Source organism: Arthrobacter sp. M71 S08 (genome assembly GCF_059089725.1).
This window is the reverse complement of sequence record NZ_JBNHEY010000005.1, coordinates 1-57671: the sequence shown is the minus strand read 5'-3', so window position 1 is coordinate 57671 and position 57671 is coordinate 1. Positions and strand designations below refer to the sequence as shown.

The 57671-nt window shown below is 61.9% G+C and carries 31 protein-coding genes and 3 pseudogenes (1 of these 34 running past the window's edge); 14 read left to right on the top strand and 20 right to left on the bottom strand.

Translation table 11 applies throughout. The features are described from left to right. Window positions 1–92, top strand: the 3' end of a protein-coding gene (locus AC5RTB_RS11550) for a hypothetical protein (protein ID WP_494061219.1). 271 nt of this gene lie to the left of the window's left edge; the window shows 92 of its 363 coding nt (coding positions 272–363); its start codon lies beyond the left edge, outside the window; the stop codon is at window positions 90–92. A gap of 1644 nt (window positions 93–1736) precedes the next feature. On the opposite strand, the gene AC5RTB_RS11545 is transcribed toward AC5RTB_RS11550, so the two are convergent. From AC5RTB_RS11545 to AC5RTB_RS11525, 5 genes are all read right to left on the bottom strand, one after another. Next, window positions 1737–3095: a recombinase family protein gene (locus AC5RTB_RS11545; RefSeq protein ID WP_494061396.1), complete on the bottom strand. Its 1359-nt coding sequence runs from the start codon at window positions 3093–3095 to the stop codon at window positions 1737–1739. Between the two features lie 67 nt (window positions 3096–3162). After that, window positions 3163–3441, bottom strand: coding sequence for a hypothetical protein (locus tag AC5RTB_RS11540; protein ID WP_494061218.1), 279 nt, complete (start codon window positions 3439–3441; stop codon window positions 3163–3165). A gap of 901 nt (window positions 3442–4342) precedes the next feature. Next, the gene (locus AC5RTB_RS11535) at window positions 4343–5065 is read right to left on the bottom strand and encodes a GNAT family N-acetyltransferase (RefSeq protein ID WP_494061217.1); all 723 of its coding nucleotides are present in this window, start codon (window positions 5063–5065) and stop codon (window positions 4343–4345) included. Between the two features lie 167 nt (window positions 5066–5232). Then, window positions 5233–5883, bottom strand: coding sequence for a hypothetical protein (locus AC5RTB_RS11530; protein ID WP_494061216.1), 651 nt, complete (start codon window positions 5881–5883; stop codon window positions 5233–5235). A gap of 252 nt (window positions 5884–6135) precedes the next feature. Next, the gene (locus AC5RTB_RS11525; protein WP_494061215.1) at window positions 6136–6375 is read right to left on the bottom strand and encodes an SHOCT domain-containing protein; all 240 of its coding nucleotides are present in this window, start codon (window positions 6373–6375) and stop codon (window positions 6136–6138) included. Window positions 6376–7441: 1066 nt separating this feature from the next. Between AC5RTB_RS11525 and AC5RTB_RS11520 the strand changes: the two genes are divergently transcribed. Further along, a complete protein-coding gene (locus tag AC5RTB_RS11520; protein ID WP_494061214.1) occupies window positions 7442–8236 on the top strand; it encodes a hypothetical protein in 795 nt (264 codons plus the stop codon). A gap of 125 nt (window positions 8237–8361) precedes the next feature. Here the strand turns inward: AC5RTB_RS11520 and AC5RTB_RS11515 are convergent, their stop codons facing one another. Continuing rightward, the gene (locus AC5RTB_RS11515) at window positions 8362–10305 is read right to left on the bottom strand and encodes a DUF262 domain-containing protein (RefSeq protein ID WP_494061213.1); all 1944 of its coding nucleotides are present in this window, start codon (window positions 10303–10305) and stop codon (window positions 8362–8364) included. A gap of 414 nt (window positions 10306–10719) precedes the next feature. Here AC5RTB_RS11515 and AC5RTB_RS11510 point away from each other — a divergent pair, with 414 nt between their 5' ends. Further along, a complete protein-coding gene (locus AC5RTB_RS11510) occupies window positions 10720–12189 on the top strand; it encodes a competence protein CoiA (protein WP_494061212.1) in 1470 nt (489 codons plus the stop codon). Window positions 12190–12392: 203 nt separating this feature from the next. On the opposite strand, the gene AC5RTB_RS11505 is transcribed toward AC5RTB_RS11510, so the two are convergent. From AC5RTB_RS11505 to AC5RTB_RS11495, 3 genes are all read right to left on the bottom strand, one after another. Further along, window positions 12393–13442: an SHOCT domain-containing protein gene (locus AC5RTB_RS11505; RefSeq protein WP_494061211.1), complete on the bottom strand. Its 1050-nt coding sequence runs from the start codon at window positions 13440–13442 to the stop codon at window positions 12393–12395. A 198-nt stretch (window positions 13443–13640) separates the two neighbouring features. Continuing rightward, complete coding sequence (locus AC5RTB_RS11500; RefSeq protein ID WP_494061210.1) at window positions 13641–14180, bottom strand: hypothetical protein; 540 nt, start codon at window positions 14178–14180, stop codon at window positions 13641–13643. Then, the gene (locus tag AC5RTB_RS11495; RefSeq protein WP_494061209.1) at window positions 14180–15451 is read right to left on the bottom strand and encodes a hypothetical protein; all 1272 of its coding nucleotides are present in this window, start codon (window positions 15449–15451) and stop codon (window positions 14180–14182) included. Before AC5RTB_RS11495 ends, AC5RTB_RS11500 begins: the two co-directional genes overlap by 1 nt. Window positions 15452–16011: 560 nt before the next feature. Between AC5RTB_RS11495 and AC5RTB_RS11490 the strand changes: the two are divergent. Together AC5RTB_RS11490 and AC5RTB_RS11485 are read left to right on the top strand one after the other, a co-directional pair. Then, window positions 16012–16122, top strand: a pseudogene (locus AC5RTB_RS11490) (aldehyde dehydrogenase family protein); the annotation flags it as partial. A 496-nt stretch (window positions 16123–16618) separates the two neighbouring features. Beyond that, complete coding sequence (locus AC5RTB_RS11485) at window positions 16619–17011, top strand: hypothetical protein (protein WP_494061208.1); 393 nt, start codon at window positions 16619–16621, stop codon at window positions 17009–17011. 485 nt (window positions 17012–17496) lie between these two features. Here AC5RTB_RS11485 and AC5RTB_RS11480 read toward each other — a convergent pair. Beyond that, window positions 17497–17619: pseudogene (locus AC5RTB_RS11480) on the bottom strand (helix-turn-helix transcriptional regulator); the annotation flags it as partial. A gap of 253 nt (window positions 17620–17872) precedes the next feature. Then, a complete protein-coding gene (locus tag AC5RTB_RS11475) occupies window positions 17873–18397 on the bottom strand; it encodes a GIY-YIG nuclease family protein (protein WP_494061207.1) in 525 nt (174 codons plus the stop codon). A 420-nt stretch (window positions 18398–18817) separates the two neighbouring features. Between AC5RTB_RS11475 and AC5RTB_RS11470 the strand changes: the two genes are divergently transcribed. After that, window positions 18818–20083 carry a restriction endonuclease gene (locus AC5RTB_RS11470; RefSeq protein ID WP_494061206.1) on the top strand — a complete coding sequence of 422 codons (1266 nt, stop codon included), beginning with the start codon at window positions 18818–18820 and terminating at the stop codon, window positions 20081–20083. Window positions 20084–20263: 180 nt separating this feature from the next. Here the strand turns inward: AC5RTB_RS11470 and AC5RTB_RS11465 are convergent, their stop codons facing one another. After that, on the bottom strand, window positions 20264–21565 hold the full coding sequence (locus AC5RTB_RS11465) for a fasciclin domain-containing protein (RefSeq protein ID WP_494061205.1): 1302 nt from the start codon (window positions 21563–21565) through the stop codon (window positions 20264–20266). A 664-nt stretch (window positions 21566–22229) separates the two neighbouring features. On the opposite strand from AC5RTB_RS11465, the gene AC5RTB_RS11460 reads away from it, so the two are divergent. Further along, window positions 22230–25487, top strand: coding sequence for a hypothetical protein (locus AC5RTB_RS11460; protein WP_494061204.1), 3258 nt, complete (start codon window positions 22230–22232; stop codon window positions 25485–25487). Here AC5RTB_RS11460 and AC5RTB_RS11455 read toward each other — a convergent pair. Both AC5RTB_RS11455 and AC5RTB_RS11450 read right to left on the bottom strand, forming a co-directional pair. Then, entirely contained in the window at window positions 25429–25590 is a 162-nt protein-coding gene (locus tag AC5RTB_RS11455; protein ID WP_494061203.1) for a hypothetical protein, read from the bottom strand. The two genes, AC5RTB_RS11460 and AC5RTB_RS11455, sit on opposite strands and share 59 nt — an antisense overlap. A 509-nt stretch (window positions 25591–26099) precedes the next feature. Then, the gene (locus tag AC5RTB_RS11450) at window positions 26100–27080 is read right to left on the bottom strand and encodes a hypothetical protein (protein WP_494061202.1); all 981 of its coding nucleotides are present in this window, start codon (window positions 27078–27080) and stop codon (window positions 26100–26102) included. Between the two features lie 1051 nt (window positions 27081–28131). Between AC5RTB_RS11450 and AC5RTB_RS11445 the strand changes: the two genes are divergently transcribed. Beyond that, window positions 28132–28302, top strand: coding sequence for a hypothetical protein (locus AC5RTB_RS11445; protein ID WP_494061201.1), 171 nt, complete (start codon window positions 28132–28134; stop codon window positions 28300–28302). Between the two features lie 230 nt (window positions 28303–28532). After that, window positions 28533–29222 carry a DUF6994 family protein gene (locus AC5RTB_RS11440; RefSeq protein WP_494061200.1) on the top strand — a complete coding sequence of 230 codons (690 nt, stop codon included), beginning with the start codon at window positions 28533–28535 and terminating at the stop codon, window positions 29220–29222. A gap of 22 nt (window positions 29223–29244) precedes the next feature. Here AC5RTB_RS11440 and AC5RTB_RS11435 read toward each other — a convergent pair whose 3' ends face one another. From AC5RTB_RS11435 to AC5RTB_RS11415, 5 genes are all read right to left on the bottom strand, one after another. Continuing rightward, window positions 29245–29370, bottom strand: a complete 126-nt coding sequence (locus tag AC5RTB_RS11435) for a hypothetical protein (RefSeq protein ID WP_494061199.1) — start codon at window positions 29368–29370, stop codon at window positions 29245–29247. Between the two features lie 298 nt (window positions 29371–29668). After that, window positions 29669–30841 carry an NUDIX domain-containing protein gene (locus AC5RTB_RS11430; protein ID WP_494061198.1) on the bottom strand — a complete coding sequence of 391 codons (1173 nt, stop codon included), beginning with the start codon at window positions 30839–30841 and terminating at the stop codon, window positions 29669–29671. Between the two features lie 175 nt (window positions 30842–31016). Next, window positions 31017–32801: an alpha-amylase family glycosyl hydrolase gene (locus tag AC5RTB_RS11425; protein ID WP_494061197.1), complete on the bottom strand. Its 1785-nt coding sequence runs from the start codon at window positions 32799–32801 to the stop codon at window positions 31017–31019. Window positions 32802–32814: 13 nt separating this feature from the next. Beyond that, window positions 32815–34905, bottom strand: a complete 2091-nt coding sequence (locus tag AC5RTB_RS11420; protein ID WP_494061196.1) for an alpha-amylase family protein — start codon at window positions 34903–34905, stop codon at window positions 32815–32817. A 50-nt stretch (window positions 34906–34955) separates the two neighbouring features. After that, window positions 34956–35672, bottom strand: a complete 717-nt coding sequence (locus tag AC5RTB_RS11415) for an SLOG cluster 4 domain-containing protein (RefSeq protein ID WP_494061395.1) — start codon at window positions 35670–35672, stop codon at window positions 34956–34958. A 544-nt stretch (window positions 35673–36216) separates the two neighbouring features. Here AC5RTB_RS11415 and AC5RTB_RS11410 point away from each other — a divergent pair. The 4 genes and pseudogenes from AC5RTB_RS11410 to AC5RTB_RS11395 form a co-directional block, all read left to right on the top strand. Then, window positions 36217–36531: pseudogene (locus AC5RTB_RS11410) on the top strand (SpvB/TcaC N-terminal domain-containing protein); the annotation flags it as partial. Window positions 36532–36586: 55 nt separating this feature from the next. Beyond that, window positions 36587–45967, top strand: coding sequence for a Tc toxin subunit A-related protein (locus AC5RTB_RS11405; protein WP_494061195.1), 9381 nt, complete (start codon window positions 36587–36589; stop codon window positions 45965–45967). Beyond that, window positions 45964–46332 carry a nucleotidyltransferase domain-containing protein gene (locus AC5RTB_RS11400; RefSeq protein WP_494061194.1) on the top strand — a complete coding sequence of 123 codons (369 nt, stop codon included), beginning with the start codon at window positions 45964–45966 and terminating at the stop codon, window positions 46330–46332. Before AC5RTB_RS11405 ends, AC5RTB_RS11400 begins: the two co-directional genes overlap by 4 nt. Before the next feature lie 146 nt (window positions 46333–46478). Then, window positions 46479–54599 carry a SpvB/TcaC N-terminal domain-containing protein gene (locus AC5RTB_RS11395; protein ID WP_494061193.1) on the top strand — a complete coding sequence of 2707 codons (8121 nt, stop codon included), beginning with the start codon at window positions 46479–46481 and terminating at the stop codon, window positions 54597–54599. Window positions 54600–54943: 344 nt separating this feature from the next. Here AC5RTB_RS11395 and AC5RTB_RS11390 read toward each other — a convergent pair whose 3' ends face one another. Next, complete coding sequence (locus AC5RTB_RS11390; protein ID WP_494061192.1) at window positions 54944–56005, bottom strand: TadA family conjugal transfer-associated ATPase; 1062 nt, start codon at window positions 56003–56005, stop codon at window positions 54944–54946. 263 nt (window positions 56006–56268) lie between these two features. On the opposite strand from AC5RTB_RS11390, the gene AC5RTB_RS11385 reads away from it, so the two are divergent. After that, the coding region (locus AC5RTB_RS11385; RefSeq protein WP_494061191.1) for a GH25 family lysozyme at window positions 56269–57671 on the top strand (1403 nt) is incomplete at its 3' end.

The window sequence follows — 57671 nt, the reverse complement described above, 5'->3', positions numbered from 1 at the left end:
TCAAAGCACGCATCAAGGAACTCCGTGATGCTGAACGTGAACGCTACGAGGATGTGCCCAACCCGGACATCCCCGAGACCGCCAACGTCTGACCCCGCCCGCCCGTCGCCCTCGCACTTTGTGCGGGGGCTTTTCGGTCCGGCGATAGCCGCCCCGGTCTGGCCGAGCTGTGTGGTGGCGGTGAGAAGATGGCCGACTGTGTCTGGCCATATTAAGAATCTCGACCCTGGCGGGCATCGCAGAGTAGCGTCTCGATTCTCTTCGAGGCTCTCTGTCTGTTGTCCTTCTTGGTTCTCCTGGTGTCCGCTGCGCGTCCACTGGTTAGCTTCTTGGTTCTCTTCTCGATGACCCAGTGATTTCTTCATGGGCTCTTTGTGTTTCCCTGCGCGAGCGTCGCCCGCGCTTCGCTCTACTTGTCCCCCACATTGGTGACCTTCTCGCTTCCCTGTGCGCGCTCTGGCGCGCACGCCACACTCCTCCTGCTGCCTTCTACTCCTCGGCCGGCCCTTGCCCGGCTGTCCGTCTCGTTCCCGGTTCGTCCACCAGTGGTGGCTTGGTCTCGTTCACTGGTACCCGTAGGTTTGTGGCTGGGTTCTTTGCGGCCTTCGGCCGTTGCAACCGTCAAGCCTTCTTCGTGTTTCTCACCCTCTACTTGTGTCCGTTGTGGCGAATTTTCCTGCTGGGCCGTGGGCGACTTCGTCACCTGTTCTCTTCTCGGCTGAGCTGCTTGTTCCCTGACTGGGTGGCAACGGCTGCGCCGCAGTGGGTGGGCCAATGGTTGAGAGGTGATGTGCTGTCGAGTGATGCCCTGCGGGCGGCTGTACACGGTGGCTCACTATTTCGTTGGGCTACTTGTTCACCGGTAAGGTCTCCAGTTCAGCTCATCGTTGAGCTCGTCGTTCAGCGATGGGGATTCCAATGAGCGAGACTCGTGTGGCACACACCCGCCCCCGGCAGGGATCACGAAACTCAGACCAGCCGCACACATGACCCGGCACCCACCCGCCCCCGCAGGCGGCTCACCACACGCTGCACGCACCAGCACACCAAGGCGACACCGGTTGGGCCGACACTGCGATACCCGTTGCGTCACACGAAGTGCAGCCAGGGAAGCAGAAGGCCCACCGGTGAGCCGCCCCAGCCACCGACACCCACCCAAGGTGCCCCGCACCGGGACGGCAGAATTTTTCGTAGAAACCCTGCGGAAGACGAATGCTGCCGCACACAGAACAGATGACACCACCCGGCAGGGCATCCCCCGGGTCGGATAACGACGCACCCCCACCAACTTCCAGCATTTAGTGCTGTCCAAAACGCATGTGTTTTGACCGTAGGGAAGCGTGCGGGCCGCCAGGAACCTCAAATCAGGGATAAGGGTCCATCCAGCACCAGATTGAAGCGCCGTAAAAACCCCCATATCGCCCCTGCCAGGTCTAACTAGAGCGCATATTGAGCAGAGTTAAACGGAGCAAGACTTCGCGGGCGGATTGTTGCAAGTGAGAGGCGAAGAGAGGACTGACACCCGTCAAGCCTTCGCCCGCATAGAGACCTATATGACGAACACGATCGAGTGGGTAGCTTCTAGTCGCGCTGCACAAGGTTTGCCTTTGAAGATAGAGGATCGCGGCACCATAGCCCGCGCACTGGCAGCAAGTGACAGATCCACTAGAGCCATTGCTTCTCCAACTAAGTCCGATTCAGATGCCGCATAACAAGGCACTTGGTCAGAGAGCAAGTCAGCGCCGCCACTTCGGAACCAAGCGACCCGGATCGAAGACCTTGGCCCCAGTCACGATCCGTCGAGGCATGACAGTCACTTCGATGAAAGCATCTTCAAGAAGCGCCCTCTTGGTGCCGACAGGCATATCTGACCAGGCCCGCCTTAACTCGTCCCCGGTGATTCTCGTGACCCGGCTTTTGGTACGCGGCTCTGGTAATTCGGTCAGTCGGCGCTTGATGGCAGCCGATGCCGCCAGCCACTCGTCGCGGTCGATAGTGCCAGCAGCCCACTGCTCCGCTAAGTCCAGTTTGCGATCTTCGAGAGTCTTTCGAGCCACAACCCAGTCAGCTATTTCATCTTTGCCAGTATCCACTTCACTGGCTTTATCGTGCGCAGCAAACAACGCGTCGGCCAAGAACCTTTCAGCGCCTTCTAGGTTGATACTAATGCGCCCACACGCGCCGCTTCCCTCATTCCTAGGGCAGCGATAATTTGGCACGCGCGTCTTACCAGCGAGACCCCTGACCATGCCGTGTTCACACAGACCACACCGAAGCAGACCCGTCAGAAGATGCTTCCTGGGACCGCCTCGTGTGCCTCGCGAGCCTCCTGGTGCCAGCTTGGAACGCAGCAGCATGCTGGTGTCATCATCAATGATCGCTGGCCATGCATCACGGGCGGAGATCACCCCCCTGTGTTCTCTATGCCCCGCGATTCGAGCGCTCCTCACGATCCCAATGATCGTAGTCGCTCGCCAGTTGGCTCCCCTTGTTGTCGGAACGCCGCGGTCGTTCAGGTCGGCCGCTATCGCGTTATAACCTTCGCCGGCAAGCACACGCTCACACAGCTCTTTGATGATCAACGCTTCCGCTTCGATGACCGTCGAATCTTCTCGATAGCCGTAAACACGTCTGCCCGGCCATGCCCCAGCTTGCGCCAACTCTAAGTGCTTGCGCTTGATACGTTCCTGGCTCTTCTCACGCTCCGCTGAGGCGACTGCCCCGAAGATGTGCGCCTGCAGTCGACCGTCCGCCGTGGAGAGGTCGATCCTGCCACCCGTAACCGAGACGATGCCGATGCCGGTGCGCTGGCTGAGCTCGATGTACTCCACAAGCTCGCCCATGTTTCTATGAAGCCGGTCCATGGCATAGACGACAACCACGTCGACCATGCCTCGTTCCATCAATTCTTGCAACTGCTGGTACGAGGGCCTTCTCTTCAGCCCTGAAGCCGATATGTCATTGTCTTCGAGCACCGACACAACTTCGAATCCCTGCTTAGCCGCGTACGCTTCGCAGTCCGCCAACTGACGCGCAACTCCAAGCCCAAGATTTGCGAGGTCTTTAGAGATACGGGTGTATATAGAAGCACGCATGGTCACGGCTTCAAGACTATGTGCACGGATTGGGGAGCGCGGACGGCTGGCAACTGGGCGCGTCGTCCTACGAGAAGTTGGGCGAGGCGCCGATGGCGAGAGAGGTCAGAACTGGGGTGTGCCCAACTCCTCCACGGTCGCTGTCCAGCAGGCGCTGTCGGACTCGGCAACGCCGGAAGTGATGCATCGGCGGCCACATCGGACTGCTGCCGCCGGCGCAGATGTCGGTTCCGCCGGCCTCGAAGTACAGGTACCCGGCGCCGCTCATCGTGTTCGTGATGCGCACCGCCGTGCCGGCGACGGAGAAGACCTGGGACGGGTTCGCATTGGGGCCACTGGTCCTCAAGACGTTCTACGGCGGAGGGCTCGCCACCTTCAACCGGGGCGGAGAGCCACCAGGACGATTGAGACAACCCTTCGGCGGAATTCGATGCTAGCTTGGTGGAATTCGATGCTATCAGTGTGCACATTTGGGGTCGCCGGACGCTGAACTTGAAATTTTCTCCAACCCTGAGCGTGATTCGTAGCGCGACTCGATCGTTGTGAACAAATAGATCATCGTTGACGAAGTCGGTTGCGTCCGCTTCGAAGCAAGCCGCCGCGGAGTCTGCGCCCTGCTGGGCATACGTGGGCGGACAGAACAATGGTGGGTACGCAGAAATTTCGGATGGGTACACGCGTTTTGTAACGTGCCCCATCGAAGATAATCAAGCCTGCACCTCGGCACCTACGTAAGTGCTGCCTCCCACGAGTCGAGTGTGCGCTGCTGGAGGCTCGGCGGCATGAGCAAGAACAACTGCCAAGGGCACTTGCGTCCACAAGTGCCTGCCCGCCCTTCGCTGCGCGCTTCTTGGCCCGTGACTCAGGCGAACGGGCTACCGCAGGGTAACGAGTCCGGCCCCCGCCGAACGGGCGGACCTGGCTGTGGGCTTGGCCTGTCCATAAGGCATCCCTCCTTAATCCGGTTCACCGGGGTCTGCGTCGTCCGCTGCAAGGAATCGCCGGGCTTTAGGAGAACAGCTCCCCAACCCTTCCTCTTTTGAAACCCGCCGCAGCAGGTCCCTAGGCACGTCTGGGGCAGGTCAGGCCATTCTCCTAGCCGGAGGTGAAGGCGAAGCCAGTGATCAGGCTCAGGGTAGCGCCGAGTCTGATGGACATGGCCCGGATCCTTCAGGGTCAGAGAGCCGGGGGTTCCGGCAATACGCAGCTGTGCAGAACTGGGCAGATGCCTTCCCGGCGACCGTATTTCAGGTCGGCCCGTTCCGGACCGCCTTTTCACGGTCGATCTTTGCCCAGTCCGCGCGCGTCATGCAGAAGAGCTTCTGGTCAGCGTCGGTGCCTATGTCCACCACGCGGCCTCTACCGATGTCCACCGGGATGGCGCCCCCAGGGGCCAGAACTCTGAACCCAGCAGAGTCATAGAAGGCCTCGAGATCTTGCGGGGAGGACTGGCGGAAATTGCCATAGACGAGGCTGTAACCAGCCCCGAAATAGGCCTCGCAGCAGCTGTCTAACAGGGCTGTCCCAAGCCCGTTACGTCGGGCTTCGTCGTCGACCCAAACGGCTGAAACCTTGGCGGCCTTGATGCCCAGGGAGATCGCGCTCTGCAGCGGCCATCCCCTCGCAAGCAGTCCGTTGATGATTTGCCCGGGAGGAATGGCTTGGAGCACCCCCACGAGGCGGCCTGACTCGTCGACCGCGACGAGTGCCAGAGAGGCGCCCGCGTAAAAGGCGCGGTAGGAATGGCTGTCATTGATTACCCGGTTTCCGGCAGCGCGGAGTGCCGTGCGATTGTCATCAAGGTAAGCAGTACGGATGAGCGCACCGGTTGATCCGTTCGCGATTTCTACTTCAGTTGGCTCGAATGGAACGTTCATGGCCTCTACAAGGCGCTTGAATTCAGCAACTTCTTGCTGGGCCGTCGCTCTGATGGTGAAACCTCCGGGGGCGGTCCATTCCAATGATTGCACCTAGGTCCTCCTCTATCCCATCTTGCGAGCCGATGAGTCAAAGCCTAGCTCCCAAGCTGGCCTGAAGTCGCGGGCGGATTTCCGAGGTGGAAGGGTGTCCTTCGATAAGGCCGAAGTCTCCCGCCGGAGAACACGCAACTGGCCGAAATGAGAGTACTTCAGCTGGCCTAACGCTCGCGGCGCAGCACGATGGCCAACCCATTCAGGTGTTCTTCCTGAAAGTTCCTCCACCTTTGGGCAAGGTCACGATCCGTCAGTCGGCATCCGGATGCAGTTGGATGCTTCGTCAACTCCGCCGTCTCGTATGTGAGTCCTTCGGACTCCAGGAACATCTGGTGCAGCTGCGCTCTCGGCGGACTGAGGTGCACCGCATCCGCCATGGTCTTATCTGGGATAGGTTCGCCAGTCAGGGCGCACTGGACAGGACCGTGTGCGAAGGCATCTGTCCGGAATCGTCGCGTGATGTATAGCGCCTCTTGAGTCAGGGCCTCAGCCACCAACGCCCGTTGCTTCGGCGGCCGCAGAACGTCGGTGTAACTGAATAGGACCAGCTCGTTCCGGCCCCATTGCTTAGCGCGGAAACCCTTCGACGTGTATCCGAGATCCTTGTTCGAGGCCACAACCCAGTACTCAATCCCTTCGCCGATCTTGTCGGCTGCCGCGGGGTGTTCCCTGGCTAAGGCAGTTAACAGATCAGAGACGAAAGGGTCGCTAACTTTTTCACCGGAATCAAGATACACAAGTACTGACGTAAGGAGTTCACTGACGTCGCCCTTTCTGTTGAAGGTGAATTGTCCGACCTCGTACCTTGCCACCATGCCCCCGTTACTGAGCCCCGACTGCTGTTGTTCCCAACCATCATGTCTGACAGTGGCGTGAAATGGAGATTAGACCCCCTGCTTGAATCCCATGTCAGCCGGGATAGCCAGCGTCGCGTCGGCGACGTCCTCGCCGACCGTCACCGTGAAGTAGTCGCCGCCCGGAGGACAACAGGACACGACTTAGGAGAAGGCTTACACGGCACCCGAGCTCGGAGCGGTGCCTTCGTAGCTTCTTCATTTGAGCACGCGCTACATGCGGGCCAGGATCTCGTCTTTCTTCATTTCAAATTCTTCTTCGCTAATCAGCCCGTTGTCGCGAAGGCGCGCCAGTTCTTCGATCTGAGCGCCACCCGAGAGCGTTGCAACCGACGGCTGGGAAGCGGAACCCGCCTTGCTAATGAAGGCGACGATTATGGCCACCAGAATCATGGCGATGCCGACGGCGATGAGCAACCAAGTCCAGACCGCAGCCTGAGCGATGTCCCGCATACAAGACGCCTCAAAGCCGCCCGGGCTTCCGGACATTGTGTCCATCAGAGCGGCGACCCTGCTCTCCGGACTGAACGGACTGCCGCAGCGGTTGTTCACCGGCACCGATCCGATAATGATGCCGATTAGGCCCAGCACGGATCCCAAGACAGCGAGTACGACAATGGCCGGATTCTTTCGCGCTTTCGGCCTTGCCTGCGGTGCGCGCTCGGGTGTCTCCCGAGGGGTGCCGTCCTCTTGAGAAGGATGAATCGTCTCGGGTGCGGGGGGCGTATTTTTCGGTATCTTCATATGCTCGAAAGGAGCCGGCGGTCCGGGATGGCCCGGCCCTAGCGGTTCCACGGTTTCGCTCTGTGAGGGCGTGAGCTGGGAGCGGCTAATTACTGGCCTCCACCGAGTACCGTTGAAATATGCGACGACGCTCTGGTCTTCGATATGTGCGTACCAGCCAGGATTCATGTATGTGCCCCCAAAGAAGGAATGGCTGAGGGCTTTAATGCGGCCAGCTCAGATCTAAAATCGAGTATCGCACTGACTCATACATATAGAGCAACTTTCTTCTCCCTGTGACTAAGTCAAAGCGGATGAGAACAGTGGAAGCCTCGGGAAGTCGCGAGTTGGACGGGTGGGGTCACCCGAGCGCGCAAAGGGCCCCGCACCATGTCAAATGCGGGGCCTTGGCAAGTCTTTTCGCCGAATTGTCGAAGTCTGACCGCCCACGACTTACGAGAATTTGGTGAGACATTAGCTGGACGACCCCCATGCCTCAGCTCAGGAGAGAATCCTGGCGTACCAGGCACCCGGAAGTCCACCAAGGCCTTCCACGAGCGGCATGGCTGCTGGAGGACTGGCCGATGACTCTAACGGGGAGGCCGGCGTCCACCAACGGATAGCGTGAGTGCGCCACATAAAGGGCGAAGTGGCCAGCGCAGAGGCCCAATTGAAACAGTACGCGTCGTGTCCATGTAACTCCGCGGAGTTGTAACGCTTGGGGATCACAACCGTCTCCCGTTTGAGATCTTCGGGGACGAGGGTACAGGCCTGACCCCACCGATACGATCTATCCATGACCGAAACCCAAGAGATTGAGAACGCTGGATCGACTTTCACCCAAGTGCTGGACGCCGCGGCGAAGCTGCCGGGCGTAAGGATCAATAGGGCCGCCTACCTGCGAACAGCACTCAAGCGCCACTGCACCGAGGAACAGATCAAGAGGGCAATCGCCGACAGCCCAGCGGCAGCGGGTATCCCATTTAAGGTCATCACTGAGATCGCAAACACCTCTATCGTCTATGAGACGAGCAAGGTAACCGGCCTCTCGGCCGTCGCAGGTATCCCCGGCGGTCTGGCAATGATGGGCACTGTGCCAGCTGACCTCGTGCAGTACATGGGCCACATGCTTCGAGTGGCCCAGAAACTTGCCTACATCTACAGTTGGCCTGATTTATTCGCCGATGCTGCCGACGAAATCGATGAGGCAACCGAGAGCATGCTGATCCTGTTCGTAGGTGTGATGTTCGGCGTGCAGCTGGCGCAGGGTGGAGTGGCAAAAGTCGCAAACATGATCGCCGCCAATGTAGCTAAGAAACTACCGCAGCAGGCACTCACCCAGGGCATCATCTATCCAATCGTGAAAAAGGTCGCCAGCTATCTCGGTGTGAAAATGACCAAGAAGATCTTCGCCAGCGGAGTGGCGAAGGCCGTCCCTGTTGCCGGTGCTGTTCTCTCCGGAGGCCTCACCCTTGGCACATTCCTCCCCATGTCCAAGCGGCTGCAAAAACATCTCGCCAGCCTGGAGCTGACCAAGCCAGGGCATCGGACCGAAGAGACCGAGATCATCGACGCCGAAGTTATCAACTGAGCCGAGGTCCGTCTGCTCGGCTTTTAAGGTGTCCCGTTCCTTCGGGACCGGGACACCTTGCCACTGACCGAAGTTGACGAAGAGGCCTAATCTGGTCATCTTGAACACCGGCTGATTCAGCAGGTTTATTCCGGGGAACGCAGAGGGATTGCGCCGGTGTCGGTGCGTGTCTGCACCGGCCACAATAGTTCAACGATGTCTCCCAGGAGCGAATGCCTTTCATGGAGTGCCGCGGGGCCGAACTCCGGTATCGCCCTCATCTTGAGACCGGTCACGGCAATGAAGTCGGTGAAGTCTTTCTTGGCCTTGTAGATGTCCTCGCGCAGTGTTTCATTCCAGTAGAGGCTGTTGGAATATGACCGGAGCTTGTGGGCGTACGGTTCGTTGTTGCTGGAGATGTTGTCCCGCCCCCTGAGGAGAAGGATTCCGCCTAGCCGCGCGCGCTCGGATTCGAAGCGCTCATCATCCCCATCGAACAGGTCCCTGTTTTCCGCGTTGTAGGACAGGATGTGCTCAATGTGGAATCCGTTTTTGGGGCCTGTCTTCGTGACCAAGTCCTCGATTGAATGCTTCATCTCTTTCTTCATGCCGGTAGCGATAAATTTTTCGACCCGGGCGAAGAAGTACCGCGTGAATCGGCTGCCTAGTCGGTCCACTGTCATTGTGTTGAAGAGTTGGCGGTTGAATGCGCCCGGGTTAGCGATTCCTCGGCGTAGCGCGATTTCCGCTGCAAGGTGGACTTCGAACACCTTGGGGATCTCGTCGGCCGTCCTATTCCGCAACTCCGCGGCTACCAGGAACAGCCGGTCCAGAAACTCATTGGAGCTGTAAGCGCCCTGGAGGCGAAGGAGAGTCGACATCCTGTCGATACCTTCGGTGACCGCGGCAATCTTCTCGGCCTCTTCCGCGTCCTTCACTGAACATGCCGCGAGAATGAGAGACGACTGGGAGTCAATCTTGTTGATTGCGGAGCCGTTGAAATATGTCGCCTCAAATCCTTCAGTGGGCGTCCGAGCGTAGCCTTGCACCCGCAGATACAGGTTGGTGTAGTAATGGAAGTCTTCGGTCAGGAACTTTTTGACATCGCTGGGACTGTGTTCGAGATTCAGAATCTTGTTCAGGTCTTGCTTGAACATCTCGCGGTGATAGTCGCCGTCAAACCGCCGTCCTGTCGAACGGGTGTCCGCATACCTGCCTTTGAGCCATGCTCGAAAGAAGTCGTCCACGGTGTCTTCGCCGTATGCCGAAAGCGCTTCAACCCTGGAATCCCAGAGTTCGTTGAGTCCCATGCGAGCCAGTTCAGTCTTCTCGATTTGCCCAAGCAGCTTCCCCTTGAGAATCTCGTGGGGCTTCAATTTCACCCCGCGGTCGTTGATGACTTCGAAGACCATGGGGACATGCGTTGAGTCAACGTCCAGGTTCACGAGAACAAGGCGTTGCAGAAAGAAGATCACGAAGGTGTTGAACCGAGTAACTTCGGTAAGGCTGCTGTCCAGCTGATCGCTGATGATCCGGTAATTCGCGACCATGTTCTCCGATGTCACCCCGGAACCGGTGTCGATGAGGAGGGGGTCGGTTCCCTCGTATAGAGCGTGGAGGACCGGCAAATGTCCAGCGTGATTCATCCAGAACTTCCGACCGGAACCGGAATGTCCAACAATCTTGCTTTCTATCCAGTGTTGATGGGAAGACTCAAGGCGTCGCGAAAGGTGGAAAAGCTTAATGAGTACTAGCGTCAGGGTGGTGAGCCGCTGCTGACCGTCGACCACGTACACCCTGCCGTCCACCCTGTTCGTCACGTAGGTGTTGAGGTAGTACCAAGGGTACTTATCCACCACGTTTTCAACAGTCGGTTCGAGAGAAGAGTTCTTGGTCCACGCTTCATCGAACTGAAAAAAGACATCGTCGATGAGACGACGAACGGGTTCAGACCCCCACTTGTAGCTTCGCTGGTAGAAGTCAATATTGAAAACCGTCTGCGAGAACGTCCTGTCCAGGTTCTCTTTCTCCGGCTGAATTTCCAAGGCAGCTCTCCCCCATGCTTGACTTTCAACGCCCGCTTCGCTCAAGACGGATGCCAAAGGGCAGTACGCCCTCCTCTTGTCAGCCTACTTTCACTGGCCCAACTTCCATCGAACCAACACATAATGCCAGCAAAGCACCTGTCACAGAAGAGTCGATACGCACCTGATTGGGTACCGCTATCCCGCCAGCGTTGCCGGGCGATTCAGCGTGCTTCAGCGTGGTGCTGGGGCGCGTCCGGGGGCTATATGCGCCACGTGTTATTCGTCTGCTGCGCAGATCTTCGATGAGCGAGCGCGTGGTCGATGACGAACTCCGCCGGTAGGCTCGCCCTCGCCCTTGTTGGGCGGGGCTCATGAGTGATCCTTCGCTAGGAGCCTGCTACCTCCTTTGTGTGCGGCGCAGCTTCCCAGGCGTCTGGCTCGGGTATCCTCGTCGCAACACTGGGGGACGGGGAATCTATGCCGCTGGCAGCTGTGTACGACGGGACACGGATACTCGCTCATGAGATGAGCCGATCCGACTGGATCGAGCTTCAAGCGGTCTATAAAAAGGCGCACCTAGTGATGTCGTGCGGGGAAGCTGCGGTCCCCAAACTCTCGCCGCTGAAAAACCAGTTCTTCGCGCACAAAGCCAAAGTGAAATGTCTACGCCACGAAGGTGGCCCGGAGTCGGTCCAGCACCTCGCCGCGAAGGCGCGCATCGCAGCAGCGGCCGAGGAAGCAGGGTGGCAGAGCACCATCGAGTATCCGTCGGCTGATCGGACCTGGATCGCAGACGTCCTGGTCGAAAAGGACGGCCAGCGTATCGCCATGGAGGTCCAATGGTCCGCCCAGTCTTCGGCAGACTTCACCAGGAGGCAGGAACGCTACACCGCCGCGGGAGTGACCTGCCTCTGGTTTGTGCACAGGCGGAACAAGGAGGCAGCCGAAGCCGCCAAAGTTCCCTATTTCGTCTTCTCAGACAAGGAATCGATTGACCGGGTGAAGGCCCGCAAAGCATTCGGAGCAATGCTGGACGTGATCCTCGAAGAAGTCGTCCGTCGGGCACTGACCGGCGGGTATAAGCGTCGTATTGAGGTTCGAGAGCGCCAGCTGATCATCGACTACTACGAGGACACCTGCTCTCAATGCTTCAAGAACTCCACGATCTATCGGCTCCACGGAGTTTTCGTCACCACAGTCTGCGGCAAGCAGGGGATCTTGAAGGGAGGAGAGTTCATCCCCTACCCGCATGTGCGGATCGAAAGTCAGTTGGCGACGAGCGTTGGGAAAGTGCTGTCCAACGCGACAGCGCCGCTTGCACCGTTACGGATGAGGACGTCCAAACGCGCCGGCCAAAACTACCTCGCATACAACTGCGCGCACTGTCGCGGATTCTTCGGCAGTTTCTTCATAGCTCAGCAGCACTATTACGACTGGAACGAGACACTGGCTCCCGACGACGCCGCGGTGCGTCTCAACGTGCGCTCACTGGATCACGAGCATCTCTGCGACGACATCGGAAACGGCAATTGCCGCAGGACAGCGGAGGAACGCCCGAACTACCTGTGTTGGTGGGACCCACGTGGCGAGGTGAGAACCGACTCGCCGGATCGCGTGCGAGTGAAAGCCGCGGATGTCGTTGAACCAAAGCCCGCCGAGATGCTGGTCTCCTTCGAGGCGGTCCCGCCCCCTCCCTCCTTCGATGAGCAGGTTCGCCTGCGTTTCGCGGAGCTGGACGGCAGCTCCCGGCCGGAGCATCGTACAGAACCGGCACCGCAGGCGATCACAGTGGCTGAGATGACCCAAGAGGAGCTACGCACCGCCCTCTATAACGCGTACCGGGCGCTGGACGACGGCTACATCCGTAAGAAGAGCGATGCTAGGCAGGCCGCCGGAATGTACGACGATCTGCCTGAGCTACTCGGAAAGGACTATCCCTCCCTGTAGTCGGCCTCGGTCTACTCCCGCGGGTCACCGTTCTGTTGCGGGTTACACCCGAGACGACGCGGCGCTGGCGGCCGGCGGTGATCCTGTCGCGGAACAGAGTACTGACGGTCCATAACACGTCGGCTATTGCGACACGGCGTTATTGTTGCGAAGGGCCCAGCCATAGCCTTCTTCCGTGATTGGCAGGTCGCCGAAGGCAATTTCTAGCCTTCGAGCAGCTTCGCCTTGGCGCTCGTGAACTCGTCGTCGGCGAGTACGCCGTCCCGGTGCAACGCGGCTAGGTCGCCGAGTTGATCGGCCAAGGATGCCGTAGGTGCTGTGAGAGCCACCGCGGCAGGGGACCGACGCTCTCCGTCTGGCAGCGCACCCGACATGGAGTTCACGAGCACCGCGAGGTCGGTGACGCGATGGACAGCTGCGGGGTCAATGGGGACCACCAGCTTCCACTGCGGGTGGCTCAGAACGAAGTTCGCGGTCTTCGGGAGCACCGCGCGCACCGCCATTTGTGTCATCGAAGGCTTTGCCAAGGTCGCCGTGTTGCCGCCGTCCTCGACAGTTGCTGTGACGTCAGCATCCAGTGGTCTGACTGTGGTCTCAACCAAGTCTTTGACCCTTCTCTTGCAGAGGATTCGGTCACTCATCAACGTGAGTTCTTCGCCGATCTCGCCTAAAACTTCGACGTCTCGGCGTAGCCGTCCTGCGTCCATTCGTGCGCGGATCTCGGCCGATACCCACTCGCCCGCAGAGGGCCCGCTGACGGAGGAGGTGAAGCGCTCCGACCGCGCAATGGCAAGTTCCCCGCCGATCACGTCGCCCTGTTCGCCGCAGTGCTCGGCGTGGTCCAGGGCCAGTAGGGCCTGTTGACCCAGGTGTGCATGCTTCTCGCCGAAGTTGGGTGCAACTAACGGGATAGAACTCTGGGCCTCCGTGTTGCCTGCGAGTGTCGTCGCGACTGCTTCAAGTAGCCGTTTCACTTTTCCGCGATCCGCGGAGGCGCTTAAATTTCGGTACGTGACCCCCTTGATGACGAACGCCGAGACCACGGTTCCGTTGAGGAAGGGCGTCGGCCGGAGTACCCATGATTCGCCGCCCGGAGCGAGGATCGGCATCTTGAAGTCAAAGCGCAGCGCGTCGCCGTCGCGTTTCAGGCGTTTGATGCGCTCGTGCTCGGTGCATGCCACTTCGAGCACCGACAGCACCTCATCGACTGGATGGGCGTACTGATACATCTCAAGTTCGAGTTCATTCGCCATCTTCGCTCCCCTTCAAACTCGCACACCGGTCTTCAGCCCCGATAAGCGGGGTATGGAAAGCCATATTAAGGCCGGCTAGCCATACTATGCGGCCGATTCGCGGCGCTTGACTTGAATCTGTCAGTTCCCTCTTATTCGACCGAAAGGACTGGCTATCGAAGCTAAACCGAGTTCGGGCTCCCAAATAGAACTGTCACCTCAAAACGTCATTGTCGACTGAAGGCCGCGATTGAAAGAGGGGTGCCCTTTGCCGAATACCCCAAGATAGAGGTCGTTCAGACTAAGGATGATGGCGTTGAGATAGCGCTCGACGTCCGCGTATGTGAGTTGAACGGCATCGCGGGGATGGACGAGTGAGTTCCTGGCATCTACCCCCGATCGCAGTTCCGACCACCATGAGAAGCTTGCCGAATCTCGATTGGCATAACTTTGCAAGAGAAACGACATTCGTTCGGTCATTCTGAAGTGTTGTTCCTTGTTCGTCAGCTCCCAGATGCCCTTGTCGAGCCTCAGCTGCCTCTCCTCCAGAATTGACCGCGTTAGGAGATCAGTGTGCGGTCGCGTAGCCAACTCATCTGCGATCCCATTTAGATGAGACTCGAGAGCACTGAACCCCATTATCAACGAAGCGTGCAAGTAGGCGTCGCGCTCGTCGCCCGCACCCTCCTTCCCCTTCTCTAAAAAGCGCTTTGCCTCGTCTAGTAGACGAATTGAGAAAGCGTCTGCATCGATGCTCATCAGTTCTTTGCCTTCACTGCGGCCTTCGACACCTCAAGCACCGCCTCCTTGGCTACAGCCTTTTTGATAGCGAGGTCAACCATCGATGCGCTGATCTTGTCCCCCTTTTCCGCCTGCAGGTAGAACAGCTCCACAAGGCGTCCGCGTTCCTTCGCGTCAGTGCGATACCCGAGTCCCCGGTAATTTTCCGGGTCTGTCTTGTGTCGTCCCTTGGCAAGAGCAGCCGCATTCAAAGGATCCTTCACACCAGACGCTCGCAATGCGAAATGGCGCTTCTGCCGAGTCTTGTTTTTGCTCAGCACGCCTGCCACATAGGCCCAGGCGCTCAGCACCGCATAATTCATCGCCTTTTCAGCCGAATCAGCGGATCCTGGCTTCAGCTTGCCAGCAGCCGTAGTGTACTTAGCACGCTGGGCTTCTATCAAGAGGGCGAACTCTTTACCCGCAAGTTCCAAATTCTTGTCGTCCCACAGATTCGGTCGTTGCGATTTCAGCTCTGTCCACTCATCCACCTGTACCCCAGATTTGAGAAGAACGGGCGTGGTCGCGGTGACGTCGAACTTCTTGGCATCGATGGCGGAGCCCCGGTAGTAGTTGACAATGAAGGTCCTAGCTGCGCGCACCGTAAGCGGGTTCCCACGCGCACGACGGTCGGCAAAGTCCTCGCTCACAGCCAATAGGCCCGCCCGTTGACACCATTCCCGCAGTTGTGGTCCAGCAAGCGTTTCGGTCATGCGATCGAAAAGATCGGTAGAAACGGCGATGTTCGTATTGGAAATGAGCTGTACGTCCAGACGCTGATCGTTGTCTAGGGCGAAGTAGAGTTTCACGCCGTGATGTTCGTTAACGCCCTCCTTCAGCGCTTCCTGAATCGCCGTGAATCGGTGCTGACCCCCGATAATCTTCAGCGGATGCTCTTTCTCATAGGCTTTCGTGAACTCGCAGACTAAGTTGCTGAAAGCTCGGCGGTTCTTCGCGTCGTCCTTCATTTGAGCGAACGCAATGTGGTCTTCAACAACTTCGCGATTCGCGCGGTAGTCCGGCGACTCGTCAGGGTCAAGCGGGACATCAACAGTAGCTGATGACACGAGGTGATTCGCCGGAACGTGGACCTCAACGAAAATTGCACCAGTACGCACGTCACGCATGACAAGAATCGGCAGAGATTCAACGGGTTTGCATTCGTCGATGAAGTCTTCGATCAGACTGACGACTTCGGGTTCGAGGTCTCCGACCAGTCGTGTGTCGATGCTGCCTACGTCCTCACCCATTGCTGTCCACCTTTTCTCTTGTGAAATGCTGAGTTACAGGTCTTAGTGACTTGCCACCTGCACATCGATCGCAAAACGACAGCGTTTTCGATGTCTCTCTCATGATCCTGCCATAGCCGGTGTCCGCAGCGCGGTGCGGGAGGATTGAGCCAAAACCAGGGCTTCAGCATCAGCTCCGTAAGGGCCACTACCGCTGCACTCGGTGACACCGATGGTTGCGATGCTCGGGCTCGCCACTCCCCCAGCTTGTCCAGCAACTCCTCCCGCCGCGGATCGAGTCCATCTGCTTCAAGCCTGAGCCGCTGTGCGTATAGCTAGCGCTAGGGCCACGTTCCAATGGCCCGCCAAGCTGTTTCGGGAAGCGGCCCTGCTCAGTGACGAACCGGAACACCTCGATGTAGCGCTTGTCTAGGCGCGGTCACGCCTAACAACTGGTGACCCGTGACGTGGCCGGTCATGCAGCACCAGACGTCGACCGAAGATGGACGAGTCGTGGGGTTCGCGTTGCCAGATGCTGTGGCGCACCGTCTCGGGGTTGACCCGGCACCAGCGGGCTATCTGCCGTCGCCGCGGGCTGCACCATGGTCCTGAAACCTGCGAGGCTCACTCCGCTCACGTCACAGCATTTCGCCGCTCTTATGCAGGAGGGAGGACTCCCGGCGGGTGATCTGAAGGGACCGCCCCCGACTCTGTTGACACCCTGACTTGGTGAGCTGGCGTTCACGAATGTATACCGAATATTCCCCGGGCCAGCTTGGGGCCGAGTTCCCGCCAGGACATCATCGATGTGGCCTTACCTCGCAGGCATTCACGCTCGGGCGACCGCTACAGCTAGTAGGCCCAGCTCTCCGGCGCGTTGGGAGCGCCTCCCTTGCCTGAAATCGCGCTCGTGAAGGTGCACGTCTTTCTAGAAGTGCCGCATCGGATGTCCAGTTGACCATGACCGTAGGCGGGGCGCTTTGTGCAGACAAAGGAATCGTGGAATGCGCTCATCTGGCCTTGAGTATGGCGGTGGCATTGCCGGCCCCGCTGACAGCTACTAGCCGAGCGCTATTTCCTGCAACTAAAGCCTGGAACCCAGCGTTACCGTCTTTCCGGCTGTCATGCTGCTGGCCTGAAGCTGATTAGAATTTGAGAGTCTCTGTCGCACATGTCCCTGGGGAACCCATGAATCGTCGTCCCGCCCTCCTTGCTGCCGTCGCTGCGATTGTGGTGCCGTTGACTGGATGTGGCTTGTCCAGCGGTGCCACCATCAGCCCCAGCGCTAAGGCGTGCGAGGGGTACGACGAAGCTGTACGGATGCTGGACCTGGTTATTGATAAGCCCGGCGTCTTGCCGTCAGAGGCACGAGAGGCCATCAGCCATTTCGCCGGCGGCATCGGTGTTGCCTCCTTGATCGCCGAGGATGACGTCCACACCGAAATGACCCTGGCGTGGGGGTACGCCCTTCGCTATGAGAAGAGTCAGACCAAGGACGACTTTATGGCCTACTACCTTCAGCAGGCCGACGTCGTCATAGCATGCGCGGAGGATGGCTCCCCCATTGATCTAGAGAGCTGACCGTAGGCAGAAGCGTTTACCTTCGTCGGTCCGGGTGATGCCCCGGCCCGATCTCGGAACCACGATGAGCGGTTCGACCGCCAGGAAGTTTATTCACGCAAGATTCAGATCAGCGTTCACGTCGTCGTCGATCCACATGAAAGTCTCCGGGCTGGTCGCCTAGGGACCGACGGAGGGCGGCTAGCTTCCGCCAGTCCCACGTCGCAGCGACTGTGACAGCATCGTTCTCGAGCCCTGCTAGGACGGCCCCGTCGGTGCCGTTGAGCCTGACCGATGGTGGGAATTCGGTGGCTGCGGACTGCTCTCAATTCCTGAGCAAGAAGTTCGAAGGACGTGAGGTGCTCGGTCGGGTGCGGGTGCCGAGTCCCTGACGCGGACGAAGCTGGCCACCGGCCCGCCTGCCTCGAGGTACTCGTCAAGCTAGAGGGCTATGAGAACCGGGTAGGCATGCGACCGACTCGACCGGCACGAATCATCGGACGGGGCCCACGGCCGCCCACCTGGATGGCGGGCAGGTCGCCAAAGCGCACTAAAGCGTACGCCTGGGATGTGGAGATGCTCAGTTCATCGCCAACGTCGTCAAGCTTCAGGAAACGCGGTTCATGCATGCCAATAGGGTACCGGCCGGGACCGGTTCGACGGCCCCCAGATGTTCCCGGAGGGCCGTTCGTTGTGTTCAGTGCAATTGCCGACGCGGCTGCTTACGTTCAGCACCAATTCCGCCAGTCACCGTCTTTGTGGCCTTGAGTGCCAACGTCGTACTGCCATCGATGGTAGCCCCGAAACTCAGCGTTCCTTCGGAGCCCTCAAAACCTTCCAACCATAAAACCTCACGGGAAAGCGCAACAGCGGCTCCTCTCCCTACCGCAGGAACTTTTGGCCTCTCGCGTTGTCTTTCAACACCTTTGCGCGAGCACTCGTATGGAGTTGCTCAGCGGTGAACCCGTCCCGGTTGAGCGGAGCCTTGCATTCCAGTAGCAACGAGTGCTCCACTTCTAGCAGATCCTGATCGTCTCTCGGAACCGCGAAAGACATCGACAAGTTGCTCGTCATCCAGTGGCCCAACATCGCCTCGTCTGAAGCTATCAGGCCATGGTTAGCGGACTTTCCGAACCATTCACCTTGCATCCCCATCAGCCCCGCCAACGAGCGCCGCAGCGTCGATCCTTGGGTTCTGAGTTTGTGATGCTTCGCCCTAGTGCGCAAGTTGGTCCCCTTGCCAACGTATATAAGGTCGCCGACCTCGATCGGTTTGAGTGGTCCCGGCCAATCAAACCTGCCCGGCAGCGGTCCGGTCAGATACCACTTGTAGACGCCAGGCACGTTTTCGGTAGAACTCCATGCCTTCTCGCACGGCTGTACGTCACTCCACTGCAATTCCTCCATGTCCAAGACAATACGATCAGCCGCTCACATGAAGCTAGCTCGACGGGAGGCGCGCCACTCCCATCCCAGCCCTTCGACCCAGGCATAGCGCCGTCCTCACTCATGGCGTTTTCCCACATGGCAGGGGCCGATCCCTCCCCTCCACGCCCAGAGACACTAGCGGTATAGGGCATGACACCCGTATAAAAACCCCTCGGCACGCACCCGAGAACGCGTAGAAGAAACGTCGGAGGGATATTTACGTCATACGCGACCATGGCGGCGCCGGCCCTAATCGCGTAGCTATTGATCTGCCTGACCGCGTGGCCAGTGCAGGCTCGGCCGCTTACGGTACGTTACGAGCTCTTCGCATAAGATCACAGCGGCCCTGTCGGTCATAGCCGGCAGTTTCGCCTGCACGCCCAGACTAAGGAGGGCCGGATGAAATCAAGCCGGGAATCGTCCAGTGCGATTGGGAAGGACGCGAACCACGTCCTCGCACAAGACCCGCGTACCATGTGGGCGTGGTCGGTATATAGAGGCTGCCGCAACGCGCTGGTGCCCAGCAGGGAAGATGCTGATCAGATCCTCGCTGCAATCCCGCCTGGCGACCATGTCGAAATATTCGCCGCCGTGGTGATGTCCGATGGAGCCGTGGGACGGAGCAAGAAAAACATACCGAGCCAAGCAAGGTTCGCTGCCAAAACATTTGATTGTTGGATTCTGCCCCTCCAGGGACAGCACGCCGAAGTCATCACAGCCACAGAAGCCAGATGGCGCAGTTCAACCAGCGGCAACATCTACGATCCCATTGCAGAGATTAGTTACTCGATGGCCGACGGAAGTGATCTCATCGCTTATTCCGATACGGCGACATACCAAGGACTCATAGATGGTGTCGGAGGTTCCATTCTCCGGCTCCCTGATAGCCCATTGGCACCAGCTCCACCAGAAGTCGGCACAGTCCCTGCCTTGGAGCGGAAGACCGTGCCGCGCCAATTGATCAGTGACTGGCGAACGGCCGAAGATGTTGCTCGCTGGCACATGGCAGAACCACTAGGATTCTTCGGCTGTCGACTAACTGGCGGCGTATCGGACGGCGGCGTGGACGTTGAACATCCCCTAGCCATCGCGCAGGTGAAGATGCAAGCAAACCCTGTCGGCTCGCCACAGATACGCCAGTTGCGAGGCGCGCGCCCGCACCTGAAACACCATATTTTCTACTCCACCTCTGGTTACACTCGAGCAGCGATCACCGAGGCCTCAGAAACTGGGGTTGCTCTATTCGGAATTGATGCTGATGCGAATGTTAGCCCCCGCGGATCGATCGCTCGACGCCTTGTCCTCCAGGGGTACGGGCGGCATGGAGGCCAGGATGCAGTGGTAGCAGCCTATGTAAACGCCGTCACTGAACGAGTGACGGCGGCGCATAGCAATTACGGGACTGGTGAAGCGTGGTTGATTCTACATACCGCGGAGGGAGCTGATGGGCACCGTCTGACAAGGGCTGAGAGTTATCTAAGAGGCGCCGTTTCAGCGGTGAAATCAGACCCGCTCATCGGCAAAGAGTCCCCCAAGGCGATCATCAGCCGCTTCCGGAACGCCGACTTATGCGCGGCCTTTTACTGCACCGTTCTCGGGCTTCCGTATCCCGGGGCAGAAGCGCTTAGGGAGCCAGTGCCTCCTTCGGCAGCCGACTTTTACTGATCTGTATCGGTTGCCGATGAAGAAATGGGTACACGTCTTTCACAACCTGCTGCCTCCGTGGAAACAAAGATGCTTACTCCACGGCGGAGCGGCCACTACTGCATTAAGTGTCTCGGGAAGGTGTATTCAGTCTGACCACCGGGCGCCTCGGCAATCTCACCTTGGTGACCATCGCAACGACTACCGGCGATTAGCCTCCAAAACTATGTAATCGCGGGAGCCCTGCGGGGTCAGAGCCCAGCACATCATGTGCGGGGAGCCATCGCGCCGTTCGACCGAACTGGATTCATAGCATTCGTACTCAGTAGTGACCTGGCTACGGGCCCCAAACGGCTCACCCGTATCCAGTACCGTCTGAAGGATGGACTTCGCCTCGTCGCAGGATACGCCCGGTTCGAGATACGTGTAGGTGTAGATCGTACCCACACACGCGCTTCCGCTGGAGCCTTCAGGTGCCGACGCCTCACCCGCCTGGTCGGTTGGCAGCAGATCGGCGGGTATCAGGACCGAGTCGATCATGTAGATGTTCGCGTTGGCGGTCTCCACACCGCAAACGAGTCCCGTACCGTCGACGGACAAATGATCACCTTCATCTCTGACCGTCACCTGGGCACCGTTGACCGTGGTGTGGGTCCCGACAATGTCTTCTGGGTAAATATTCTTCCCCTCGACCACATGGTGGAGCAGAACGTAGGAGAGCAGTTCAGGGTCAGCTACCAGGGCATCGTAGGTAGCCTCATCGAACTCAGCAACGGCACTGAAGGCGTCGTCGGTGGGGGCAAAAACTGTGAGCGGCTGGCCCTCAAGCCAATCCACAAGGTCGACTTCTTGATGGATCTCACCCGAGATCGCTGACGCCAGCGACGTCAGGAACCGGTTGTTCGATATTGCTTCTGGGGCGGATTGATCTTTCATGCTGGCAATCGAGCCGTCACCATCGGGAACCTCGCTGGTGTATCGGTCACAGCCGTAGCCGATCAACGGCTCGGCCTCGATCGACTCGCCCGCGCCTTCGGATTCCCCGTTCAACGTCACTATCAAAGAATCAAGCTTCGGCTCATGCTCCGGACAGTAGGACGGAATGGCCGCGCCCGCGAAGGAACCATAATCGTCAACGGTAATCGGCGAACCGAGCACCACATCGGCGACGTGGATCGCGTACAAATTCTCCAGCGACTCGACATTCAGCTGACCGCACAAACCGGATGCCATGTACACGAGCTCATCGTCCGAGTAAGAATCGAAGCTTCGCGCGGTTATCCTTACGGCCGAGGTGAAAGCTTTCTTCTTCAGCTCCTGCTGGCTCAGTTCAGGCTCAGCAGTCGCCGTAGAAGTGGGCTTGTCAGCGTCATCACCGGCGCAGCTAGTCAATGCTGTACAGGTGAGCAAGGCAGCCACACCGACTGCGAGCATGCGGACTCCCTTCTCTCGATAGGGCATGACCGACGGCCGTTCAAGACGCTGGGACGTGGACACAGGCATTGCTTTCCCCCTCATGTACTGACCTCGCTCAAAGCCGCCTAGCCGTGTGTGAGCATTAACGCTGCCACGTTTATGAATGCTGCGGCATCGCTGGCGACTTAGGGTACCAGCGAGCCGTCGTTGTTGAAGGGCTTGAGGGGCCCCCTCGGCGGAATCGGATGCTAGCAGTGTGCAGATCTGGGGTCGCTGGGCGCTGCGCTGGAAACTCTCTCCACCCCTCAACCTGATCTAGTGGGAACGGGCAAAAGTCCGTCTAGGTACACGTCTTTCGAGAAGTACCGCGTCTGCCATCTGACGGCATTGCATGTTACTCAACCACAAGAGGTGGATGTGGTGATGTCGCCGCTCGCGCATAAACTCGCTCCATGGGGCCCGTCAAACAGTTCGGATGCACGTCAGCGCCGAGGTGGTTGAGGTGAACTTACTCGACCGCATCGACCGACGCCTCTCCGATGCGCGTGCCAGGATCAATCCGCACGATTTTGAAGACTGTACGACTTCCTTACTCAGTCCTATTCACGCCGGGCTCGTACCGATAACCGGAGGCTCCGACTTCGGACTTGACGCAGAGATCACCGAAGACTCGCGGATTACCGGTCTCATCATCACGTCCTCGCGGAGTTGGGACGGTGCGAACCGGAGCCTGCGAGACAGCCTGCGGTCGATGCGAAAGAACCAAGTCCCCGTCCAGCGTGTCGTCGTGGTCAACCTCGCCGAGGCGAACAGGTCGAAGCGCGAGAAGCTCAGAGAGATTGCGAAGGAGTTCGATTGTGAACTCGTGCAGGTCTACGACCGAGCGTGGTTCGCGAACCAGTTCCGGGAGAATCCGGACTGGCGACGCAAGATCCTTGGCATCGAGGGCGGACCGTTCAGCTTCTCGCGTGAACCGCGTGGGGCACGACCCGACGAACAACAACGATCGACCATCGGACGTGACGCCCTCATCGCCAAAGTGAACGAGTCCGACTCCGACGTGATCCTGTTCGGGGTTCCAGGCGTCGGGAAGAGCCATGTAGCCAGCAAACTCGACGGCGCACTGTTCCTCAACCGGCAACCCACGCCTGAACGACTTCTCGACGACCTCATCGAAACCAAGCCTTCCCTGGTCGTGGTCGACGACTCCGGCGCACGACTCCAAGACGTCGACCTGCTCCGTCAACTGCGCGACGCGGAGAAGCTGGACTACCGCATCATCGCAACGTGCTGGCCGCACGAAACGGACCAGGTCGCAGATCACCTCACCCACTCGGTCCGATTCGAGGTCGACCTCCTCACCCGCGAAGAGCTCGGAGCAATACTCCGCGAACGCGGCATCACCCGGCTTTCAGTGATCGTGCACCTCCTCGAACAAGCCAATGGCCGCCCAGCCTGGGCGCTGAACCTTGCAGACCTCCTCATTCACAAAAGTGATTGGGAGTCCGTATGGACTGGCAACGCGCTGCGAGAGCAGATCTTCGTCTTCCTACGCATGTCCAACGCCTCAGAAGAAGCAATTGATGTGCTCGGCACCCTGGCACTGATCGGTCAGGTCAACGACGACCAGTTGCGCCGCTTGGCCGACCTCCTACAGATTCGGCAGGCCAAGCTCATCCGACTCATCCGGTCCGTTGCGATCGCAGGCCTGGTGGACGTCCAGGACCACAACCACTACAACTATGAGACCCAGCAGATAGAACACACCGAGATCTACAGCGTTCGACCGCACATCATCGCCGCCAGCCTCGCATCCGAGGTCTACTTCTCCGGCACTGCCTCACCCGTCCCACTGCGCGACGTCCACAACACGTTCCCTGAGATGGCTGCCGAAATCATGCAGACCCAGATCTACACGAAACTTCTCGGCGCAGCCCACCCAAGAGTGCCAACGACCGCCGAACTCATTGCTGTGCTGCCCGATGCCAAGAAGAACGTCGAACTCTTACGAAGCTTCGGCCAACTCGGCTCCGAACAAGCGCAAGCTGTCGTGGACATCCACCTAGCCCGTGTCAAGACACTGCTCGACGCCGGTGATCCTACAACTGCCGAAAGTGAAGCGAAGCTCTTGGCGGCACGCGTCGCAGACGCAGTGGAAAGTAATATTCCCGGTGTCGCTGGTACCTTCGTCAAAACGCTCTCCGTTCTTGAAGACGCAGGATGCGACATCAAGCCGGTGGTCAACGATCTAGTCGAAGAAGTACGCGACGCGCGCAGCGGTGACCAACCCCAGCTCGCCGGTCTCTTGAAACTCATCGAAGCACTCCAGATCGTGCCCGACGCCGACCTCATCGACACCGTCTGGGCAGCGCTCACCTGCGAAATCCTCGCCCCGACGTTCGACGGCAATTACATGAACCCCGAGGTCCTGCACCAGTTCATCCTGCAGTCGTTTACATGGTCCGCCACTGAGATGGAAACGCTGTACGACGCCATTCAGCCGGCACTTGCAACTCGCACCCCCGGGCTAACGCCCGCCGCCCAACTCATACTGATCGACCTGCTCGACAAATGGGTGCGGATCGCGAATGGATGGGACCTCCCATTCGGCGGCACGACCAACAACGCCCAAGTGCACGCCGGTAAACGCATCGCGAGGAACATTGCGAACACCCTCGCCCCGGCCATCACCACCCCCGGCGTGCGAGCCCGGTTCAACGAAGCGGCAAGCACCCTCAAGATCCAACTCGATGAACCAGACAAACTGTTCGCAGCTCTTACTAACGAACGCGAACGCCTGACCCCCTACGACGAAATCAGGCGCCGCAAAGAAGCCGCACTCGATAAAGCTCTCGCTCCATTCCAGCAACAGGCACCCGACGCCCTCATGGAGTGGTTGAATGCCCACGAGCCCGAGCTCGCGACCGCCGGCCAAACGACCTCAGGGACCTGGCGAGTTTTCGCACGTCTCGCGTACCGGCCGGACCCGGAACCAACCAAATGGCTCACCGCGGCTATCGACCACGGCCTTGCAGGATCAGCTTCAGCACTCATTGACGTATGCGCCCGCACCGACCAACTCACCCCCGCGATCGCCGACCGACTACTCGCGGATTCTAACGGCCGACACGGCGTCATCAGCGCCGTCATCGGCCAATCGACGAACTCGTCCCTTATTCAAAGGGTCGTCGACCAACCAGCCCCCCGTGACGTCCAACAACTCGAGTCAGCATTCGCGCTGAAACACGCCCCCGTCCCAACCAGGCACGCGCTGTTCACCCACCCCAGCGATCAAGTCCGCGGGACCGCGGCAGCACTTTGGGCCGCCGAATGGGCCTACGACAACGACCCCCCACCGGCTGACCCGGACTGGCTCAACGCCATGAAGTCCTACACCGTCCCTGAAAACAGCAGACACAACCACATCCACACCCAAGCGCTCAATGCACTCGCGAAGGCCTCACCCGAGGTCTTCATCGAAGTCTTTACGCAGCACGCCACGACCACGAAGCGCAGCAGGTACAGAGACCTCAACAAATGGAAAGAGCCGGTCCAGCTCCTCACCCCCGCCGAACGGAACAAGCTTTGGCAGCAAGTCAGAGACACGGAACTAGCGCGCGAACTTTTCTGGCTCATCGCAGGCAAGGACATCGATTGGATCACCGAAACGGTCAGTGAACCCACTTTCAACATCTCCGTCCGCGACCTCCTTGGCGCACTCCAGTTCCAATTCGGACACCGCTATCCACTCGACACCCTCGCCACCATGCTCCGGCCCCTCAACCCCGAGTCCGACGACCTCCTCCACACCCTTGAAGTCGGGACTTTCTCAGGCGAGGACCACGAACGATACGCAGCCATACTCGACACTCTTCGAGACCTCACCGCCTCCGACGACGAGGACATCGTCCGCCTGGGCCGACGCGGCATAGAGATCTACGAGCCGTTGCTTAAAGAAGCCCTCGTCGATGCACGACGGGCGGCTGTTCGCGGCATCCGCGACTACTAACCACAACGTCGGAGTTCACACGACCATGCCAATTTTTGCATTCGATGAAGACAACCTCTCCAGTTTTCCGAGCAATGACATCTTTGCCCCTGTCCTTCTGCACCGGCGTGCGACGGTTGCACCATCCACGAGCCACTCAAGCCGCAAACCGTCATGTGGAAACGCGTGCTAGTCCGTTGTCCGCCTCATAAAGACTGCGAGTATGGTAGAAGCGCTGTCAGCAGCCAGGTGCACAGCGCGTACCTCTATAGTCCAATTCAGCCGGACGAAGTCGCAGCCCAAATCATCCTGCAAATGTCTGCCGCAGAGTAACCATCAACGGAGTTTAGAGTTCAAGGGCTGCTGCGGATGCCTCAACCCATTGGCGTGTCTGCCGCAGTTGACGATTGGACAAGCGATACTGGCGGTGTCCGAATATCTCTCTCAGGTAGAGGTCGGAGGGGTTGCCCGGACGGACAGTAGCGCTAAATACTATCGGTGGTAGGATGGTTCGCAAAAGTCAGCTGGAAAGGGGGCCTCTATGGCTCGCGGTGCAAGCGGAGAATAACAGTCAGCACAACTATGAAAAAGGGCCCCGAGTTTCGCTCGGGGCCTTCTGTTTCTTATCTTTTCTTAGGTCTTCGGAATTCCTTCGAAGCGGAAGCCGTACTTTGACCCAGGATCCGCATCTGCCAGCTCGAAGATTACATCAAGGGAGCCGTCTGGCTGAGGGACGACCTTGAGCGGAGGCGTGCTGCCCATCCGATGTGTCTTCAAGCTGGCCGGAATTATGCAGTCGGGCGACAGATTGAGTCGATACTTGAGGTGATCGCAGTTGCGTCTGAACCGGATGTACCAGCGTTCTGGTTTCCCATTAGTAAACATGCGGTAATATCCTGGCCATTCCCAGCGCATCCTGACCTGAACCGTAGAGCGCGCAGCGATATGGTCTGCATAGTGTAGAAAAACGCGCATGTACGGTTGCTCGCCAGCAACCGAGGAGTCCATCCAAGCGTAAGTAGATGGGATCGACATTCCGGTGTCACCCTCGTCCGTCAAAAGGGAGGCTTCGAACTTCACTGAGTCTTCGTTAGCCAGCGGATTATCAGACTGAAGGGTTGAGGACACCACGGCGAGGGGCTTCTCACCGCTTTCGAGCACAAGATCGCGTACGATGACGGCGGTCCCCCCGCCGTCCACGCAGTGAGTTTCCGCCCATGAACGGACCCTGAACCGATCAGGATCGCTATTCTGAGAGTCGACTAGAACAGCTGCGTATTTATCGGCTCGGTCGGTCACAGAATGGAGACTCCGGGAAAGCTCGGCCATGTCCTCATCGTGCTTGACCTTACGCTGCCGGCTACGGATAGTTACACCGAGAGCAATTAAGGCCCAGTAAGCCATGAATAAGACAATTCCGAGAGCAATAAGCAGTTTTGCTATAGTCGGGTCGTTGAAACTCGAGATTATCCCAAGACCACCTAGACCGACGAACACTGCCCAGGGCCATGTCATTAGCTTTTTATAGTGCCCGGCGTCCAACTCTCCCTCCAACCAGCAGAGGAGGCGGGAAAACAGGGATGTGGTCTGGCCGCCTGTGGATTGACCGCTCATACCATCCTCCTTTGCCTGACATTGTTCACATGCGTAACGTGTTGCCCCGGGCAGGCAGAAACAAATCGGATATAGTCCCTCGAATGGAGAATACAGGCTGAAGCCTGCACTTCTTCGTATTTCGCCTCAAGTAACGCCTGTGTTGCATAGACCACCCGGGACAAGGCTTCCACGGATCGGTGTCGGGTGGTGGCCGCCTCTCTGCAATTGCCCGTGGTGAGGGCTGAGGTATTCAGACAGTCCTGCGTTGCTACCCGGTCCCGCACCGCATGAACAGAATGATTCCCGTGTGAACAAGCCTTCGGTCACAGTTAGCGAGCTGCACGGTCCTTCCAAACGGCTCTTAGATTAGCCCGCAACCGAGATCAATACCGTCGCGGTATACGTCTTTGAGAAGTGTCGCGTCAAGGATGCCCAAAGTGCGTACGGCTACGGCCGACTGCACGACCCTTGAAGAGAGCGTCGGGAGAATCGCGCATCATCCGTCCGCAAGGACTGGCTGGAAGATCTCATTCAGTGGTGTCCGAGCGGCGGTACCGTCTTGCGTACAAGCTTGATGACGTTGGGGCGGGGCTCAGAAGGGGTCTGCTCCGCGAGGTGGTGTAGTACACGTCTCTTGGTACGTATGCCATCCGGCCCTGCCAATGGTTGAATGGGGCTGGTCAGAGGCGCGTCAGCAGCTCGGCCTTCTTCTTTGTGAACTCTCATCCTGGGTGACAATGCCTGAATCCCGTAGGGCAGCAGGCTTTGTAAGCTGTTCGTCACAATCGCTGAAGTTGCGTCAGAAGGCAAGGAGGTCATGCAGTCGGCGGGGTCCAGGATCAGTGACCCAGCAGCCACCGTCTCCGAGGTCTGCGGCTTCTAACCCGGGGCCGCCAACAACACCGCTTAGACGGTAAGGATCGCCTCGATGCAGTCGATGGTGACTGCACGAACCCCATCGGTCCCACCTGCCGGATAGCCGGTGGCGGCGAAGACCTGGGCTACGTCGGAGCTGGCATTTCCCAGTCGGGCTTGTCCTCATTGTCGAGGCGCAGGACACTGCAGTTCAGTGTCCGACCCTGTTTATCCGGCGTTCGGCGAGCGGACAAGCCCTGCTGCTGCCTTGCGGCGCGGGGTGAAAAACTGGCTGGCTGCGGCGCCGATCTTTTACTTCCCACAGCTGCTCAGCCTGGACGAACTTCTCGACGAGAGTGAGCCCCGCGAACGGGTGCTTCACTGAGGAACATGCGGAGGTGTTTCCGCGCTTCCCACCAACCCGTTGTCCGGGATGTCGGCGAGGACGGAGTCGACGTGTTGGTGCACTGTAAATCCGCTGCGGCTTGCGGCCAGTGCGCCCTCCCCTAGTAGCCTGTCGCGTAGACCTCCCCCAAAGTGCTGTTCTGAAGGTACGCTGACGAGCAGTGGAATCCACACGTCGGATTCAAAAACGGGGTTCAGGGGGCCGCTTAGATGACCGCAGGGATTGATACATCCTTCGAGTTCCATTCAGACTCGGATGGCAAGGACCCTGACAGGTACAGTCTGACGCTGCGCCGGTACCACCAGCTGCTGTGGAGCAAAGAGTTGCCCACCGGAGGGCGCTTTGACCTTTCGCCGGAGCGCGGAGCGCATCTCGTCCACCGATCTTCCCGGGGCGTCTTTTTCCTCGCCAGTGATGCATTCACCACTAGGCTGAAGAAACGGGCGGGGCGTGTCATACGTGAGATCGCGGACGGGGAGCTACCAGAGGACCTCGGCTACACAGTCGGCAGCGCCATCGTGTTTCCGGGCAGCAGGGTCGGCGGAATGATGACGATCAATGGCGCACGGGGATTCCTCGCCAAAGTCGCCGATCGACCCGACCTGACCTTGGAGTGCATCCGCCGCCACTATCTCGGAGTGCAGCCGAACCCGCTGGGAGATGTCCTGCTCAGATATAAGGACTTCTTCGACTTGTTCGGTGACTTCCGCGGGTACGTCGAATTCTTCCTGCTGCAGGATCTCGTAGAGGATGGCAGCCAGACCATCCGGTTCTTCCACCCGTTCGCTGATTTCAGGACGCCGGCCGTACCGAAAAACAAGGCTGAATACCTCCAGTACCAGCAAGCCAGCAATGACTTCATCCGGGCACGCAACCGCAGGATCGCCGAAGCGCTGTAGGGGCTGTCACTGGCCGCTTCCGTTACGGAAGCAGACCCTCCAGAGCGTCATGAACGACCAGCACCTCGTCCTCTTTGGCATCACCGGCAAGCTTCGCGTTGACCTGCTTGAGTAGCGGGATGATGAGCGCCCATACGACCGGCAGCATAGGCCGGGCCCCGTTTGGTAGATGGTTATCAGGCCTAGGAAGCTGCTCATCGGGCTCGTTCCGTTAAGGAGTCAGCCAGCCGGTCCAGGGAGCTGCTGTAGCCGTCGTTATGCGGCGCCTGATGGAACACCCGGTAAATCCGCTCACAACGTTACCGCTAGCCCCGGAGAGTGGCACCGAAGCCTCAGCGTGGTTGTAGTGGCGAACTGCCCGCCGGTCGCTATTCCGCCGATCTGAAGGTGGCGTCTGTCCATGATCGGCGTTGTGGGCACCCGGCTGCGGCGGTACTCCCCTATGGTCATCTGCTCCTCACCTGGCCGTCTGTGCCGCCGTCTTCATGGTATTCGCCCGCTGTTTGCAGCCTCTGCTGCTCCGCAGCTCTAACCGACCCTCGCGTCTCGGCGAGGTCGGCACGTGCATCGGTCAGCGGATCCACCCATGCGAGTCGCCGTACGTTGTCCTTGCGCAGTCCCCAGCCAATCGCCTCCATCAAGAAGAAGTGAGTCATAGCGTCAGTGCCGTTGATCAGGGCGGAGTCAAAACCGAAATCGTGAACGATTCGGGCCCACACTCCCGTTTCTTCGTACACTTCGCGTACGGCTGCCTCCCGATCCTGTTCATCGTGTGCCACGGTGCCCTCGGGCAGCACCCACTTAGTAGGGTCATCCTCTGCTTCCAGAAGCAAATACTTAACTTTGCCTCGTCGGACGCGAAACACGGCGCACCTCACCCGCGTCGGACTGAGGGCCTTTGACTCCGAATCTGCAGAGGAATTCTTGGCATCTTTGGCCACTAGCGTGATGACGGACCAGTAGGCCTGATTGATCGCTTTGTGGCGTTGCTCCATGTAGCGCCACAAGGCCAGAACGAGCAGAACCAGGGGGACGATGACGCCGGCAAACGACCAGGTGCCTTGGAAGGGCAAGGACCCAAGCAGGAGCAGAAGCACAATTGTGAAGCAGCGAAAGAACTTCGAGTCGGCCTCAAGCCGCTGCACAACGGCCATACTCTGCGGGCTTTCAATGTTAAGAAGCGCCTTGCTCCATTGGAACGCATTTATCGCGTCCTTTGCCTGCACGGCCGCCAGCGCTTCTTCCTTGAGTTCAATCGCTCGGTGCACCGCTTGACTGCGCTCGCGCTTGAACACCAAGGAGACGCAGATGCGGGTAGGCCACCGGTGCAATTTCCCTCTCCGGGCGACGAGCGTGATCCGCCGATCCAACGTACGGGCGCGGAGCCAGTCGTAGATCCGGTCTAAAAAAGACCCGAGCAGGAAGACAAGGTGGCCGAGAAGGTAACTCGAAAACAGGAAGACGGCCCATGCTTCCGCGCCCGCCAGTACGGCGAATCGGTCCTCGAGTACGACCGGACCGAGCTCATCCATCACCAAATAGGCGAGGAGCGCGCCGGGAAGCAAGATGGAAAAGAAATCCATCAGACCGATGAAAAAGTTCTGCGGGGCGAAGTTCATCGGGCCGCCTCGGTGACTGACCCTCGTCGGGACATTTCATACCACCGCTCGTCTAGCCAGCATTTCAGTGCGTGTAATCGGTTTAGTGACCCAGCACCTCAGAGTCAACCCTCGCATGCAGTGGGAACTATGCCTCGGTCCACGCCCGCGACACCGCTCACTCCCAAAACCTCCGTTACTCGTCCTGCGACAGAATCAGAGCGCTGTACCCGCCGATACCGATTTGGGCTGAAACGGGCATGTCGTCCCAGCGGATCGGATCTGCGTCCGAGTCATGCCCCGGAACGTTGCCGAACCCAAAATCGTATCCGATATAGTCGCTGTTGAACCGCACTCGCCAGCGCCCGCCTCGGGGTAGCCCAATTCGATAACTTTGGTGAGCGCCAGCGCCGAAATTCGCGACCACCACCACATCGTCGCGGGGTCCTCCGCGGTCCCACCGGTGAAAGGCGACGATCTTCCCTGCGTGATCGAGGTGGTGCAGGTGCATCCCGTCACCGGAGAGGCCGCGTGTCGTGTCGAACCAGTCCCGGCGGAGATGTATGAGGTCCCGATACAGCGCGAGGATCCCCCATCGGGTCGTGCTCTTCGACCAATCGAGGGTCCTCTCGTCGCTCCACCACTGATCCTCGAGGAATTCCTGGCCTTGGAAGAGCATCGGGATGCCGGGCGCGGTCAGCACGAGGGCAGCGCCAAGGGTCGAACGCTTTTTCGCTGGTCTGCTGTCGGCCGCCCCGGGTGAGATCTCTTCCGGCAACCGCTGCCTACCGTTACTCGTTTCATCATGTGATTCGGTGTAGATAACCCGAGCATAGGGGCCAGTGCTGCTCGTAGTCGTCAGTGCTCGCGCAATGCGGCTGAGATCGCGCTCCTCGTCCGATACTGGCGTGAGTACTGAACGAACGTCGTGGACGAAGTGGTCCCACTGGGCGTCGAGGCCTGCTCCACCCCGTGACGTTGCATCAGTAATCCGGTCGCCGCCCGCGAAGTCCTCGGCAATCAGAATCTTCCATGGCTGGCGCCAATGGACCGTGTCGCTCATTCTCTGCAGAAGACGCCATCCGTCGGGGAGCCGTTCACCGGACGCTGACCACATCTGCACGGTCTGGTCCAACCGAAGACCGTCGAGATGGAATTCTTCCAGCCACATCAGCGCATTGTCGACGATGAAGTCCTGCACTTCAGGACGGCCGTAATCGGGGCGGGGGGATTGCCATGGGGTGGCTTCACGCCAGTCGTTGTAGAAATAAATACCCCCGTACCCGTTCTCTGACCATCCGTCGTATCGCCATAGGCTTCGCTCGAGGTCTGCAGCGCCGAAATGGTTGTAGATGAGGTCCAGAACCACTGCCAAGCCCCGGTTGTGTGCCTCGCGCACGAAGTCCTTCAGGGCATCCGGGCCGCCGTAGTCGCTCTCGACCGCGTACGGGAGCATGGTGTTGTACCCCTTAGAGCGGAACCCGCCGAACTCTCCGACGGGAAGGATCTCGACCACATTCGCTCCGAGGTCACGGACATGATCTAGTCTCTGGATTGCAGAACGCAAGGTGCCCGGTCCACCGCCTGAGGTCGTGAAGGTGCCGACGTGCAACTCGTAGATGACGGCGGTGTTCCACGACGGTGTGGTGAAGCGTTCTTCGCCCCAGGAGTATGCGTTGCCCGCGTAAACGATCGCGTTGCCGATCGAACTGACCACCGCCCGCGCGCGAGCATCAGCCTTGCGAAGAACTTCGCCGGTGCGGGAAGTAAGAAGGAAGGCATATTGATCTCCGGCTCGCGCCCCCTCGACGTCGATCGACCAGTACCCGTTTCCCTCACTGCTGAGGTCCCCTCCCCCGCCCGCCCATCGGTGATCTGAATCTTCCACCCGGACCGCGATCGCGAAAGGAGCCCATGTTCGGAAAGTAACACCGCCCGGATAGCAGATCGCACCGATACCCGGCCTCGTCGACGCACTCACGCTGTCGGCCGTTTCACACGACTCGTTCGAAACACAGTGCCTGGACCTGATTAGGCTGCAGCCCGACACCGATTCCGTGCTGGAGTAGCGCTCTCCCAGGCATCGGCCGGCTCCACAGATACCGGTTTGGGTCGAAGCCAATGAGGTCGCGGACCTGGTACCAGTCGTCGGGGAAGTGCGACAACCAGGCCCGGGCGTGCATGCCGACGTCAAACGTCGCGGTCGCCCAGTCGGCACGGTCGAGATTACTGAACAGAAGGATCGGCGCCTCCACGGGATCCACTCCCCACCGACTGCACGCGAATATCGAATGAGGGCCGTTCGCCGAGAATTGCATCAGCCGTTCCCGGTTGTCGCCCCGCAGCGAGGGGTGCCAGTTTCGTAATGCACCCCCTTGACCGATCCATGTGGCGAGGTTATTCAATTCGGTCGGCAACAGGCCCTGTCGCCTGTACCAAAGTGTGGGCACGCCGCCCTTCGCCTTGAATCGCAATTGCTCACTCTCGGCGTATTCGTCTCCGGCGAGCATGAGGAAAAGGCCGCCAAGCAGCTGCATCGTCATCACCGCATTCCCGTAGGCGGCAAGGTCTCCACCAAAGAAGTGGATTGCCCGCCTCTCGTCGTGGTTACCCGTTCCCAGGAACTCTCGGTTTCGAAACACCACTCCACAGGCGTTCCAAAGCCGGTCGACGTCCTGTTCTGCGAATGCCCGGAGCACCCCCATGTAGTCCGACGACTGCACGACATCCGCGACGCAACTCGTGTAATCCTTGCGATCGTGGTCTTCCATCACCCAGATCATGGACGCATCCTGCCCTCTGCGCTCACGCACCTGCATCTCGACCCACGGCAAAGTCTGTTCGAAGAAATGGAAGGGCATAGCCAGACAGTGATCAATCCGGAATCCGTCCACCCCTAACTCGACTGCCGCCCAGGCCATCGCCCGTCCGATGTAGGCAAGCACCCGCAGGTTCTGCGGCGTTCTCGGATACCACATCCGGTCTGCCGGGCTGCCCCCGTGATTCAAGTGCTTGACGTCTGCCCAGATTCCATACCAGTCAGGGGAATAGGTCTCGTTCACCGACTCCGCCCCGAACGGATTGGCAGTGCCATCCGGATAACGGGCCGCGTACATCTGGGGCAGCATGTACTCTGCGTAGTCCTTAACATCTTCCGGGTATTGCGCACTGTCCAAGCGTTCCTGAACCATACCGAGTTGGGCGTCGTCGATCACCGAAAGCGTATAGTCGCGTCGGGGGGCCGTGACTCCCGCTTCGGTAGGTAGCACATCCCGATAAATGAAGTTGTGGCCCACGTGATTCGGCGCGATCTCAATCAAGACCTTCATGTTCAGTTGGTGAGCCCGAGCGACCAGCTCCTTCATCGCGGCGTTCGCCAGTTCGTGCTGTCTGTCCAAATCCCAGGGCGGCACTCCACGGGAGCCTTGGGACAGGTCGGGGTCGATCGAGAACCAGTCGTTGCTGGCATAGTCGCTTCCGGCGTCGTCCTGCCCCTCCCTACGAAGCCACGGGTCCAATCGGTACGGCACTTGGAACCAGACGCAGTTCACTCCCTGGTCTCGAAGTGTCGTCAAGTTGTACCAGCCGGTCTCGGCTTCAAGGAGGTCCTCGATCAGCGAGATGTCCGTGCTGGCCGACCTGGCGTTCACCTTGTCGATCGGCACCTCACGAACGATCAGATCCGCGGTATCAGTGGCGCTGACGCGGAGGACAAGTCTGTTCTGCAAGCCGAACGTAGCCGACCAGTTCGTTGGGCCGGCATAATCCTGCGCCCAGTACTTTTCTCCCTGGATGACCACGTACGCAGTCACGATGAAAGTACCGAGCGATGCTTCCGGAAGAGTGAGGGAGAAGGCTTTCTGGTGATCGTCGGTGGGTGGTGTCTCGGTCATGGCGATCGCATGGAAATCGACGGGATTCGCGTTCCCATAATTCGTCCACGCGAATGCGGTAACGCCCCCGAGGTCCACGTCCTGTCTCGCAGTGACGCCCATGCCGACAGTGAGCCGATCCCCTTGCGTCAACTTGACCCGGAGGGATCCCGGGTCTACCTGCGCAGTTCCAAAGCCGATGCGCTCAATCATGTGCACTCCATCAGGGTGATTTCTGTTCGAAATTGGTCAGAGCCTGGCAGTCACCGCCCGGCTGCGGTGATCGACGCTTCGACGAACGCGGCCCAAGCCCGCGCGTCACCGAGGGTGTGCCAGGCCGGTCTGTCCTCGAGCGGGCCGATGGTTCGGAGGAGCTCCTCGACGATCGCGTCCGCCTCTGCATCCGTCCGCGGGAGGGGCTGGTGCCAGAAGCTGCCGTCGGGACTATCTGCCCATACGTAGGCCTGGCGGATGCCCCTCCGAACCGAGTCCTCGTCCTCAGCCGGCCTGATTCGATTGAGTGCTGCTGTTTTGAGAGTCCGCATAGTCGCCTTGGGCACCGCTGTGTCAGGACCGTTCACTAATGCGACGGGGCGGTGGAGGTAGAGGGCGAATATGGCCTCGGAGGACGTTCCGTCGCTGGCTCCTATGGCGATCGCAGCGTCGCACAGACATGCTTCGACGAAGTTGCGTTCGTGCCCTCCGCCTGGCGTCAGGACTACGCCACGATGCGATTCCCTCCACGGCGCGGGATAAGGCTCGTTCGCGACTCCAATCCACACCGGGTCGGCGGTGGTGTTACTCCCCTCGGCGGCCACGATCGCGATGTCCTTGATTTGGGTGGCGGGTATCCTCCACGTGCCACCGGTCAGAACGATGGCCCCCTGGCGCCCTATCGCTCTTCCCAAGAGCCACGCTGCCTCAGGCTCATTGTCGAAAGGCTTATTACTCCCGAAGACTGCGATTACCGGGGGTGGCATTGGCACGGCTAATTCCTCTCCGCTCAGGTCTTATGATATTCCGCCCGGCCTGCACACGCGCAAGGAAATGAATGAATCTCTGGAAACGGAGCCTTCCGCCCGCCCACCAGGGTCTGCCTGCAGACCTGCACAACAACGGCAGCCCAACAGCGAGAGTGCCATGTCTCTGACCGACGTGTCGCTGGTGCGCTCCTCGCGAATCACCACCTCCAGTCGTGTTGAGAATCTGCACGTCCTGAGGGTTGTTGAACGTCGGTTATCGGCCTTGCAGAACGGGCAGGCACTGCAACCGTAGGGGCTTGGTGGAATGTCCGTGGCAGACTCGAAGACGCTACGCTTTTCGACGAGGCACCCCTTCGCGCGACGAAGAGTTTTTTGCGAGTTAGCACACTATTGACAGCACGTGGGAGTGCCAATACCGTTAGATCTCCGAAGAATTTGCAGGCGAGGCCCATTCTTTCCCTTTCGGCCTCCAAGCCCCTGAGGCATCTGCGGTCCGTAATTCTGTACGGCATCGTTCGTCTATTCGACACTACTGTGAACGATGTTTACCATGGCGGACATCCCGGCAACGGATAAAAGCGGGGGCAGTTGGCGCAGCCAATCTGCGCCGGCAGTCTCTCTTCCAAAAGGCGGCGGAGCAATCCGCGGTATCGGCGAGAAATTCGCAGCGAACCCCGTTACGGGAACCGGTTCCATGACTATCCCGGTTGCGCTCAGCGCTGGGCGTTCCGGTTTTGGCCCTAAATTAACCATGACCTATGACTCCGGTGCTGGAAATGGTCCGTTTGGGTTCGGGTGGTCCTTGAACATCCCCGCCATCACCCGCAAAACAGATAAAGGTATCGCCCGCTACTTCGATGAGACCCAGTCCCAATGGTTACTCAGTTGCCGAGCTCAGAGAGGAACGGTCCATGCCTACCGACGACGCCTTCTCCATCACAGGTTTCATCACCGATACGCAGGGCCAGCCGGTGGCGGATGCGCAGGTGGAGTCCTTCGTGACGCTGAGAGATGTCAGAGAGCCACGGCCCGCGGGGGTGGCCACCACTGACGTCGAAGGCCGCTACGTTATCGACGTGCCAACTCCCGAACGCGGCATGTGGGTGGAGGCATCGATCCGGGTATTGGTGGCCGGCCGGCCGCCCCTAAAGTCACCGGTGCAAGACGCACAGGCGCCCCGCACGGTCATCGACCTGCGAGTCGACCTTGGGGACGGCGAGGAGCCGCCGTTCCGGGTGCACGGAACCGTCCGGAACGAGGTCGGCGACCCCATGCCTGGAGTCACGGTCCTGGCGTTCGATCGCGATCTACGCAGTGAGGAGCTGCTCGGACGGACTACCTCCGATGAAGACGCCGGGTACGAACTTCGCTACAGCCCGGATCAGTTCCGGCGGACGGAGAAGGAGGCCGCCGACCTTCTCCTACGGGCACTGGACACGCATGACGAGGTGCTTGCGGAGTCCCGCACCGTGTTCAACGCGGCGCCCGATGTCGTGGTGGATCTGCAGGTAAGCGGGACGCGGTGGGCCGGCCCGTCTGAGTGGGATACCCGGACCGCGACCCTCCTGTCACTGCTCGGCGACGTGAAGCCGGCCGAATTGCGTGAGGACGACACGTTCGGGGACATCAGCTTCCTCGCCGGGGAGACCGGATACACGCCGCTGGACATCGGCCGTTGGAGCGCGTGCTTCCGCATCGCACAGCGGGTCGCCGAGCAGGACCAACCGCTCTCGCCCGAGGCGGTCTTCGCGTTCGTCCGCCAGGGGGAGCCCTCCGTCTTCCGAGACCAGTTACTGGAGGATATGAAGCACCCTGAACGCATCCCGCTCATCGAGGACGCCCTGATCGGCGGCCTGGCGGACCTCTCCACCGACCTGCAAGTCTCGCTGCTCGAGGCCGCAGTTGCCGAGAATCTCGTCCCTGCGCGCCTTACCCGGGACATCGAGGCGATTGTTCAGACTCTTGCGGCCTTGCGGGTTTCCCGCACCAGCGACCGCAGGCTCGGAGCGGGGAGGGGAACGGTGGTCGAGCTTCTGGAGGCGGCACACACCCCGGACGACGATCGACAGGTGATCCTCGAAACCCTGTCCACGCGTGCCGTCCCGTTGGAGGAGTTATGGTCGCAACTGCAATCGGACGAGCGGGTCTCAGCTGAGACGGTTCGGCACGTCCGGACGACGTTCGAGCTCGGCGGGCTCACCCGCAGCCACATCCCGCTGGTCACCGTCCTGGCCGACCGCATCACCGCGGGAGAACTCGCGTCCCAGCAGGATCTGGCTAGGCTGTCGCCCGAGGATTGGAAGGGCCTGCTTTCCACGGCGCAGCCCGACGGGTCGATCATCGGGGCGCCGGCCAACATGGACGGCGAGACCGAGGACGACCGGTTGGCCATGTACGCGGCGCTTCTGGACCAACAGTTCGAACGGCGGTTCCCGACGACGTCGTTCGCGGCCAAGGTGGCGCGCTCGCCCCAGGTACACCCGGAGGAATCTGTCACGGCGGCCTTCCTCGAGGCCAACCCGGCGTTCCAACTCGACCGTTTCCGCGTTGACCACTACCTCGCGCAGGAGGTCGACGCACTCAACACGCTCGACGACCCGGTCGCCGCCGTTACGGCGATCAAGGCTGTGCAGCGGGTCTTCAAGCTCAACCCCACGTTCACCGCGGTCGACGCCCTCATAACGCGCGGCATCACTTCCGCTCAACAGGTGTACTTCATGGGACAAACGCAGTTCTCCGCCACGTTGAAGGACTCGGGCGTGAATGGGATGGACGCGTTGCGCATGTACCGACGCGCGGAGTCGACATACGCAACCGCCCTCGCGCTCTTTGCCGATCTCAACGTCCCGCTCAATGGTCCCGTGCCCGCCGCCGTCGGGGCGGCGGCTCCGGACGGCGAGACCCAGGCTACGATCGCGGCACTCCCCAGCTTGCAGGCGCTGTTCGGATCGCTGGATTACTGCGAGTGCACGCAGTGCCGCTCGGTGTACAGCGAGTCGGCGTACTTCGTCGACGTCCTGCGCTTCCTTGGCGACCGGGGTACCCAAGGAACCGGGATCAACGCCGGCAAGAACGTCCGAGACGTCCTGCTCGGGAGGCGCCCCGACCTCGGCGACATCGAGCTATCGTGTCAGAACTCGAACACGCCGCTGCCGTACATCGACCTCGTCAACGAGGTGCTCGAGCGCGCCATCTCCCCATCCGGCGCCACGATCGATCCCACGCTCGAGGCTGACCTCGTCGCCGGTCCAATCCGCGCAACAATCAGAACCGCGCTGGTGAGTATCGGGATGCCCATCACCGCGGACGCCCAGGTCTACGCACCGGATTCCCGAGGGCACTGGGGCATCCGTGACGCCTGGCATTCCTACGCGGTGGCCAAGGACGCCGGGGTGCTGTCGGTCAGGTCTACCTGGCAGACGGTCGGTACCGCGGACGAGGTCCGCGCCAACCCCGAGCACGTACAGGACGCCGCCTACGTCACCCTCGCGAACGCGGTCTACCCGCCGTCCCTGCCCTTCGACCTACGTCGAGAGCAGGTCCGCGTCCAACTGACCAGCCTTGGGACCAGCCTTCCCCGCCTGCTGGAGCTCTTCCGGCAGACGACTCCCGGTGGCACGAGCCCCAGCGATGACCAGCTGAACCATGCCCGGCTGGGGATGACCGAGCCGGAGGCCCAGATCATCACCGGCACCCGGGACGATCTCTCGGCGTGGGACTTCTGGGGACTGGCGGAGGCGGCAAACAACGTCCCGAATCCGCTGACGCCGACCGACCCGACGACCCATCTCACTGGCACGTGGATCGAGGTGCTGTCGACGGTCCCAGCTCTGCTGAACCGGTCGGGGCTCACCCTCCGACAGTTGCTGCAGTTGCTCGAGTTGCGGTTCGTCAACCCTGCAGGTTCGATCCGTGTCCTGGACTCCGCCGACCCCAACGCGGCCGCCTGCGACCCCTCTACCTTCACCGTGGCCGGACTCGACGAGGACGCGCTCGGCCGCATCACGCGGTTCGTACGCCTGTGGCGTCGGCTCGGCGCGCCGATGTGGGAGGCCGACATCGCCCTTCGCGCCGCAGCCCCGGATCCTAGCCTTCCCGCCCCCCTGACCGAGGCCACGCTCTCGACGCTTGCGGGATACACCGGGCTGGCAAACCGGACGTCGCTACCCCTCCCTGTGGTGACCTCGGTGTTCGCCGGCTTCGACGACCACGAGTACATCGACCGGACCGCCGACGGGGCACCGGTCGTCCGCACCCTCTACCAGTCTCTGTTCAACAACCGCCTGGTGGACGTGAACGGCGGCTTCCCGCCGGCCCAGTCCGAACTCTCCGGGACGGTCGGTGACCGGATCCCCGGCATTCTAGCGGCGTTGCGGCTGAGCGAGCCGGACCTCGCGCTGATCCTGGCAGACCAAGGGCTCACGCACACCTCACCGCTCAACGCCGACGTGCTGGCCAAAATCCATCGTGTTGCCGTGATCGCACAGGCGGCTGGCTTGCGCATCGCCGACCACCTCACGCTCGTGCGGCTTTGGGGCACCGACCCGTATACGGACCCCGCCGCTGCCGATGAGCTGCTCGACGTCGTCGCCCGGGTCCGCCGCTCGCGCTTCTCCCCCGCCGAGTTGCAGTACCTCCTCGACCCGACGACGCCGACGCCACCGGGCGTCGGACTCGAGGACCGGACCGTCGCCACGTTCTTGCGCTCGCTGCGGCAGGCGCTGGAGGAGATGACGACGGCCACCGTGCGTCAGCCGGACACGACCCGCGCCGACTACGTCGCCGCCCACATCGGGTCGTTGCCGACGCTCGCCTCGGACGCCGACGCCGGGGCCGCCCTCGCTCTCGTGATGGGCACCTGGGCCGGCGAGGAGGCCGACCGCAACGGGCTCATCGATCGATACTTCACCGGCGTTGTCGACGACCTGACCGCAGCGCACGCCGCCTTCGCCGCGCTGCCAGACGGGCTCTCCCCCGCTGACCGCGAGGCCTCCGTCGAGCAGCGCCTGTTGTTCCTCCAGCCGCTTCTCGAGGCGTTCCTGGTCGCCACGCGCCGAGAGGCGATCGTCGTCCAGCAGGCAACCGGGGTGCTGGGCCTCGATCAACCGACCGTCGGCCTGCTGCTGGCGACGTTGCACCTTCCCGGGGACGGCGCCCCGTTGCTCACCGTGGTCGGCGATCCGGCGCTGCTCGTCCGTGACGCCGACGGCACATTCACCCACCCGCTGGACCAGACTGGCTTCCCCCGCATACACCGTGCCCTGCGGCTGCTACATAAGTCCGCCTTGGTGATCAACCACCTCGACATGACCGCCGACGTCGTGCAGTGGTGGGTGACCGGCACGAACGCGGCCGACCTTGGCTGGTTGCAGGCCGAGAGCCTGCCGCTGGACGCCGGCCCCGTGCTCCCCCTAGAGCGGTGGATAGCGATGGAGTCGTTTTTCCACCTGATAGCGGGGCTGGACCCGTCTACTCAAACCCCAGCCGACTACCTCGACGAGCTGGTGGACCCCGCGGGCACGTCCGCCGACACGCTGGCCGCGCTCACCGCGCTTACGGGGTGGTCGGCCGCGGACCTGGACTCGCTTGTGACCGCCTTCGGCTGGCTGGACCCGGCGGCCCACGCCGACACCGTGAAGAGGGAGCTGCGCGTCGCGAAAAACCTAGAGCGCGTGCGTGAGTGCACCCAGCTGCTGCGCGCTCTGGGCGTGACCGCCGCTCGGGCGATCGCCTGGTCGACCGTGACGCCCTCTCCAGCGGTCGCGGACGAGACCAAACAGGCGCTCAAGGCGAAGTACGACCTCCCGCAGTGGCTCGAGGTGATACGCCCGGTGCAGGATGCACTTCGCGAACGCCGGCGCGACGCGCTCACAGCCTGGCTCGTCGCCCATCCCGACGCGGCCTCAGGCCAGAGCTGGACTGACATCAACGGCCTCTACAGCTACTACCTGATCGACGTGGAGATGGCCGCGTGCATGTTGACCACCCGCGTCAAGCAAGCGTCCGCATCCGCACAGCTGTTCGTCCAGCGCGTGCTTCTCGGCCTGGAGCTCGACATCGTCGCTGACGCGGGCGCGGACCGAAAGTGGAACCAGTGGACGTGGATGAAGCACTACCGGACGTGGGAGGCGAATCGGAAAGTCTTCCTGTACCCGGAGAACTGGATCGAGCCGCAGCTGCGCGACGAGAAGTCACCCTTCTTCGTGGAGCTAGAGCAGGAGCTCCAGCAGAAGGACGTCACCGCCGACACCGTCGAGGACGCCTACCGCACCTACCTATCGAAGCTCGATGCGGTGGCTAACTTAGAGATCCGGAGTACATACCTGGAGCACCGGAGCCCGACCGAGTCCCGGCTGCACGTGTTCGGACGCACCAGAGCTTCGACCGGGCCGACGTACTACCATCGGACCCGCGTCAACGGGGTGCGGTGGACGCCTTGGGAGGAGGTCGGCTTGGACATCCGCGCCGATCACCTCATGGTCGGCGAGCACAACCGGCGACTCACCTTGCTTTGGCCACAGTTCGTTGAGAAGGCAGAGCACGCTTCCCAGCAGAAGACTCCGGTGGAGGACGCGCTCACGACCATCGTTGAGCCGACCCGCTTGTGGGAGGTTCGCCTGTACTGGAGTGAGTTGCGTGATGGGAAGTGGTCCACCGAGGTCCTCGCTGACACGCCGCACATAATGTACCAAGCGCAGACGAACGGTGACGCACCGGATCGCGTTGAGTTCCGGACACGGATGCTCCCGCAGGTGCGGACGCGGGTGTTCCGGACTTCGGACGGCGCGGTCAACGCCCCGTACGGCATGGAAGCGTTCGACAAGATCGGTTCCCAAGTCCAGATCGAGCAGGCGAGCACCACCGAGCAGCTCATCGCTCCACCGATGGCGCGATTCCACAACAATTTGATTCTGCACACGGGCTCGACGCAGTACTTCTGGTACAACTCCGTTGAGGAGGTCGGCAAGGGTCACCAGCTCGGTGCCCACGAGGGTGCGCCGTCGATCCAGCTCCTCAACGCAATCCACGGCGGCCGCATGTACTCGGTGATCGACTCCTCCGCAGCCGCTTTCGGTGACGTCGGCTCGTTCTTCACCTGGGACGACGCGCGGACCTACTTCGTAGATTACGAGCACCGTAGCGGGAGCACTTACTCCTCGAGCGGGAACGCTTACTCCTCGAGCGGCTGGCACGACTGGGCCAGCTCCGCGTTCACTTTCCACGTCCACTACCACCCGTACGTCCCATTGTTCACCCGCGAGTTGACGTTCGGGGGCCTGCCGGGGCTCCTGAACCGTCGCATCCAGGTCGACCCCACGTCGATCCCCAAGGCCCCGATGCCGTTTGACTTCGCCACATACCAGCCGCAGGCCGCTGTTACACAACCGCTCCCGCTCGAGCAAGTCGACTTCGACTACGCCGGGCCGTATGCCTCTTATAACTGGGAGTTGTTCTTCCACATCCCGATGTATCTGGGCGACCGCCTGGCGGCGAACCAGCGTCACGAGGAGGCGCTGCAGTGCTACGGGTATGTCTTCGACCCCACGAACACCGACAACACCACCGACGACCCGCAGACCCCGCAACAGAAGTACTGGATCACCAAGCCTTTCTATCTGGCCACAAAGGCGGACTACTACAAGCAGAAGATTGAGAACATCATGGTGGCGATCGCCAGGGGTGACGCAGAGCTGCGCGCGCAGGTGGACGAGTGGCGCAACAACCCCTACAACCCGCACCTCATCGCGCGGATGCGCACCGTCGCCTATCAGAAGAACGTGCTGATCAAGTACATCCAGACGATCATCGCGTGGGCCGACCAGCTGTTCTCCCAAGACCGAATGGAGACCGTTGCGGAGGCGACCCAGCTTTACGTGATGGCCTCCGAGCTGCTCGGTGCCCGTCCACAAAGCGTCCCGCGGAGCGCGCCCAATCCAGTCAAGACTTACTACCAGCTCCAGGCTGAGGGGATCGACGACTTTAGCAACGTGCTGACCGAAATCGAAGGCCTGGTCTCGGCGAGCACGGCAACGTCCGCGCCCGGTGAGGACGCCCCTGAGCTGCCCCGCCTGGATGTCCTGTATTTCTGCATCCCGCAAAACGACAAGCTGCTGACGCTGTGGGACACTGTGGATGACCGGCTGTTCAAGGTGCGCAACTGCATGAACATCGCCGGGACCGTTCGCCAGCTACCCCTCGTCGACCCCGTCCTCGACCCCGGCGCCCTCGTCGGTGCCGCCGCGGGCGGCGTCGACCTCTCCACCGCGATCGCGGATCTGAATGCACCGTTGCCGCTGTACCGATTTTCCAGCACGATCCAGCGCGCCCACGAAGTGTGCGCCGAGGTGCGTGCCTTGGGCGGGGCGCTGCAGAACGCCCTGGAGAAGCGCGACGCAGAGAGCCTCGCCAGCCTGCGGTCCACCCACGAGCGCGCAATGCTCGAGCTGGTCCGGCAGGTACGGCTCGACCAGATCAGTGAGGCCGAGTTCACCCGTGACGCGCTCGACGGGACTCGCTCGCTTGTCGAGCATCGACAGCAGTACTACTCCCGGTTGCTGGATGAGGGCCTCAGCGACTGGGAGATCGCGAGCCTCGCGCTCACCGGCGGCGCGATCGTCGCCGAGACCGTGTCCACGGTGCTGGGACTGCTCGCCTCCGGGACCAGCCTCATGCCGACCTTCACCGCGGGTGCGGCCGGCTTCGGAGGGTCACCGTACGTCACCGTCGGCTTCGGCGGCGAGAACGTCTCCGGCGGTATGAGCAAGGCGGCCGAGGTCTCCCGCAGTGTGGGCAGCATCCTCCAACTCGGCGCCGGCATGACCGCCACCATCGGCGCTCATGACCGCCGCGCGCAGGAGTGGGAGCTGAACCGGGACCTCGCGACGCTCGAGCTGCCGCAAGTGGACACCCAGATCCTGGCGGCGGACTTGCGCCGGCGGATCGTCGAGCGTGAGCTTGTCAACCACAACGCGCAGGTGCGCAACGCCACGGCGGAAGACGAGTATCTGCACTCAAAGTTCACGAACGAGGAGCTCTACGACTGGATGGTTACCCAACTGTCGGCCGTGTACTTCGAGAGCTATCAGCTCGCGTTCGACCTGGCCAAGCGTGCGGAGCGATGCTTCCGCTATGAACTCGGGCTCGCGGAGTCCAGCTACATACGGTTCGGGTACTGGGACGGGCTGCGCAAGGGGCTACTCGCCGGCGAGCGGCTTGGGACGGACCTGCGCCGGCTGGAGACGGCGTACTTCCAGCACAATCGGCGCGAGCTCGAGCTCACCAAGCACATCTCACTTGTCTTCCTGGACCCGGTTGCTTTGGTCAAGCTGCGGCAGAACGGCGAGTGCTTCGTCGAGCTGGCCGAGACGCTGTTCGACTTGGATCACCCTGGCCACTACTTCCGTCGCCTCAAGACCGTGTCGTTGTCCATACCGTGCACGGTCGGCCCGTACACGAGCGTGAGCTGCACGCTCACGCTGACCCGGGACACCCTCCGGACCGAGCCGACGCTGCTCGCCGGGAAATACGCCCGAGATACCGACGCGGCGGACCCTCGGTTCCGCGACGGGGTCACCGCCGTGCAGTCCATCGCCACGAGCTCCGCGGTTAACGACAGCGGCCTGTTTGACCTGTCGTTCTCGGACGGCCGGTACCTACCGTTCGAGGGTGGCGGTGCGGTCAGCATGTGGCACATCCAGCTGACCGACACCCCTCCACAGTTCGACCACGGCACGATCTCCGACGTCGTCCTGCATGTGCGGTACACGGCCCGTGACGGCGGCGCAGCCCTGCGGGCTAAGGCGACGGAGAACGTCGCGGAGGTCGTGAATGCCCTCGCCCTGGCCGACAACCGCCGGGGCATGCACCGCGTGGTGGACGTCGCCCGCGAGCTGCCCGACGAGTACTACCGATTCCTGCACCCGGCGACGTCCGATCAAGATCAGATCCTCCAGCTCGGCAACCTGCGTGACCGTCTGCCGTGGTTCACGCGCTCGTTCCCGGGCGCGAAGGCACGCAGCATCGAGGTCGCGGTGAAGTCCGACGCTGGCTCGTTCCAGGTCATGCTGTCCCCTCTCGGATCGACCGACGCTGACCTGCTGACCGTCCGGGCCGACCCGACCTACACCGGCCTTCTGCGGGGGGCCAAGGACCTCACCGGCTCCGAGGTGCCGCTCGATGTCTGGACGCTGAAGATGCGCACGGACGGCGCGGCTGACTTCCGGTCGCTGAATGCGGACGACGTGCAAGGCCTATACCTGGTCGTTGGTTACGTGATGGAAGGGGCGTCATGATTACCTCCGACGAGCTGTCCGGCCTCGTCGCCCGGATCCGGGACCGGGCGCACCCGGAGCACATCGTGCTTTTTGGGTCGCATGCCAAGGGGACGGCAACCGACCGCAGCGACATCGACCTGCTGGTCGTGGTCGACACCGTGCAACCGATGGCTCTGCGGACGTCGTCGCTGCGGCCGCTGTACGCCACGATGACTGTCCCGGTTGACGTTCACGTTTACACCCCGGAGGAAGTGCGCGAGTACGGGTCGCAGCCGTACCACTTCCTCAACACGGTCTTGCTCAGTGGCACGGTCCTGTACTCCGACCCGCGCGCACCAGGGCTGCCCCAGATGGGCCGTGACCAAGGCGTCCGGTCTGCGTGACCAGCATCGATAGCCGACCTGCGCCCCCGCCGCCGTCCGCGGACGGCGGCGGGCCCACCTCCGAGCAGCCGCCGCCGGTGTCCGGGCCGGGCCGGACGGCACCCCCGTCGATCACCTTGCCTCGCGGGGGCGGCGCCGTCCGGGGCATGGGTGAGAAGCTGGCGGCCAACCCCTCGACGGGGACTGCTTCCCTGTCGGTCCCGATCGCCACTAGCCCGGGCAGATCCGGCTTCGGCCCCGACCTGGCCTTGTCGTACGACTCCGGCGCGGGCAACGGGATGTTCGGACTGGGCTGGAGTCTGTCGTTACCGGCGATCACCCGCCAGACCGACCAGGGATTGCCCCGGTACGCCGACGAGGCCGACTCCGACGTCTTCCTGCTGTCCGGCACCGAGGACCTCGTGCCGATGTACCGCCAGGACCCGGACGGCACGTGGGTCGCCGTTCATCCGGGACACACCGTCGACCCGGCCGGGTCGTGCGTCCGTGACCCGGCCGGTGACCTGGTGCTCCACGAGTTCGACCTCGACGGCTACCGAGTCCGCCGCTACCGCCCGCGGGTCGAGGGGCTCTACGCCCGGATCGAGCGCTGGTCGAGTCTGGTCGACCGTGGCGACGTCCACTGGCGGTCGATCTCCGCCGACGACGTCATCACTATCTACGGCGCCGACGCGGGCTCGCGGATTGCCGATCCGAGGGACCGCACTCGGATCTTCACGTGGCTAATCTGCGAGACGCGTGACAGCCGGGGCAACGCTGTGCTCTACCGCTACCGACCCGACGACGGCACCCACGTCAACCTGGGCCGACCCCACGAGCGCAACCGCGGACCGGCCGACGACCCGCGCAGGGCCACGAACCGTTACCCCAAGCGGATCCTCTACGGCAACCGAGTCCCGCTGCTCGACGAGACCGGACGCCGCCCGCACACCCTAGACCAGACCGAGATCGACGCGCAGATCACCGGCGCAGGCTGGATGTTCGAGGTCGTCTTCGACTACGGCGACCACGACCCTGACGCCCCGCACCCCCGCGACGATGAACGTCGGGAAGCCGACGGATCTCCAACGTATCCCTGGGGCAGCCGGGCGGACCCGTTCTCCTCCTACCGCTCCGGCTTCGAGGTCCGTACCACCCGAACCTGTCGGCGCGTACTGATGTTCCACCACTTCCCCGGCACCGAAACGGACGGCGTGGGGATCGACTGCCTCGTGCGATCCACCGAGCTCACGTACTCCGACCAAGTCGACCCCACCGATGCCCGCAATCCCGTCTATACGTTCCTACGCAGCGTCGCCGACGTCGGTCACCGCCGCCAGGACGGTGGGTACACCCGGCGCAGCATGCCACCGCTCGAACTGGAGTACACCCAACCGGTCGTGCACGACGAGCTCGAGGAGGTTGACCCCCACAGCCTGGAGACCCTTCCGGTCGGCCTCGACGGCGCCACCTACCACTGGAGCGACCTGCACGGGGAGGGCGTCCCCGGTGTCCTGGTGCAACAGGCCGGCGCCTGGTTCTACAAGCGCAATCTCAGCCCGGTCCCAGTGGAGGAGTCCGACCACGGCGGTGGCGTGTTGCAGGCCCGGTTCGGCCCCCTCGAGACTGTCCAGCCTGCACCGAGCCTCGCGCTAAGCGGCGGTGCCGAACTTATGGACCTGGCCGGTGACGGCCTGCCGGACGTCGTCCTCATGGCCGGGCCAACCCCCGGCCTGTACGAGCACGACGACGCCGACGGCTGGCAGCCGTTCCGGTCCTTCACCTCGCTTCTCGGCCACGATCCGGCCGACCCGAACCTGCGCTTCGTCGACCTGGACGGCGACGGGCACGCCGATGCGCTCGTCACCGAGGACGATGCGTTCGTAACGCACCCGTCGCTGGGTGAGGAAGGCTTCGGCCCGGCCCGCCGCATCGCCCAGTCGCTCGACGAGGAGACCGGTCCGCGCGTCATCTTCTCGGACGGCTCGCAATCGATCCAGCTCGCGGACCTTACCGGCGATGGCCTAGTGGACATCGTGCGCATTCGCAACGGCGACGTCTGCTATTGGCCGAACCTCGGCCACGGGCGCTTCGGCGCCAAGGTCGCCATGGATCACCCCCCGGTGTTCGACGACATGGACCAGTTCAACGAGGGACGCATCCGGCTCGCCGACATCGACGGCAGCGGCACCACCGACCTGATCTACCTGCACCGGGACGGCGTGCGCCTATACTTCAACCAATCAGGCAATGGGTGGGGCCGTGCGCACCCTGTCACAGCCTTCCCCCCGACCGACAACGTCGTCGAGGTCATGACCGCCGACCTGCTGGGCGACGGCACGACTTGCCTCGTCTGGTCTTCCCCGCTACCGGGTGACGCGCGGCAACCCATGCGTTACGTCAACCTCATGGGCCGCACTAAGCCGCACCTGCTCGTGCGGACGGTCAGCAACCTGGGCACCGAGACCCGGGTCTCCTACGCGCCGTCCACCCGGTTCTACATCGAGGACCGGCGGGCCGGACAGCCGTGGCTGACCCGACTGCCGTTTCCGGTGCACGTGGTCGAGCGCGTCCAGATCCTCGACCACGTCGGCCGGACCCGCTTCACCACCCGGTTCGCCTACCACCACGGTGACTTCGACGGCGTCGAACGTGAGTTCCGGGGCTTCGGGATGGTTGAGCAGTGGGACACCGAGACGGTCGACGCGTCCGACGACGGGCTACCGCCGGCTGAGAACCTCGCGCCGGAGTCCCACGTCCCACCGATCCACACCAAGACGTGGTTGCACACCGGCGTGCGCACGGACCGGCTCTCGCGGCAGTTCGAGCACGAGTACTACCGCGAGCCCGGGCTCACGATCGAGGACGCCAGGACCTTCCTGCTCGACGACACGGTGCTGCCGGCCGCCCTCTCCGCGGAGGAGGAGCGCGAAGCGTGCCGTGCCTTGCGCGGTGCGGTGCTGCGGCAGGAGGCCTACGCCGACGACGCCGGTCCGAACCCGGACGCCGGTCGCCTGCGCCGGGCCCGGACCCCATACACAGTCATCGAACAGAACTTCACCGTCCGGCTCGTGCAGCCGCAGGGCGCCAACCCGCACGCCATCGTCGACACCCACGAGCGGGAGACTCTCCGGCTGCACTACGAGCGGGACCCGGCCGACCCCCGGATCGAACACACGCTGACCCTCCAGGTCGACGGGTACGGGAACATCATCAAGCACGCCGCCGCCGGCTACGGGCGCCGCACCACGGTCCGGACGGTCGATACCCAGGGCAACGTCGTGCAGGTTCCCAACCCTCGGCTGACGGCGCTGCACCCGGCCGACCGCGCGACTCAGACCACGACCCTGGTGACCTACACCGAAAACCGGGTGACGAATGTGGTCGACGTCCCCCACGCCCACCACGGCCCGCTGCCGTGCGAGTCCAGTACGTTCGAGCTGACCGGATACCCGTTCACGGGGCCGGATGGTCGCTTCGCCTTCGACGACCTCGTCCAGGTGGCGCCGGACCCGGGCGGTGGAATCACCCACCGGTTCGATTCGGAGGTCTCGTTCGAGGCAGCGCCCATCCCGGGCGACCGGTGTCGACGCCTCGTGGAGTGCCTGCGGACGCTCTACCGCCGCGACGATCTGACGGCCTTGCTCCCGCTGGGAGAGCTGGAGCCGCTAGCCCTCCCGGGGGAGGCCTACCGGCTCGCATTCACCGATGGATTGCTGGCGCAGGTGTTCCGGCGGCCGGTTCCCGGCCAGGGGCCGCAGGCGTTGCTGCCCAACCCCGCTGCCGTGCTCGGCGGCCCAGGCGGCGAACGCGGCGGATACCTGGAGGGTCAGGTGCACACCGTCGCGGGCCTCTTTCCGGCCGCCGACCCGGGCGGGCGCTGGTGGATGCCAGCCGGACGATCGTTCTTCTCCCCCGACGCATCTGAGCCGCCCGCGGACGAGTTCAACCGGGCCCGGCAGCACTTCTTCTCTCCGCGCCGGTACCGCGACGCGTTCGGCGCCGAGTCCCGTGCCGACCTCGACCCTGACGACCTGCTGGTCGTGGCCACCGAGGACGCCCTGGGCAATCGCATCATCGTCGACATCATTGACTATCGGGTGCTGGAGCCCCGGGTGGTGAGCGACCCGAACGGCAACAGGAGCGCGGTCGTCTTTGACACGCTGGGGATGGTGGCCGGCACAGCGGTGATGGGCAAACCGACGCCGGCCCCGGCGGAGGGTGACTCGTTGGACGGGCTCGTCCCCGATCTCACGCCAGCCGAGCTCGACGCGCTCATCGGGTCGGCCGACCCGCGCCCTGTGGCCGCCGTCCTCGTCGGGTCGGCCAGCACGCGGGTCGTCTACGACATCGACCGCTTCCGCCGCACCCGTGCGGCGCACCCTGACGACCCGGACCGGTGGCAGCCCGTCTGTGCCGCGACCCTGGCCCGTGAGACCCACACGAGTGCACCGTTGCCCTCGCACGGCTTGCGCGTCCAGCTGGACTTCACGTACTTCGACGGGTTCGGCCGGGAGGTCCAGCGAAAAGTGCAGGCGGAGCCCGGGCCGGTTGACGGCGACCCGTCCGTCGTCGACCCGCGCTGGGTGGGCACCGGCTGGACCGTCTTCAACAACAAGGGCAAGCCGGTCCGCCAGTATGAGCCGTTCTTCTCGACCACCCACCGCTTCGAGTACGGCGTCGCCGTGGGCGTCACCCCGGTGCTCTTCTACGATCCGACGGAGCGGGTCATCACCACGCTGCACCCCGACCACTCGTACGAGAAGGTCGTGGTCGATGCCTGGCAGCAGACGACGTACGACGCGAATGACACCTGCGCCCCGCGCAACGTGCAGACCGGTGATCCGCGCACCGACCCCGACATCGCCGGCTATGTCGCGCTGTACTTCGCCGGCCTGCCTGTCGCACCCCCCGGGTCCGAGTGGCGAACCTGGCGCGAGCAACGCCTCACCGGCGGGCTCGGGCCGCACGAGCAGGCCGCTGCCGAGCGCGCCGCCGCGCACGCCGACACCCCCGCGACCGTGCACCTCGACCCGCTGGGCCGGGCATTCCTGACCGTCGCGCGCAACCGGATCGTGTGCGCCGGCCACGACCACGACGGCACCGAGAACACCGTCGAGCACCGCGTCGAGCTGGACATCGAGGGAAACCAGCGGGTCGTGCGCGACGGCGACACCCAGGCCGGCGACCCGCTCGGCCGCGTCGCCAGCCGCTACGCCTTCGACATGCTCGGCAACCGGATCCGCCAGGACAGCATGGAGGGCGGAACCCACTGGATGGTCACCGACGCCGCTGGGATGCCCCTGCGCTCCTGGGACAGCCGGGGCCACGACTTCACGACGACCTACGATCCGCTGCGCCGCCCGGTAGCGCAGCAGGTGCGCGGCACGACCACCGAATCGGACCCACGCACGTTGGCGGCCGACGTCGTCGTTGAGCGCATCGAGTACGGCGAGGGGCTTCCCGAAGCCCGGGCCCTCAACCTCCGCACCCGGATCGTGCGGCACTTCGACCCCGCTGGCGTCGTGACGAACGCGAGGTCGGACGCGACGGGGGCCCTGGTCGAGGCCTACGACTTCACGGGCAACCTCCTGCACAGTACGCGCCGCCTCGCCGCCGACTACACCGCGATCCCCGACTGGTCAGGGCAACCCGTGCTCGAAGCGGAGTCGTTTCGCACGAGCACCCGGTACGACGCCCTGGACCGGCCCGTACAGTCGACAGCCCCGTCCAGCAACAAGCCTGGAGCGACCCATAACGTCATCCAACCGGTCTTCAACGCGGCGAACCTCGTCGAGCGCGTCGATGTCTGGCTCGAGCTGGCCGCAGATCCCGCGGGCCTGCTGGACCCGGCCGCCACACCGCCATCCGACGTCGGCTTAACCGGGGTGGACTACGATGCCAAGGGGCAGCGCCGGCGCATCGACTACCGGAACGGGGCGAGCACGCACTACGACTACGACCCCGCCACGTTCCGGCTCACCCACCTGTGCACCCGGCGCGGCGCCGGGTTCACCGAGGACTGCCTCAACCCCTCCCCGCCGCCCGACAATGCCGCCGCCCCGTTCCCGCCGCCGCCGGGCATCGACTGCGGCGTGCAGAACCTGCGGTACACCTACGACCCGGCGGGCAACCTTATACACATCGAGGACCACGCCCAGCAGACCGTCTTCTTCCGCAACCAGCGGGTGGAGCCGAGCAATGACTACACCTACGACGCGCTGTACCGTCTCGTCCAGGCCACCGGCCGCGAGCACCTGGGCCAGCTCGAGGACGGCAGCCGTCGGCCGCCGAGCCCACCGGGCGCGGTCGGACCGCACCCGCGTGTGGACCACCCGGGCGATGGTCAGGCCATGGGTACGTACATCGAGCGCTACGTGTACGACGTCGCCGGGAACGTGCGGCAGATACAACACCGCGGGAGCGACCCCGCCCACGCCGGCTGGACGCGCGTCAACGAGTACACCGAGACCAGCCAGACCGAGGACGGCACGGGCGGGTCCCCGGCCAAGACGAACAACCGGCTCAGCCGCAGCACACTCAACCCCAATAGCGCCAACCCCCAGGTGGAGACATATGACCACGACGTCCACGGGAGCATGAGCCGGATGCCACACCTGGGGGGCGGACTCCCGGGGCCGAACTTGCACTGGGACTACACCGACCAAGTGCACCGCATCGATCTGGAGAACGGCACGGCCTCGTTCTGCGTGTACGACGCCGGCGGCGAGCGAGTCCGCAAGGTATGGCACAAGACGCCCGGGCTCATCGAGGAGCGTCTGTACCTCGGCGGCTTCGAGATCTACCGGCGGCACGGCGGCGCCCTCGGCGCGGGGACGGCCGTACTCGAGCGCGAGACGCTGCACGTGATGGACGACGGCCGGCGGCTGGCCGTGGTGGAGACCCGCACCCTCGACGTCGCCGGCGACGACCCGGCACCGCGGCAGATGATCCGCTACCAGTTCGGCAACCACCAGGGATCGGCGAGCCTGGAGCTGGACGAGGCCGCGCAGATCGTCTCCTACGAGGAGTACGCGCCCTTCGGTGCCTCCACCTTCCAGGCAGTCCGCAGCCAGACGGAAACGCCCAAGCGGTACCGGTTCACCGGAAAGGAGCGCGACGAGGAGAGCGGGCTGTACTACTTCGGTGGCCGCTATTACCCTCCGTGGCTGGCGCGGTGGCTGAACTGCGACCCGGCCGAGTTCGTCGACGGCGTGAACCTGTACGTGTACGTGGCGGGCAATCCGGTGCGCTTTACCGATCCTACCGGGCTCGGCAAGGAGGAGCAGCGCCTGGGCGCCAGCATGGAGAAGGCCAGCAAGGAGCATCAGGACGCCGCTAACAAGCGACGGCGGGAGAAGAACTTGGAGCCGGTCAAGGTGCAGCGGCAGAAGCGGCTCACCGGCAAGGAGACGAAGATCCTGGACGAGTTCAAGACCACGCCCGGGGGTACGAAAATGGACGTGGATCTCAAGGGCCGACATCTCGGCTCCAAGCGCAACCAATCCGCGGCCAAGCGCAAGGCCGACATCCGCACCAACCTGAACCAGGTGAAGGAGCAGATCTCCGCGCTCGAGGCCAAGGGAATGATCGGACCGCAGACCAAGGGCGCCGCACTACGCGTCATCCACGACAGCGACAAAGGTGTGTCATCGGCCAAGGCGCTCACCGAGTGGAAAAAGGAGGCGGCGCAGGTCCGTCAGCAGTGGATCGACGAGGCGATGGACCCTGCAGAGAAGGCGCTGCGCAGCCGTGTACACGCGACCACGACGACCCGTGAGGCTTACACCAAGGCTACGAAGAACCTGCGCGCCAAAAAGCCGGGTCGCGCTGGTGGGACGGCGGGCAAGGTGCTGTCGGTCGGGATCGCGGCGTACATCCTGTTCGACACCGGTGACGCCTGGGCCGCCGCCAAGACCCTCAACCCGGTGGGGAGCACCACGGACGCTTTGACGTCGGGCGACATCACCATCCTCGGAGTCGCCGAGGGTGTCGCGAAGGACGCCTGGAGCTTCACCCCGATGGCGACCGCGCAGTGGGTATTGTTCGACCTGGTGGGCCCGCAAGGCGACAACTATTGGTCACAAAAACTGGCCGACCGGGCTGAGGCAGAGGGCCGCAACCCATTCTGCGCACAGTGCCACGGACCCGGTGGTGCGCTCGACCCGAACAACGAGTGGAATCAGCAGGCCCGGTTCCGCAATATGCCGGACCTCCGCCCGAGTTTGAACAATGACATCGATGTGGACGCGATGCGGGCATGGATTGAATCCATGCAGAGGCAGTGAAAAAGGTATGCGTGCAGGGTGAACCGTACTAGAAGAGCCAGATAATTATGTGTCTCTTGGGCGCGATATTTCGTAGCGTGCAATTCCATCCGGTTGCATTTGCGAGTTAATCCGCGCCTGCGGCCGCTCGATCAGGCATCGAGAGCACAGATAGAGTGCCTCACAGCAGTTCGGAGTCATCTTTCCGATGGTTCTAGTGGCCCGTCTTTGTAGTCGTTGAGCGGTTGGCTTTCTTGAGGGGACTGCCCCCGGTTCTATTGACGCCCTGACCTGGTGAGCTGGCGTTCACGGATGGATGCCGATTATGCCCCGGGCTAGCTTGCGGCGGAGTTCCCGCCAGGACATTATCGATGTGGCCCTGCCTCACAGGCATTCACGCTCGGGCGACCGCTACAACTAGCAGGCCCACGGCTCCGGCGCGTTGGGAGCGCCTCCCTCGCCCGCGACCGCGCTCGTGAAGGTACACGTCTTTTGAGAAGTGCCGCATCATGCGCGCTGTTGGCGTGGACGCTGCACATGCCTGGAAGTCCCGAATTCAAGGCGATCAGCATGTCGAGGCTCTCCGCCTCACGGACCTCACCGACGATCAGCCTGTCAGGTCGCATGCGAAGTGCTTCCTTCACCAAACGGCGCAGCGGGATTTCACCATGGCCCTCAAGGTTGGGCTGTCTGCACTGCAGACCAACCACGTCACGCAGGGGAAACTGAAGCTCAAAGATTTCCTCGACCGTAACAACCCGTTCGCGCGGCCCGATGCTGGCGCCTAGGCAATTGAGCATCGTCGTCTTGCCAGCCTGAGTTGCACCGGATACGAGGATATTCAGACCGCTCGCCACAGCAGCACCGAGGAATGTTGCGGCCTGCGGCGTCAAAGATCCCAGCTCAACAAGATGCTCCAGCCTCGTCGCGCGAGAGATGAACTTTCTGATGTTCACAGCCCAGTGGCGCCGCGTGACATCGGGTATCACCACGTGCAGACGGGAGCCGTCCGGCAGCGAGGCATCGACGAACGGGGACGACAGATCCAGCCGTCGACCGGACGATTTGAGCATCTTCTCCACGAGATCGCGAACCTGCTGCTCGGAGAGAGTCAGCGAGGTCAGCTCCGACTCCCCTGCTCGCGCTGCATAGATTTCAGATGGTGAGTTGATCCAGATTTCCTCGATTGAGGGGTCATCCAACAGCGGCTGCAGCGCGCCGTAGCCGGCAACGGCGTCGTAAACATATCGGTTGGCCTGTTCAAGGTGGCCGAGCGGAGGGAGGGATCCTACAAGCGACCGCTCGTCATAGTCATTCACGGCAGCTTCCACAAGGCGCCGCACCTCCGCGCTTTGAAGCGTCGGGTCAAGACCACGGCGGCGGATAAGTTCTCTTACCTCATCCTCAACAATGCGCACTGCATCCATAGTTTTCCCCAAGGATTCGGCATGCAGACGGGAGAGGCACGCCGGAGACTGTCAGACTGATAATGCACGTTCAAGCTCGTTCCCTGCCTCAAAGCGTAGGGCACACCAAATCAACTTACCTAGCCCGATGAAGGGCCTGTGGAGAACTCTGCCACGGCTCGTCACTCCTGACCCTCTAGTCGCATACGTAACACGCAGGTTTTCTTTCCACCGGGGAAGATGCCCGATCCATTCGGGGGCCTGCACTATCTGGAGACCTCACCGTGATAGCTTCCCGCGCATCCAAAACCATCGCGCTCTCTTCCCTCGTTACCCTGGGCCTCCTCACCGGCATGACGCCGGCAGTCGGCACTGGACCGGGAGCTACAGCATCCCCGAGTCCCGCCGACGCGACGGCCGCGACAGAGTCGGCGGTTCCCGTCGAGGAGCTATTGCCTTCCCCGTCGGCGACCCCTTCACCCTCAGTGACAGCGCCGCTGTCGTCGGAAAAGCAGCTGACTGCGGCTGACTACCAACGCAACGCAGCTTTGCTCGCAGATCTCATCGGGAAACACGGTGCGAGCATGGGCCAGGGGCTCGAGCGGCTCGAAGAGACGGGGAACGCGCAGGAGCCGTCATCGACTGAGACTTCGTCGCTCCCGAAGAGTTTCGACAGCACCTCTGAGACGGACTCAGGCGCTGCGATGGCTCCCACTGCCACCAACTACTGGCAGCCGTCGTCGGGAGTTCTCGGCGTCGATGTAAGCAGCCACCAGGGCAACGTCAACTGGAGCGGCGCCTGGAATTACGGCTCCCGCTGGGCGTACGTCAAGGCAACGGAAGCTCTCGTCTATAAAAACCCCTACTTCGGCAGCCAGTACAACGGTGCCGGCAACCGCGGGATGCTTCGCGGCGCCTACCACTTCGCCATCCCCAACGTCTCCAGCGGTGCTGCGCAAGCAGATTACTTTGTCGCCAACGGTGGCGGGTGGAGCGCAGATGGGAAGACTCTTCCCCCGCTCCTGGACGTGGAATACAACCCATACCCCGAGTTGGGCAATACGTGCTACAACATGAGCGCTTCGCAGATGGTCAACTGGATGCGCGATTTCTCCAACCGGATGGTCGCCCTCACTGGACGCAAGCCGATGATCTACACAACCACGGACTGGTGGTACCGGTGCACGGGAAACAGTGCTGCGTTTTCGGACCACGCTCTGCACATAGCCTCATACAACAACTCCGGTGCCGGCACTCTGCCCGCGAGCTGGAGCTTCTACAGCGTCTGGCAGTACACGAGCGAGGGTCCGGTTGTCGGCGATTGGAACCAGTGGAACGGTTCCATGACAAGCCTCCAGGCCTTCGCCGGGGGCGGCAGCGCTCCCACGGCTGTCTCAGCCAAGCCGTCGGTGCGGGCGCTTGCGGATATGGTGGCGATCGATTCATCCGGCAGGCTGTGGAACTACCCGGCTAACGGGAAGGGCGGCTTCGGCACACGATTCCAGATCGGTTCAGGATGGACGGGTATCAAATCGATCAACCCTGTCGACTGGAATGCTGACGGAACCATCGATCTCCTGACCCAGCGGGACAACGGAACCCTGAGCTACTACCCAGGCAAGCCCACCGGCGGATTCAACCCACCCGTTCAGATCGGCTCCTCCGGCTGGCAGGACTTCAGCCTCGC

Bases quoted from the DNA above. Each gene is read 5' to 3' on its own strand.
- AC5RTB_RS11505 (WP_494061211.1), bottom strand. From the start codon at position 13,442: ATGGCGAATGAACTCGAACTTGAGATGTATCAGTACGCCCATCCAGTC.
- AC5RTB_RS11440 (WP_494061200.1), top strand. From the start codon at position 28,533: ATGACCGCAGGGATTGATACATCCTTCGAGTTCCATTCAGACTCGGAT.
- AC5RTB_RS11470 (WP_494061206.1), top strand. From the start codon at position 18,818: ATGAAATCAAGCCGGGAATCGTCCAGTGCGATTGGGAAGGACGCGAAC.
- AC5RTB_RS11475 (WP_494061207.1), bottom strand. From the start codon at position 18,397: ATGGAGGAATTGCAGTGGAGTGACGTACAGCCGTGCGAGAAGGCATGG.
- AC5RTB_RS11485 (WP_494061208.1), top strand. From the start codon at position 16,619: ATGAATCGTCGTCCCGCCCTCCTTGCTGCCGTCGCTGCGATTGTGGTG.
- AC5RTB_RS11405 (WP_494061195.1), top strand. From the start codon at position 36,587: ATGCCTACCGACGACGCCTTCTCCATCACAGGTTTCATCACCGATACG.
- AC5RTB_RS11450 (WP_494061202.1), bottom strand. From the start codon at position 27,080: ATGAGCGGTCAATCCACAGGCGGCCAGACCACATCCCTGTTTTCCCGC.
- AC5RTB_RS11530 (WP_494061216.1), bottom strand. From the start codon at position 5,883: ATGGTGGCAAGGTACGAGGTCGGACAATTCACCTTCAACAGAAAGGGC.
- AC5RTB_RS11415 (WP_494061395.1), bottom strand. From the start codon at position 35,672: ATGCCACCCCCGGTAATCGCAGTCTTCGGGAGTAATAAGCCTTTCGAC.
- AC5RTB_RS11525 (WP_494061215.1), bottom strand. From the start codon at position 6,375: ATGCGGGACATCGCTCAGGCTGCGGTCTGGACTTGGTTGCTCATCGCC.
- AC5RTB_RS11500 (WP_494061210.1), bottom strand. From the start codon at position 14,180: ATGAGCATCGATGCAGACGCTTTCTCAATTCGTCTACTAGACGAGGCA.
- AC5RTB_RS11520 (WP_494061214.1), top strand. From the start codon at position 7,442: ATGACCGAAACCCAAGAGATTGAGAACGCTGGATCGACTTTCACCCAA.
- AC5RTB_RS11390 (WP_494061192.1), bottom strand. From the start codon at position 56,005: ATGGATGCAGTGCGCATTGTTGAGGATGAGGTAAGAGAACTTATCCGC.
- AC5RTB_RS11510 (WP_494061212.1), top strand. From the start codon at position 10,720: ATGCCGCTGGCAGCTGTGTACGACGGGACACGGATACTCGCTCATGAG.
- AC5RTB_RS11465 (WP_494061205.1), bottom strand. From the start codon at position 21,565: ATGCCTGTGTCCACGTCCCAGCGTCTTGAACGGCCGTCGGTCATGCCC.
- AC5RTB_RS11430 (WP_494061198.1), bottom strand. From the start codon at position 30,841: ATGAACTTCGCCCCGCAGAACTTTTTCATCGGTCTGATGGATTTCTTT.
- AC5RTB_RS11400 (WP_494061194.1), top strand. From the start codon at position 45,964: ATGATTACCTCCGACGAGCTGTCCGGCCTCGTCGCCCGGATCCGGGAC.
- AC5RTB_RS11395 (WP_494061193.1), top strand. From the start codon at position 46,479: ATGGGTGAGAAGCTGGCGGCCAACCCCTCGACGGGGACTGCTTCCCTG.
- AC5RTB_RS11545 (WP_494061396.1), bottom strand. From the start codon at position 3,095: ATGCGTGCTTCTATATACACCCGTATCTCTAAAGACCTCGCAAATCTT.
- AC5RTB_RS11435 (WP_494061199.1), bottom strand. From the start codon at position 29,370: ATGCTGCCGGTCGTATGGGCGCTCATCATCCCGCTACTCAAGCAGGTC.
- AC5RTB_RS11420 (WP_494061196.1), bottom strand. From the start codon at position 34,905: ATGATTGAGCGCATCGGCTTTGGAACTGCGCAGGTAGACCCGGGATCC.
- AC5RTB_RS11460 (WP_494061204.1), top strand. From the start codon at position 22,230: ATGCGAAAGAACCAAGTCCCCGTCCAGCGTGTCGTCGTGGTCAACCTC.
- AC5RTB_RS11495 (WP_494061209.1), bottom strand. From the start codon at position 15,451: ATGGGTGAGGACGTAGGCAGCATCGACACACGACTGGTCGGAGACCTC.